Source organism: Microbacterium sp. MTN4-26 (genome assembly GCF_042846595.1).
Taxonomy (GTDB): Bacteria; Actinomycetota; Actinomycetes; order Actinomycetales; family Microbacteriaceae; genus Microbacterium; species Microbacterium luteum.
The window spans coordinates 1-55848 of the sequence record NZ_BTGO01000008.1 but is presented as its reverse complement, the minus strand read 5'-3'; the positions used below and the strand labels follow the sequence as shown (position 1 = coordinate 55848).

Here is a 55848-nt window from a genome sequence, read left to right as displayed (position 1 = left end):
GGTCGGCGACGTCCCGTGCGCCGATCGCCGTCAGTGCGCGCTCGCGCATCCGGATCTCCGCACGCAGACTCTGAAGGGCCCGCTCCGCACCGTCACCGTCGAGATCGGTGATCACCCCCGTCACGTGGGGGATCCGAGCGAGCGCGTCGAACGCGGTTCCGCCCTTGAAGTCCGCCAGCAGGAAGACGACCTGTTCCGTGGAGTGGCTCGCACACAGCGCCAGCACCCACGACACCAGCAACTCGCTCTTGCCGGATCCGGTCATGCCCGCCACGACGGCGTGCGGACCGTCGTCGACGAGGTCGATCGGCACGACGACGCCGGCCGCCGCGGCGAACCGGGCGGTGAGCGGGCCAGCATCGCCCGCGGGCTGCGAGGCGAGAAGGTCGCCGAGCGACACGACCGTCTCCTCGTCGTCGCCGCGCATCCGGGCCGCCCGCGCGGCGAGGATCGATGCCGCCGCGGCGCACTGGCGGGGATCGAACATCTCCGGCGCGACGTCGCGACGCGAGATGCCGTCGTCGACGATCGCACCCGTCGGTGAGGTCACGGTCATGCGCACGGTGCACTCCGGGGGCGGCGGCGCCGACTCGTCCACCCGCGCGAGCACGAACGTCGCCGACGGGTGGGCCACGTCACCCGGTTCGAGCAGACACATCACCGTCGGAGCGTCCCGCACATGCGGCAGCTGCTGCGCCCACACGTGTTCGGCCCCGGGACCGGAGACGACACGCAGCCGCCCCGGTTCGATACCGAGGACGAGCTGCAGGGCGAGGGCGCGAATCGCAGCGGCCGCGAGCATTCGCGGCCCCGAGACCGCGACGCCGCCCTCGAGCGGAACGACGACCGGCGCGTCCGTGAGGCGACCCGCGTCAGCGCGCAATGCCGCGTCTTCGGGATCGTCGCCGCCGCCGGTGACCCGCTGACCGCTCTCCCGCTCACCACGGCCGACCACCAGGGAGTTGTCGCGGACGACCGAGCGCCGCCAGATCTCGGCGTCGTCGTCGAGGAGCGCGCGTGCATCGGGATGTCGCTGCCGCATCGCGCGCCGCTCGGCGTCGTGACGGTCGCGGAGGCGTTCTCGTACCGCGCGGCGAGCCGCGGCCGACGTCGCCGCGGCCCGACGGTGCTCGCGACGGGCCGCACGCCGGGAATCGAGCAGTGACGCGACCGCGATCACCGGGCCGAGCGCGGCGAGCCACAGCGCCAGCACGTGACCGGTGACGACCCAGATCATCACCGCCCCGGCTATCGGCGCCAGCGCAGCGAGAATCGGGATGCCGCTGCGGCGCGCCGGGGCCGGGGGTGCGGGGAGGACAAGCTCACCCGCGTCGTACCGGAGATCCGGAGCGGGCGGGTTGTCGACGGCGGGTCGGGGATTTCGCACACGCTCATTCCATCCGCCGAGGCGGACGGGCGGGCGTCGCAGCGGCCGGCCTGTGGACGGGAGGGGGTCAGTGCTGCGCCGGGGAGGGATCTTCGGCCGCGACATCGAGCACGATGATCGTGATGTTGTCGCGTCCGCCGTTCTCGAGCGCCGCGTCGAGCATCGCGTCGACGGCGGCAGCCGGGTCGGCGTTCTCCCCCAGGAAGTGCTGGATGCCGTAGTCGGTGAGCTCCTTGGTGAGCCCGTCGGAACAGATCACGAATCGATCGCCGTCGACGAGCTCGAGCCGCACGTAGTCCGGTGTCACGCCGTCGCTCGGGCCCACGGCGCGGGTGATCACGTTCCCGTAGGGATGATTCTCCGCTTCCTCGGGGCTCAGGCGACCGGAGGAGATCAGCTCCTGCACGACGGAGTGATCCGTCGTGATCTGCGCGAGTGCACCGTCGCGCAGGAGGTACACGCGGCTGTCGCCGATGTTGAGCGTCACCCAGTGCGGTTCGTCGCCGGAGACATCCAGATAGACACCCGTCACCGTCGTCCCGGTGCCCTCGTCGGTGGCCTTGGGATGCGATGCGATGTCGCGGACCGCCTTGGCCAGCGCCTTCTCGATCGTGCGAGGAGTGACCGAGCCGCCCTCCACCGTGCCCGAGAGCCGCTCCACGGTGCGGGAGCTGGCGATCTCGCCGCCGATGTGGCCACCCATTCCGTCGGCGACGACGAAGAGCGGATACGAGGCGAGCACCGCATCCTGATTGATCTCTCGTCGGCGGCCCGTGTGGGTGGTCGCCGCCCACGCCAACGACCACGTTCCCGCCGCCGTTGCGACGGAACGCGTGTGGGTCGATACGTCGGGCACGCCCTGACTCTCCCTCGAACGGTCTTGTCGGCAGCACCGAGGTGCTGCCGCGTGCTCACAGCCTAATGGACGTGGCCCCGGCCGCCTCCCGGCTCGGCTCGGCGCGTCAGACCTTGGCGCCGGGATCCTCGGGCAGCGGGAACAGGGCGTCGATCTCCGCGACCTCGTGGACGTCGGGCGTCCAGGCGGTGGCCGCGTCGGCGTTCGCCCGCACCTGGTCACCGCTGGTGGCGCCGGCGATCACGCTGGAGAGCTCGTCGTGCGAGAGCAGCCATCCGATCGTCGCCTGCAGCATCGTGATGCCGCGATCGCCGCAGAAGGCGGAGAACTGCTCCAGCGCGTCCCACGGGGCCTGCTCCCACACGTGGGAGCGCTGGCGAGAGATCCGCGTGTCCTCCGGGGCGTGGGAGCGCGTGAACTTCCCGGTGAGGAGTCCGTTGTGCAGGGGGAAGTACGGAAGGAGTCCGAGCCCGAATCGGCGAACGGCCGGAAGGACCTCGCGCTCGGCCGCTCGCGCGAGCAGGCTGTAGTGGTTCTGAGCCGACACGAAAGGCACGCGATGGGAGGTCGCGGCGATGAAATCGGCTTCCGCGATCTGCCAGCCCGCGAGGTTCGAATGCCCGAGGTAGCGCACCTTCCCCTCGCGCACGAGGTCCGTCAGCACATCAAGGGTCTCTTCGATGGGCGTGTGGGGATCGGGGGTGTGCAGCTGATACAGGTCGATGTGATCGGTCTGCAGGCGCGAGAGGGACCCCTCGACGGCCCTGCGGATGTAGGAGCGCGAGGCCTTCGCACCCGCGGGCGGATATCCCATGTCGCGACCGAAGTGCCCGAACTTGGTGGCGATGGTCACCTCGTCGCGTCGGCCGCGGAGGGCCTCGCCCATGAGCGATTCCGACAAGCCCGGCTCGCCGCCGTACATGTCGGCCGTGTCGAGGAAGGTCACCCCGGCGTCGACCGCCGCGTCGATCACCGCCCGTGTGCCCTCGATGGTCTCCGTCTTCGTGCCCGGGCGACCGAAGTTGTTGCACCCGAGGCCGACGGCGGAGACGAGGAGGCCGGACGTGCCGACGCGACGGAGGGGAACCGATGAACTCATGGCCTCCACGCTAGCGTCGCTCGCAGGTCCCGGCGCCACGCGACGACGTGCCCCCCACTCGGTGGTGAGGGGCACGTCGCTCGCGTCAGGACTGCTTCGGCGGCTCCGGTGCTGCCGGCGGCTCGGTCGACGGCGGCTGGGTCGGCGGGGCCGGCGGCTGCGTCGGAGCCGGCGGCTGGGTCGGCGCCGGCGGCTGCGTGGAGGCCGGCGGGGCCGGCGGCTGAGCGCCGGGTGCGGGCGGCGGCTGGTACCCGGCCGGGGGCTGGTAGCCCGCGGGGTACCCCGGCTGCGTGACCGGGTTGGCCGGGTAGCCCGCCGCGGGAACCTGCGACGGAATGCCGGACCAGGTCGTCTTGTCGGCGAGGAAGTTCCCAGCCCACGGGGCCGCAGGGATCGCGGTGTTCCAGCGCGACCGGTCGAAGGCGTTGATGCCCAGCCAGACGATGGCCAGGAAGATGTAGAGGATGATCCAGACGACTTCCTTCTGGAGCTTGAGCCCCACCCGCCATGCGGCGAGCACGGTGTAGACGCCCGCGGCGAGCGGGAAGAGCCATCCGATCACCGGGATCCAGCCCAGCACGATGCTCGCGCCCCACAGGCCGAGGAGCCACCAGGGATTCAGGTCGCCGAGCTTGACGAAGATCAGCGTGTTGTAGATCGGCACCCACGCCCGCCACTTGCCCTGCACGCCCGCCTTGTCGAAGATCTTCATGAAGAAGAACGCGGTCAGGACGTAGCCGGCGATGGCGAAGATGAACCAGAACACGGCGAAGATGAAGAAGAACGCGACATCGCTGCCGCTGTAGGAGTAGTCGACGCTACTGAACGTTTCCACGGGTACCTCTCCCAGATTCGGCCCGCCGTGCGGCGGGTCGTGAGACATGGTATCGAGAGCGGACGCGTTCTGTCAGGAACCTCCCAGACTTTCTCGTGAACGTTCGTTGCCGGGGGCTTGGTCACCTGACGCTCAATCGGAGAACAGCAGCAGGTCACCGCCCTCGCCGCGGCGGAGATCGACGTCGCTGGCGGCCGCCCACGAGAGCAGGTCGTCGGACCCGGCTATGGTCGCCGCCGACGTCGCCAAGCGGCGGACGAGCTCACCCTTGGCGTGCTTGTTGAAGTGGTTCAGCGCCCGCACAGTGCCGTCCGGCCCCGATGCGACCACCCGCACGTACGACGAGGGCAGGTTTCCCGGAACGGGGCCGAGCGCCACATAGGCTTCGGAGCGCAGATCCAGGACGAAGTCCGGCGCCGCTTCGGCCAGCGCATCCGACACCGCGCCAGACCACAGCCGCTTCGGCGATCCGAGCGTCGGCAGCGTGACCGCCGCCGACATGCGGTACGCCGGAATGCCATCCATGGCGCCGACCGGACCGAACGGTGCGGAGTGGATCTGCACGTGCGCGGCCAGCCATGCGCGTGAGTCATCGTCCAGGCCACGTGCGTCGAGCGCGTCGAAGAGCACCCCGGTGTAGCGGTCGACGGCCGCCATCGTCGGAGAGACGCGCGCGACGGCGTTCAGCCCGATGTCGGCGAGCTGCGTCTTCCCGAGCCTGAGCGTGCGAGCGCTCTCCTCCTCGTCGCCGCTGAGGTCGACGAGCGCATCGACCACGCGGGACCGGAGGGTGGTGAGGGTCGGATGGGCGAGGCGATCCAGGGCGAGCGGCGGGCCTTCTCCCCCGCGTCGTTTGGTCTCGGACGGGGGCAGCAGAACGAGCACGTATCTCTCCGGGGAAGGCGAGAGGGCACGAGCTCCGGATACCCCGGATGCTCGCGCCCTCTCGGACTGCGTGTGTGTCGTCAGGCCACGACGGCGGCGTTGCCGGCCACGATCGTGAGCTCGTCGCCGGCCATCGACAGGAAACCGTCTTGCGCGTTGGCGACGACCTTCTGGCCGGAGGTCTCGGTGATGCGCACCTGGCCTTCCGCGAGGATCGCCAGCACCGGCTCGTGACCGGGCATGAAGCCGATCTCGCCCTCGACGGTCTTGGCGACGACGAGCGAGGCCTCCCCCGTCCAGACCTCGGCGTCGGCGGAGACGAGACTCACTTTCAGCGGCACGTCGACTCCCTCCAGTCGCTCAGTACGAGCATGATCAGCCGTTCTCCTTCTGGATGCGGGCCCAGTTCTCTTCGACGTCGGAGATGCCGCCGACGTTGAAGAACGCCTGCTCGGCCACGTGGTCGAAGTCGCCCTTCACGATCGCGTCGAACGACTCGATCGTCTCCTTGATCGGAACGGTCGAACCCTCCACGCCGGTGAACTTCTTCGCCATGTAGGTGTTCTGCGACAGGAACTGCTGGATGCGACGCGCACGCGACACGACGATCTTGTCCTCTTCGGAGAGCTCGTCGACACCGAGGATGGCGATGATCTCCTGCAGTTCCTTGTTCTTCTGCAGGATCTGCTTCACCGCCGTGGCCACGCGGTAGTGGTCCTCGCCGATGTAGCGCGGGTCGAGGATCCGGCTGCTCGAGGTCAGCGGGTCGACCGCGGGGTACAGACCCTTCGACGCGATCTCACGCGAGAGCTCGGTCGTCGCGTCGAGGTGCGCGAAGGTCGTCGCCGGCGCCGGGTCGGTGTAGTCGTCGGCGGGAACGTAGATCGCCTGCAGCGAGGTGATCGAGTGGCCGCGCGTGGACGTGATGCGCTCCTGGAGCACACCCATCTCGTCGGCGAGGTTCGGCTGGTAGCCCACGGCCGAGGGCATGCGACCCAGCAGCGTCGACACCTCGGAACCCGCCTGCGTGAAGCGGAAGATGTTGTCGATGAACAGCAGCACGTCCTGCTTCTGCACGTCGCGGAAGTACTCCGCCATCGTCAGGGCAGACAGCGCGACGCGAAGTCGCGTCCCCGGCGGCTCGTCCATCTGACCGAAGACAAGGGCGGTCTTGTCGAAGACGCCGGCCTCGTCCATCTCGCCGATGAGGTCGTTGCCCTCACGCGTGCGCTCGCCGACACCGGCGAACACCGACACACCACCGTGGTCCTGAGCGACGCGCTGGATCATCTCCTGGATGAGGACGGTCTTGCCGACGCCGGCACCGCCGAAGAGGCCGATCTTTCCACCCTGCACGTACGGGGTCAGCAGGTCGATGACCTTGATGCCCGTCTCGAACATCGTGGTCTTCGACTCGAGCTGGTCGAAGCTGGGCGCCTGGCGGTGGATGCCCCAGCGCTCCGTGATCTCGACCTGCTCGCCCGGCTCGGCGTTGAGGATCTCTCCCGTGACGTCGAACACGCGACCCTTGGTCACGTCGCCGACGGGCACGGTGATCTGGTCTCCGGTGTCGCGCACCTCCTGGCCGCGGACGATGCCGTCCGTCGGCTTCAGGGCGATCGCACGCACCAGGTCGTCGCCGAGGTGCTGCGCGACCTCGAGAGTGATCTCGGTCGACTCCTCGCCGATGGTGATCGTCGTCTTCAGCGCGTTGTAGATGTCGGGGATCGCGTCGTGCGGGAACTCGATGTCGACGACGGGTCCGGTCACCCGGGCGACACGCCCGACGACCTGCACGTCCGTCTTCTCAGCGGTGAGGCTCATGGCTTCTTCTCTTTCGTGATGGTCTGTTGCGCCGTGCCGGTCACTTGCCCGACGCGAGGGCGTCGGCGCCGCCGACGATCTCGGCGATCTGCTGGGTGATCTCGGCCTGGCGTGCGTTGTTGCGCAGTCGCGTGTAATCGGTGATCAGCTTGTCGGCGTTGTCGCTCGCGGACTTCATCGCCTTCTGCGTCGCAGCGTGCTTGGCCGCCGACGACTGCAGGAGGGCGTTGAACACGCGGCTCTGGATGTACACCGGCAGCAGAGCGTCGAGAACCGTCTCGGCGTCGGGCTCGAACTCGTAGAGCGGATATACCTGCGAGTCGGTGCTCTCCTCGGCCTCGACGACCTCGAGTGGCAGCAGGCGCACGGTCTCGGGCGACTGCGTCATCATGCTGACGAAACGGTTGTACACGAGGTGGATCTCGTCCACTCCGCCGTCTTCGCCGCCGCGGTCGTATGCATCCAGAAGCGTCGCCGCGATCTCCTCGGCGGTGTGGAAGTGCGGCGTGTCGGTGTCACCCGTCCACTGCGCCGCGCTGTCCATGCGGCGGAACTGGAAATACCCCACGGCCTTGCGGCCGATGAGATAGAACACCGGCTCGCGTCCTTCCGAACGCAGGAGCTCGGCCAGCCGCAGACCCTCGCGGAGGATCTGCGAGTTGAACGCGCCCGCCAGTCCCCGGTCCGAGGCGAAGATCACCACGGCGGAGCGGCGGATGACGTCGCGCTCCACGGTCAGCGGGTGATCGACGTTCGAGTGCGTGGCCACGGCGGAGACGGCCCGCGTCACGGCCCGCGCGAAGGGCGAGGAGGCGCGCACACGCCCCATCGCCTTCTGGATGCGCGATGCCGCGATGAGTTCCATCGCCTTCGTGATCTTCTTGGTGGTCTGAGCAGAGTTGATCTTCTGCTTGTAGACCCGCAGTTGTGCGCCCATGGTTCCTGTCCCGGAGCGCCTTAGCGGCGACCCTTGACGATCTTCTCCTGGTTGACGTCCTCGGCCGCGGCGGCGGAGACCTCTTCGTGGCCGGGCTGGTTGATGGCCTGGCCCTTGCCGGCCTGGAACTCCAGCACGAACGCGTCGGTCTTCGCCTCGAGCTCGCTGAGGATCTCGTCGGTGAGCACGTTCTTCTCGCGCAGGTCGTCGAGCACCGAGGTGTTGCGACGCAGGTAGTCCAGCAGCTCGCGCTCGAAGGACAGCACGTCCTCGACTTCGATGGTGTCGAGCTTGCCGTTGGTGCCGGCCCAGATCGACACGACCTGCTCCTCCACCGGGTACGGCGAGTACTGGGGCTGCTTCAGCAGCTCGGTGAGGCGGGCACCGCGAGCCAGCTGGCGGCGCGACGCGGCGTCGAGGTCGCTCGCGAACATCGCGAACGCTTCGAGCGAACGGTACTGGGCGAGCTCGAGCTTGAGCGTTCCCGAGACCTTCTTGATCGACTTCACCTGGGCATCGCCACCGACGCGCGACACCGAGATGCCGACGTCGACGGCGGGGCGCTGGTTCGCGTTGAACAGGTCGGACTGCAGGAAGATCTGACCGTCGGTGATCGAGATGACGTTCGTCGGGATGTAGGCCGAGACGTCGTTGGCCTTCGTCTCGATGATCGGCAGACCGGTCATCGAACCGGCGCCGAGCTCGTCCGACAGCTTCGCGCAGCGCTCCAGCAGACGCGAGTGCAGGTAGAACACGTCACCCGGGTAGGCCTCACGACCCGGCGGACGCCGCAGCAGCAGCGACACGGCGCGGTACGCCTCGGCCTGCTTCGACAGGTCGTCGAAGATGATGAGGACGTGCTTGCCGTCGTACATCCAGTGCTGACCGATGGCCGAGCCGGTGTACGGAGCGAGGTACTTGAAGCCGGCGGGGTCCGACGCGGGTGCGGCGACGATGGTGGTGTACTCCATCGCACCGGCGTCTTCGAGAGCGCCCTTCACCGAAGCGATGGTCGAGCCCTTCTGGCCGATGGCGACGTAGATGCAGCGCACCTGCTTGGTCGGGTCGCCCGACTCCCAGTTGGCCTTCTGGTTGATGATCGTGTCGATCGCGATGGCCGTCTTGCCGGTCTGGCGGTCGCCGATGATCAGCTGGCGCTGGCCGCGGCCGATCGGGATCATCGCGTCGATCGCCTTGATGCCGGTCTGCATCGGCTCGTGCACGCTCTTGCGCTGCATGACGCCGGGAGCCTGCAGCTCGAGCGCGCGGCGCCCGATCGAGGCGATGTCGCCGAGTCCGTCGATCGCGTTGCCGAGCGGGTCGACCACGCGGCCGAGGTAGCCGTCGCCGACGGGCACCGAGAGCACCTCGCCGGTGCGCGTGACCTGCTGGCCGGCTTCGATGCCGGCGAAGTCGCCGAGCACGACGACACCGATCTCGTGCTCGTCGAGGTTCAGGGCGAGACCCTGCGTGCCGTCCTCGAACACGACCAGTTCGTTGGCCATGACGCCGGGCAGGCCCTCGACGTGGGCGATGCCGTCCGCGGCGTCCACGACGGTGCCGACCTCCGTCGCCGCGGCCCCGGTGGGCTCGTAGGCGGCGACGAAGTCCTTCAGCGCGTCACGGATGACGTCGGGGCTGATAGAGAGTTCTGCCATTGTCTTCCCTTTGTACTCACTACTTCTGTGTGGGGCCGTGGCCCGAAGCCTCCGCCTTGCGGCGGGAAGTCTGTTAGCCGGCCAGTCGCTGCCGGAGTTCGGCCAGGCGCGTGGACACGCTGGCGTCGATGACGTCGTTCGCGATCTGCACCCGCACGCCGCCGATGACCGCGGGGTCCACGACGGTGTTGATCGCGACCTCGGTGCCGTACCGCTTCGACAGCGTCGCCGACAGGCGCTGGACCTGGGCGTCGCTGAGCGGCGCGGCCGAGGAGACCGTCGCGACCGTGCGGCCGCGCTGGTCGGCGACCACGCGCATCGCGTTGGCCACGAGCTGTCGCACGCGGCGCTCCCGCGGCTGCTGCACGAGCGAGGAGACGATCAGCCGTGCTGCCTCGCTCGAGCGTCCGGTCAGCAGCGTGTCGACGAGGGCACCCTTGGCGGATGCGTCGCCGAGTCGGCTGCCGAGCGCCAGTTCGAGCTCCGGGTTCTCCGCCACCGTCCGCGTGAAGCGGAAGAGCTCGTCTTCGACCGGCGCGGCCGGCTCTGCGACGGCTGCGGCACGGATTGCGAGCTCTTCGAGCCCGTCGACCATGTCGGAGGCCGACGACCAGCGCTCGGAGACCGCTGCGGTCAGCAGCGACACCGAGACCGGGCGGAGCGCCGCGCCGAACACGTCGGCGACGACCTTCGCCCGCGCGGCCGGTGCCGCTGCAGAGTCGGCCAGCGCGCCGCTCAGTGCGGAGGTGTCACCGACCGACCGAGCCGCGGCGAACAGCTCGCGCGCGACGTCGATGTCGACGCCGGACGCGGAGCCGAGCGCCGCGGTGGTGCCCGCGAGCGCCTGAGTGGTCGCGCTGCCCATTACTGCGCCGCCTTCTCGGCCTCGAGGTCGGCGAGGAAGCGGTCGACGACGGCCTGAGCCTTCGCGTCGTCGGACAGCGTCTCTCCGATCACGCCACCGGCGAGATCGAGCGCGAGCGTGCCGACCTCTCCGCGCAGCGACACGAGCGCCGCCTGGCGCTCCGCCTCGATCTGCGAGTGCGCCGACGCGGTGATGCGCGCCGCCTCGCTCGCTGCGGAGTCCTTCGCCTCGGCGACGATCTTCTTGCCGTCCTCACGGGCGGCGTCGCGGATCTCACCGGCTTCCTTGCGGGCGTCGGCGAGTGCAGCGGTGTACTCCTGCAGCGCGGCCTCGGCCTTGCGCTGCGCCTCGTCGGCCTTGGCGATGTTGCCCTCGATCGCGGTCGAGCGCTCGTCGAGCAGCTTGTTCATCCGCGGCAGCACGACGCGCCAGAAGATGAAGAGGATGACGACGAAGCACACCGCCGACCAGGTGATGTCGTAGATCGCGGGGATCAGCGGGCTCGGCGTCTCGCCTTCTTCCGCGGCGAGTGTGACAAGAAGCTCTTGCATCCTGTCTCCTTACGTGTGCGGGGTCTGCTTAGAAGCCGAAGATGAAGCCGGTGGCGATACCGATGAAGGCGAGCGCCTCGGTGAAGGCGATACCGATGAACATCAGGACCTGCAGGCGACCGGCGAGCTCGGGCTGACGAGCCACGCCCTCGATGGTCTTGCCGACGACGATGCCCACGCCGATGGCGGGACCGATGGCGGCCAGGCCGTAACCGACGCTCGCGATGGAGCCCGTCACCTGGGCGAGAACCGTAGTTGCGTCCACGGGGGTGTTTCCTTTCGGTTGGGTGGGACGGCGTGTGCCGGCCCGCTCAGTGCTCTTCCGCAACCGCGAGCTGGATGTAGACCGCGGTGAGGATGGTGAAGACGTACGCCTGGAGGAAAGCCACCAGGAGTTCGAACAGGGTGAAGACGAAGCCGAAGGCGAGCGTGCCCGCGCCGAGCACGGTCCACAGGCCTCCGAGGGTGAAGACGAAGTACTGCGTGGCGGAGAAGAACAGCACCAGCATCAGGTGCCCGACGATCATGTTCATCAGCAGACGCAGGGTGAGCGTGACCGGGCGGATGATGAACGTCGAGAGGAACTCGAGCGGGATGATGATGATGTACAGCGGCCACGGCACGCCGGAGGGCATGAGGGAGTTCTTGAAGAAGTTGCCCGGGCTCTTGCGGATGCCGGCGTAGATGAAGGTCACGTAGGCGATGACGGCGAGCAGGAGCGGAACGGCGATGACGCTCGTGCCGGCGATGTTGATGCCGGGGATGATGCCCGTCAGGTTCATGAACAGGATCATGAAGAACATCGTCGTGAGGATCGGCAGGAAGCGCTGGCCGTCCTTCTTGCCCAGTAGGTCCTCGGCGATGTTGACGCGGACGAAGTCCAGCGCCATCTCGATGACGCTCTGGAAGCGGCCGGGGACGAGCTTCAGCCGCCGGGTTCCGACGAGGAACAGGATCACCAGGACGGCGGTCGCGAGGAACTGCGCCAGGTTGATGCGGGTGATCTCGAAGGCGGTGCCCTCGAAGAAGATCGCCGGAGGGAAGAAGTCCGCGATCGACGGCGGGTGGAATTCGTCGTCAGTGGACGTGGCGGTGGCGGTGGCGATCAGTGTCGCAGCTTGAGTGATCAGCGCTGGCTCCAGCTTCGGGGCGACGGTGGGTACCGTAGCGACGATGGTCGGTGAGAGTCATCCGCGAGCTACTCACGAAGAGAGCGCGGGCGCGGAACAACACTATCAAACTCGGGGCGCCCCCGAGTCCGCGTCCGAATCGGGCCCGCCGCGGTCGTCCGCACCCGGCAACGACACGTCGCTCACGTGCGGGATGCGCATCTTCAGGAGAACCACGACGTCGACGGCGAGAGAGGCCATGACGCTCACGACGAGAGCGACGAAGAACACCGCGGGCGCGACCCATGCCTGATCGCGCAGCACGAGCAGCGCCACGATGAACAGGACGAGCTTGAGGAGCCATCCGCCGAGCACGATGCCGAAGAAGACCGGCACGTAGAGCGGGTCGCCGTACCACCGGTTGGCGATGAGGATGCTCGCGGCGGTGATGCCGAGGAAGACCGCGGCGATCAGCACACCGGCCAGCCCGCTCCAGAGGCCTTCGGTTCCGGCCACCAGGAAGCCGATCACGGCGGCTGCGATCGCCAGAACGGCGGTGACGGCTCCGGACCACACCAGCGCCGTGCGCAGGATCGGAGTGCTCGAGACGGGATGAGGGCTCATACGGCTTCCTTCGGGCTGATGGCGGAGCGACGGGAGGGCAGGAGGGTGACGACGAGGCACGCGACGACGCCGACGGCGCCGAACACGACGCCGAGCAGGTAGTCTCCCGGCCACTCCTGCGCGGTGCCGATGTACATCAGGAGGAAGGCGAGGCTCACGACCGCCGTCCACGCGTAGAAGATCAGGACGGCGTCGCGATCGCTGTGACCCATGTCGAGCATGCGGTGATGGAGGTGCTTGCGATCGGGAGAGAACGGGCTCTTGCCCGCCCCCATGCGGCGGATCACCGCCAGGCCGAAATCGAGCAGAGGCAGGATCACCACGACGATCGGCAGCAGGATCGGGATGAATGCACCGAGCAGCTGCGAGCGGCCGAACACGTCGTTGTCGCCGATGATCGCCGGATCCAGCTGTCCCGTGATCGCGATCGCCGAGGTCGCCATCAGCAGACCGAGCATGAGCGCGCCGGAATCGCCCATGAACATCTTCGCGGGATTCCAATTCAGGGGGAGGAAGCCGATGCAGGCGCCCACCAGGACGGCCGCGATGAACGAGGCGAGGTTGAAGTAGCTGCTGGCGCCGGTGTCGCGCACGAGCAGGTAGGAGTACGCGAAGAACACGCCGTTGGCGATGAGGCACACTCCGGCCACGAGCCCGTCGAGCCCGTCGATGAAGTTCACGGCGTTCATGACGACGACGATCGCGAACACGGTGATGGTGAAGCTCACCCACCCCGACCAGAGGGAGATCCCGCCGATGGGGAGCGCATAGATCTGCAGCTCGCCGAACCACGCGATGATTCCGGCGGCGACGAACTGCGCGCCGAGCTTGATCATCCAGTCGAGATCCCACAGGTCGTCGGCGACGCCCACGAGCACGATGAGGGCGGTCGCGGCCAGGATCGCGTAGACCGGGCGCGGATCGGCCCAGAAGATCTGGAAGAACGGATGCTGCGACGACACGAGGAACGCCGTGACGACACCGAGGAACATCGCGATGCCCCCGAGGCGCGGCGTGGGCGTCTTGTGGACGTCGCGCTCGCGGATGCCGGGGTACAGCCTGAAGCGCAGGCTGAGTCGCCACACCGCCCACGACAGGGCGAGGGTGACGGCGGCGGTGAGCAGGACCGTGAACAGGTACTGCTTCACGAGTCGCCGCCGGAAACGGGTCCGGGCGCCTCCTCGACCTGAGACTCGTCGGGCTCGAGGAGGTCGCCGAGCACGTCGCGCAGACGCTCCCGGGAGATCGCCCCCTCCCGCAGCACGCGCACCACGGGCTCGGGACCGACGACCAGCGAGGTCGCGTCGACGATCGTGGAGGCGACCCCGGTCGCGCTCGGGCCGTCGTCGAGGTACGTCGAGACGCTGTCGCCGAGCATCGCCATGGCGTCGAGCACCGCCACCGCGGCCGGCCTGCCGGTGAGGTTGGCGCTGGAGACCGCCAGCGGTCCCGTCTCCTCGAGCAGCTCGAGGGTGAGCCGATGATCGGGCATCCGGACCGCCACGGTGCCGTGGGTGTCGCCGAGGTCCCACGACAGCGACGGCTGCGCGGGAAGCACGATGGTCAGCCCGCCCGGCCAGAACTCCGCCACGAGCCGTTCGACGGCCTCCGGGACCTCCGACACGAGCGCGCGGAGCGTGTCCACTCCCCCGACCAGCACCGGCGGCGGCGACTGCCGGCCGCGGCCCTTCGCCTCCAGAAGACGCTGCACGGCGGACGCCGAGAACGCGTCGGCGGCGATGCCGTACACGGTGTCGGTGGGGACGACGATCAGATCGCCTCGGCCGATGGCCTGGCGCGCCCGGCGCATGCCGGCCAGGAGCTCGGACTCGTTCCGGCAGTCGAAGAGGGAGGACATGACGACATGATTCTAGGCGCAACTCCTGCGCACTCCCCACGGCCGGGGGCATCCACCGATCAGGGTCGGACGGCAGTGGTGGTGCGGTCGCGCATGGTCAGGTCCGGGTGGGTCGCGGCCGCACGCCAGCCATCGTTTTCCAAGACGGCGCGGATCGCCTCCCCCTGCCATTCACCGTGCTCGAGGACGATCGTGCCGCCCGGGTGCGCCAGCCGCAGGCCGACCCGGCTGATCACCCGGATGACGTCGAGTCCGTCGGGACCTCCGTACAGCGCCGCGGCGGGATCGTGATGGCGCACCTCCGGGTCTCGCGGGATCGCGTCGTCGGGCACGTACGGCGGGTTGGAGGCGACCACGGACACGGTGCCGTCGAGCTCAAGGAAGGCGTCGGCGAGATCGATGAACGCCACGCGCGCGTTGTCGCCTCCCCACCGCGCGAAGTTCTCCTTCGCCCACACGAACGCGTCGACGGAGTTCTCTGCGGCGTGCACCCGGGCGTGCGGCACCTCCGTCGCCATGGCGAGCGCGAGAGCGCCGCTGCCGGTGCCGAGATCGACCGCGACGGGCTCGGGGGCGGCGGCCGCCCGGAGGGCGTCGATGGCGAGCTGCGCGACGATCTCCGTCTCGGGCCGCGGCACGAAGACCCCGGGTCCGACACTCAGCTCGAGGGAGCGGAACGGGGCGATGCCGGTGAGATGCTGCAGGGGAACGCGGGTCGCGCGCCGTTCGACGAGGTCCGCGAAGTCGTCCGCCTGCGCGCTCGTGAGCCCGTCACCGCGGAACGCGGCCGCCTGCACTCCCCCGCGAGAGAGCGCGAGCACGTGACCGAGGAGCAGCTCCGCGTCGACGATCGCGTCGACGATACCGGCGCGCTCCAGTCGCGAGGAGGCGAGGCGGAGCGCCTCGGACACCGGGGCGGATGCGTCGGAGGAGGGCATGACCTGTACAGCTTAGGCGGGCGCGCGATGCCGGCGCGGCGTCGGCGGGCGCGGTTGCGACATAATCGCGCCGTCGGGTTTCGCCTCGCCTAGGCTCGGACTGTTCCCCTCGAACCCGTCGACAGCGAAAGGCACGCAATGCCCGGCATCCACTCCGACATCACCTCCGCCTTCGGTGACACCCCTCTCGTCCGGCTGAACCGGGTGGCCGAGGGCACCGAGGCCAACATCCTGGCCAAGCTCGAGTTCTACAACCCCGCCTCCAGCGTCAAGGACCGCCTCGGTGTCGCCATCGTCGACGCCGCCGAGGCCTCGGGCGACCTGACCGCCGGCGGCACGATCGTCGAGGCCACCAGCGGCAACACCGGGATCGCCCTGGCGATGGTCGGCGCGGCGCGCGGCTACAAGGTGGTGCTCACGATGCCCGCCTCGATGTCGAAGGAGCGCCGCATGCTGCTGAAGGCCTTCGGCGCCGAGCTCGTGCTCACCGACCCGGCCAAGGGCATGAAGGGCGCTGTCGAGGAGGCCGAGGCGGTCGCGGCGAAGACCCCCGGCGCCATCCTCGCCAAGCAGTTCGCCAACGAGGCGAACCCGGCGATCCACCGCAAGACCACGGCGGAGGAGATCCTGCGCGACACCGACGGCGCGGTGGACTACTTCGTCGCAGGCATCGGCACCGGCGGCACCATCACCGGCGTCGGCCAGGTGCTCAAGGAGAAGGTTCCCGGCGCGAAGGTCATCGCCGTCGAGCCCAAGGACTCGCCGCTGCTGACCGAGGGTCACCCGGGACCGCACAAGATCCAGGGCATCGGCCCGAACTTCGTTCCGGCCATCCTCGACCGCGACGTCATCGACGAGGTCATCGACGTCGAGCTCGACGACGCGCTGCGACTGGCGCGCGAGACCGCGGCGAAGGACGGCATCCTCGTGGGCATGTCCAGCGGCGCCGCGATCTGGGCAGCCCTGCAGGTCGCCGCACGCCCTGAGGCGGCGGGCAAGAACATCGTCGTGATCATCCCCTCGTTCGGCGAGCGGTACCTGTCGACCCCGCTGTACGCCGATCTCGTGGAGGACTGAGCGGATGGGCCTGTGGTCCGACGTTCGCGACGACCTCGCCGCCGCGAAGCTGCGCGACCCGGCCGCGCGCTCGGCGGTCGAGATCGCGCTGCTGTACCCCGGACTCCACGCCGTGTGGGGCCACCGGGTCTGGCATGCCCTGTGGGAGCGACGTTTCCGCTTCGTCGCGCGCGCGGGATCGCAGCTGACCCGGTGGCTCACCGGCATCGAGATCCACCCCGGCGCGAACATCGGACGCCGGTTCTTCATCGACCACGGCATGGGGGTCGTGGTGGGCGAGACGGCCGAGGTCGGCGATGACGTCATACTCTACCACGGCGTCACGCTGGGTGGACGTCAGCGCAACGGCGGCAAGCGCCATCCGACCCTGGAAGACGGCGTCGCCGTCGGTGCCGGCGCGAAGATCCTCGGCCCCATCACGATCGGCGCGGGAAGCGTCGTCGGGGCCAACGCGGTGGTCACCAAGAGCGCACCGGCCGACAGCATCCTCGTGGGCGTGCCCGCCAAGCCCCGCCCGAGGACGGCCGACGTCGACACCCGCGCTCTCCTCACCGCTCCCGAATACGTGATCTGAGCCTCCGTCGCTTCCGGTGCCGTCTCCCCGGCGTTCACAACTCCTCACTTCCGGGCCGACACGCCGGGCGCGCGACGCCGCACGGCGCCGTCACGCCCGGATTCGAGGAGTTGTGAACCGCACCCGGGCGGCAGGTCCGGACCCTGAGGAGTTGTGAACCGCACCCGGGCGGCAGGTCCGGGCCCTGAGGAGTTGTGAACCGGCTCCCGGGCGGCAGATCCGGCCTCGAGGCGGAGTCAGGAGTCGCCGGCGAGTGAGGCCAGACGCGCCTCCTCGTCGGCCGTGATCGCGGATTCGATCACCGGCTCGAGGGCACCGTCCATCACGTGGTCGAGGTTGTAAGCCTTGTACCCCGTGCGGTGGTCGGCGATGCGGTTCTCGGGGAAGTTGTAGGTGCGGATGCGCTCGGAACGGTCCATCCCGCGGATCTGCGACTTGCGCGCGTCGGCCGCCTGAGCATCGCGCTCCTCCTGCTGACGGGCGAGCAGCCGTGCACGCAGCACGCGCATCCCCGCCTCGCGGTTCTGCAGCTGCGACTTCTCGTTCTGCATCGACACGACGATCCCGGTCGGCACGTGCGTGATCCGCACAGCCGAGTCGGTTGTGTTCACCGACTGTCCGCCCGGGCCCGACGATCGGTAGACGTCGATCTTGAGATCGTTCGGGTTGATCTCGACCTCGTCGGGTTCGTCGACTTCGGGGAACACCAGCACGCCGGTCGTCGAGGTGTGGATGCGCCCCTGCGACTCCGTCGCCGGGACACGCTGCACGCGGTGCACTCCGCCCTCGTACTTCAGGTGCGCCCACACGCCCTGCGCCGGGTCGGAAGACGCCCCCTTGATCGCGACCTGCACGTTCTTGTAGCCACCGAGGTCGGACTCGTCCCGCTCCAGCAGCTCGGTCTTCCAGCCCTTCGACGCGGCGTACTGCAGGTACATGCGCAGCAGGTCCGCGGCGAACAGGGCACTCTCGGCGCCGCCCTCCCCCGCCTTGATCTCCATGATCACGTCACGGGCATCGTCGGGGTCGCGAGGGATCAGCAGGCGCCGCAGCTTCTCCTGCAGCCGGGCGCGCTCCTCCTCGAGGGCCGGCACCTCCGCGGCGAAGGCATCATCCTCCCTCGCGAGTTCGCGCGCGGCTTCCAGGTCGTCGCCCGAGGCCGTCCACGCCTCGTAGGCGCGCACGATGCGCGACAACTCGGCATACCGACGGTTCACGCGCTTCGCGCGCCCCGCATCCGCGTGCACCGCCGGATCCGACAGCTCGCGCTCGACGTCGCGGTACTCCTCGATCAGCCCCTGGACGGACTCGAACACGCCGACCTCCGCGGGTCAGCGGATGCTGTTGTCGGATCCGTGCGCGCCGTTGCCCCCGTGGGCGGGTGCGGGGATCGACTTCTGCATCTGCACGAGGAACTCGACGTTCGACTGGGTCTCCTTGAGCTTGCCCAGGACGACCTCGAGCGCCTGCTGCGGCTCCAGACCCGCGAGGGCCCGCCGCAGCTTCCAGGTGATCTTGACCTCGTCGTTCGACAGGAGCATCTCCTCGCGGCGCGTGCTCGACGCGTTGACGTCGACGGCGGGGAAGATCCGCTTGTCGGCGAGCTGACGGTTCAGGCGCAGCTCGCTGTTTCCGGTTCCCTTGAACTCCTCGAAGATGACGTCGTCCATCTTGGAGCCGGTCTCGACGAGAGCCGTCGCGAGGATCGTGAGCGATCCGCCGTTCTCGATGTTGCGCGCCGCGCCGAAGAAGCGCTTGGGCGGGTAGAGCGCCGAGGCGTCCACTCCGCCGGTGAGCACCCGGCCCGACGTCGGCGCCGAGATGTTGTACGCGCGGCCGAGACGCGTGATCGAGTCCAGCAGCACGACGACGTCGCGCCCCAGCTCGACAAGGCGCTTCGCGCGCTCGATGGCGAGCTCGGCCACGGTGGTGTGGTCCTCGGCGGGACGGTCGAAGGTCGAGGCGATGACCTCGCCCTTGACCGTGCGCTGCATGTCGGTGACCTCTTCGGGACGCTCGTCGACCAGCACGACCATGAGGTGGACCTCGGGGTTGTTGTGCGCGATCGCGTTCGCGATCTGCTGCAGCACGATCGTCTTGCCGGCCTTGGGCGGCGCGACGATGAGGCCGCGCTGCCCCTTGCCGATGGGCGCGACGAGGTCGATGATGCGCTGGGTCAGCTTCTCCGGGGCCGTCTCCAGGCGCAGACGCTCCTGCGGGTAGAGCGGCGTGAGCTTGCCGAACTCGACCCGGTCGGCGGCGTCGTCGACCGACAGACCGTTGACCGCGTCGACCTTCACCAGCGCGTTGTACTTCTGCCGGCTCGACTGCTCGCCCTCGCGCGGCTGCTTGATGGCGCCCACGACGGCGTCGCCCTTGCGCAGGTTGTACTTCTTGACCTGGCCGAGCGAGACGTAGACGTCGCTCGAGCCGGGGAGGTAGCCGGTGGTGCGGACGAACGCGTAGTTGTCGAGCACATCGAGGATGCCCGCGACCGGGATGAGGACGTCGTCCTCGCTGATCTCGGTCTCGAACTCGTCGCCGCCGTTCTGGCCTCGGCGCTTGTTGCGCTGCCGGCCACGACCGGAGCCCTGGCCGTCGTCGTCGCCGTCGTTCTGCGCGTTCTGGCCGTTGTTCTGCGAGCCGGAGTTCTGATTCTGTCCCTGGTTCGCGTTCCGGTTCCGGTTGCGGTTGCGGCTCCGGCTGCGACCGCGGCCCGAGGACTCGCCGTCCGAGCCGTCCTGCCCGTTCCCGCCCTCGTTGTCGCTCTTGCCCTGACCGGCGCCGGCGTCGTCGTTCGTCGTCGCGTCGCTCTTGCCGCCCGTGTCGCCATCGCTCTCGGCGGCGGCGGACTTCTGGGCTGCCTCGGTGGGCGCTGAGCCGCCCTTCCCCGCGTCATCGGCCTGCGCGTCGTCGCCCTTCGGCTGCGAGCCTGTTGACTCGGAGCCCTCGGACGACCCGGACGCTTCGGCGTCGGCCGAGGCCGCCGCCTTGCCGCGTCCCTTGCGGGCGCGTGCCGGCTTCTTGGCCGGCTTCTCCGTGGTGTCGGACGAGGCATCCGCGTCTCCGGTGGCAGGCGAGCCCTCCGTCGAGGCCGGAGCCGCATCGTCGGACGGCGTCGGTGCTGCGTCCGGGGCGGCCTCGGCAGCCGCGGAGTCGTCGGAGGCCGGAGCGTCGGTGCTCTTCGCGCGACGCGGAGTGCGCTTGCGCGGTGCCCGGGCGGGCTTCTCGGCCGGCGCGTCGCCGGCCTGCTCCCCCGCGGTCTCTGACGCCGCAGCCTTCTCGGCCGCAGCCGGAGCAGTATCGGCCGGAGCCGACGCGGTGGATGCCGACGAGGTGTCGGCTGACGCCGCTGCGGCGTCGGTGTGGATCTCGGAGATGGACTCCACGAGTTCTCCCTTGTGAACGATTGGAATGCGCGACCGCACGCGCGCAGAGAAGGTCCCCGGCTTCCCCCGAAGGATCGGGTGCCGCGTGCCGATTCAGAGAGCCGGCAACGTACCGGGGGCTGTGCGGTGATTTCGCAGAAATGCGACGGAGGCCAGATTCACGATGACGTGGAACCCTCCGCGTTGTTCCTCACTGTACCACCCTTGAAATCCACGGCGAGCATCCGCGCATCCCACGGGGTGTCGACCGCGTCGGCCGCCAGGGCCGCCGCCTCGAGTCGCCGGCCCGGACCGTCGGCGAGCACGAGCACGCTGGGCCCGGCCCCCGACACGACGGCGGCGAAGCCGTCCGCGCGGAGCGCGCGCACCAGTCGATCGGTCTCGGGCATCGCCTGAGCACGATAGTTCTGGTGCAGCTTGTCCTCGGTGGCCGCCAGCAGCAGTTCGGGACTCTGCGTGAGCGCGGCGATGAGGAGGGCGGAGCGCGAGACGTTGAAGACGGCATCCTCGCGCGGCACCTGCAGGGGCTGCAGACTCCTGGCCACGCTCGTGGACATCGTGAACTCCGGCACGAGCACGAGAGGTGCGACCCCGCGGTGCACGAGGAGCTTCTTGTGCTCGGGGACCCCCTCGTCCATCCACGCGATGGTGAGGCCGCCGAAGAGCGCGGGGGCGACGTTGTCGGGGTGCCCCTCGAGTTCGGTCGCGAGGCGCAGCAGCGTGTTCTCGCCGATCTCGACGTCTCCGGTGAGGAGGCCCTTCGCCGCCAGCAGCCCCGCGACGACGGCGGCGCCGGAGGATCCCATCCCCCGGCCGTGCGGGATGACGTTCCGGGCCCGCAGGCGCACGCCGGGCATCCGTCGCCCCATGGCCTCGTATGCGTAGCGCATCGAGCGGATGACGAGGTGGGACTCGTCGCGGGGAACATCGGCCCCGCCTTCGCCCTCGACCTCGATCTCGATCGCGTCGGTGTCGAGCTGGTCCACCACGAGTTCGTCGTACACGCTCAGCGCGAGGCCGAGCGTGTCGAAGCCGGGACCCAGGTTGGCACTGGTCGCCGGCACGCGCACCACGACGGAGCGCGACCCGTCGGGTGTGGTCACGCCGAGGCCTCCGGCACGAGATCCAGCACCGAGGCGACCTCGGACGTGGTCGCGTCGACGACGGTGGGCTCCACCTGCGTGCCGTCCGCGTTGCGGAGGGCCCACTGCGGGTCCTTCAGGCCGTGGCCGGTGACCGTGAGCACGACGCGCGACCCCGCGGGTACGACACCCTGGTCGACACGGTCCAGCAGGCCGGCCACGCTGATCGCCGAGGCCGGCTCGACGAAGATGCCCACCTCACCCGCCAGCAGCTTCTGTGCGGCGAGGATGCGGTCGTCGTCGATCGCGCCGAACCAGCCGTCGGTCGCCTCCCGCGCCTCGAGGGCGAGATCCCACGACGCGGGGTTGCCGATGCGGATGGCGCTGGCGATCGTATCGGGGTTCTTCACGACCTCGCCGCGGACGAGGGGCGCGCTGCCGGCCGCCTGGAAGCCGAACATGCGCGGTACGCGTGTGGCGACGCCGCTCTCGGCCTCTTCGCGGTAGCCGCGGGAGTAGGCGGTGTAGTTGCCGGCGTTGCCGACGGGGATGAAGTGGAAGTCGGGCGCGTCGCCGAGCGTCTCGACGATCTCGTAGGCCGCGGTCTTCTGACCCTCGATGCGATCGGGGTTGACGCTGTTGACCAGGTGCACCGGGTAGTGGTCGGCGAGCTCCCGCGCGATCTCGAGGCAGTCGTCGAAGTTGCCGCGGATCTGGATGAGGCGGCCGTTGTGCGCAACGGCCTGGCTGAGCTTGCCCATGGCGATCTTGCCCTCGGGCACCAGCACCGCCGCGGTGATGCCGGCGTGCGCGGCGTACGCGGCCGCGGACGCCGACGTGTTGCCCGTGGACGCGCAGATGACGGCCTTCGCGCCGTGCTCGACGGCGCGCGAGAGCGCGACGGTCATCCCGCGGTCCTTGAAGGAGCCGGTCGGGTTCATGCCCTCGTACTTCACCCAGACGTCGGTGCCGGTGCGGCGCGACAGCGCCGGGGCGGGCAGCAGCGGCGTTCCGCCCTCGCCGAGGGTGACCACGGTCGAGGCGTCGGTGACGCCGAGCCGGTCGGCGTACTCGCGGAGGACCCCGCGCCAGACGTGTGCCATCTCAGTCTCCTTCCACGCGCAGCACCGAGACCACGCGTTCGACGACCCCACTGGAGGCGAGACGCTCGACGGTCTCGCTGAGGTCTTGTTCTCGTGCCGTGTGCGTGCCGATGACCAGCCGCGCCGTGCCGGTCTCGCGGTACGCCGCCTCGCCGGTGGGGACCACGCCGGTGTCGCCGTCGCCGGCCGGCGTCTGCTCGACCGTCGCGATCGACACGCGCCCGTCGCTGAGCAGGCCCGCGACCGTGGCGAGCACGCCGGGCTGGTCGTTCACCTCGAGGGTGATCTGATAGCGGGTGGTCATCTGACCGATGGGCACCACCGGCAGGTTCGCGCGCGTCGACTCGCCGACGCCGACGCCCCCGGCGATGTGACGCCGCGCCGCGGAGACGACGTCGCCGAGCACCGCGGACGCGGTCTGCACGCCGCCGGCTCCGGCGCCGTAGAACATGAGGTTCCCGGCGGCTTCGGCCTGCACGAAGACGGCGTTGTTGGCTCCGTGCACGCTCGCCAGCGGGTGCTCCCGGTCGACGAGGGCCGGATACACGCGCACCGAGATGGCGTCACCGCCGTCCTCGGCGCCGCCGACGAGCCGCTCGCACACCGCCAGCAGCTTGATCACGAAGCCGGCGCTGCGCGCGGCATCCATCATCTGCTTGTCGATGTGGGTGATGCCCTCGCGGTGCACGGCGTCCAGCGGGACGGCGGTGTGGAAGGCCAGGCTCGCGAGGATCGCGGCCTTCTGTGCGGCGTCGTAGCCCTCGACGTCGGCGGTCGGATCCGCCTCGGCGTAGCCCAGCCGCTGAGCGTCGGCGAGCACGTCGGCGAAGTCGGCACTCTCGCGGTCCATCCGGTCGAGGATGTAGTTCGTCGTGCCGTTGACGATGCCCATGATGCGCTGCACGCGGTCACCGGCGAGGGAGTCCCGCAGCGGCCGGATGATGGGGATCGCCCCCGCCGCGGCGGCTTCGTAGTAGACCGAGGCTCCCACCTGATCGGCCGCGTCGAACAGCTCGGGACCGTGGGTGGCCAGCAGCGCCTTGTTCGCCGTGACGACGTCTGCGCCGGCGTTGATCGCGGCCAGCAGCTGCGTGCGCGCCGGCTCGATGCCGCCCATCAGCTCGATGACGATGTCGGATCCGACCAGCAGGGGCTCCGGATCGGTCGTCAGCAGCTCGCGGGGCAGCTCGGTGTCGCGCGGGGCATCGGGGTCGCGCACGGCGATCCCGACCAGCTCGATGCGTGCACCGGCGCGGTCGGCGAGCTCGTCACTGTGCTGACGCAGCAGCGCTGCGACCTGCGATCCGACGGCTCCGGCGCCCAGCAGCGCCACCCTCAATCGGCGGTAATCGGTCATTCGTTCCCTTCCGTGGTGGCCACCGGCATGCCGGTGTCTCGGGCGAGGAGGTCGTCGATGGTCTCGCCGCGCACGATCACTCGCGCTGCACCGTCGCCGACGGCGATCACGGGAGGGCGCGGAACGTAGTTGTAGGTGCTCGACAGCGAGAAGCAGTAGGCGCCGGTGGCGGGCACGGCCAGCAGGTCTCCGGCGGTCACATCCCCGGGCAGCCACTCGGCGTCGACGACGATGTCCCCCGCTTCGCAATGCTTGCCGACGACACGGGCGAGCGCCGGGGCGGCGTCGCTGCGACGCGAGGCGAGGCGTGCGGAGTAGGCGGCGCCGTACAGGGCGGGACGGGCGTTGTCGCTCATGCCGCCGTCGACGCTCACGTAGACCCGCTCGAGGTCTTCACCGACGGCCACAGGCTTGACGGTGCCCACCTCGTACAGGGTGACGCCGGCGCGGCCGACGATCGCGCGGCCCGGTTCGAAGGCGAGGGGCGGGACGGGGATGCCCCGGTCGGCGCACTGCTCGGCGACGGCGGCGATGATCTCATCCGCGAGCTCCGCGATGGGCGTGGGCTCGTCGGCGTCGGTGTAGGCGATGCCGAATCCGCCGCCGAGGTTCACGGTGAGCTCCTCGCCGTCGCGCAGCAGTCGTGCGTGCAGGCCGATGACGCGGGAGGCGGATTCCGCGAAACCGGCGGCCCCGAAGATCTGCGAGCCGATATGGCAGTGAAGCCCCGTGAACCGAAGAGACGGCAGCTCACGGATGCGCCCGACGGCGGCCTCGGCGGCGGACAGGGTGAAGCCGAACTTCTGGTCCTCGTGCGCGGTGGCGAGGAACTCATGCGTCTCGGCGTGAACGCCGCTGTTGACGCGCACGGCCACGTTCTGCACGACGTCGTGCCCCGCCGCGATCGACGCGAGGCGCTCGATCTCGATCCCGCTGTCGACGACGACGGTTCCGACGCCCGCGGTCACGGCGCCGGTGAGTTCGATCTCGGACTTGTTGTTGCCGTGCAGTCCCAGCCGTGCCGGGTCGGCGCCGGCCGCCAGCGCGACGGCGAGCTCTCCGCCGGTGGCGACGTCGACGTTCAGCCCCTCGGCCGTCACCCAGCGCACCGCCTCGGTGCACAGGAAGGCCTTGCCCGCGTAGTACACCGTGGCGCGCGTGCCGTGGCGCGCGGCGGCTGCATCGAACGCCTCCCGCACCTCGCGAGCGCGGTTGCGCACGGCGATCTCGTCGATCACGTACAGCGGCGTGCCGAAGCGGTGCCGAAGATCGGCGACCGGAACGCCACCGAGGGTGAGGGAGCCGTCTTCGGCTCGCCGGGCGTCCGGCGGCCACACCTTCTCGGACAGCGCGTTCACGTCGGCCGGGACGACGGGTGCGGTGGTCGGGTCAGGCGTGGCGGACACGGGTGGAGAGCCAATCGGTGGTTCGGGGAATGCGCCGGCGCCGGATCGGGCGGCCAGGGCGACGTCGATGCTTGCAGTTTAGGGCACGCCCCGGCTCGGCTCCGTCGTGTGACGATCCGCCGCGCGCCCACCCGCTCGCGTGTCCGATGCAGCGAGAAACACGTGACGGCGCGAGAAAGCACGCATTGCGGTGTTTGTCGGGGCGAAAGGTGTTTCTCGGATGCTCAGCACGGTGGACGCGATCGCGTCGCGACGGGGCAATGGCCGCCGTGGGCCGGGATCCGGTGGTGGGCGATGTGCGGCTACGCCCCGACGCGGCCGGCGCCGCCGACATCGGTGACGGGTGGGTGTGGATGCCCGCCGACGTCCGATGGCCGGACGACGCGCCCTCCCCGGGTGCGCTCGTCGACGCTCACGCAAGGGGACCGTGACGCCATCGGACTCGACACCCTGCCGAAGACGTTGGCCGGAGCGCTGGATCTGCTCGACGCGAGTGCGACGATGCGCGCTGCGCACGGTGACGACATGGTCGATCTGTACCTGGCCGTCAGACGCGCCGCGTGAGGGCGCTCAGCTGCAGGTACCCGGCTCCTGCAGCGTCGCGTCGGAGATGATGGCGCCGTCGACAGCGGCGTCGGCGACGATCCGGTCTCCGACGACGGCGATCTCCTCGAGTGCGACGCCCGCCGGCAGGTACTCGGCGACGCAGATCGTCCAGTCCTGCAGCACCGCCGAGGCGATGAGGCCGAACTGGTTCCGCACCTGGTCGGCGGTGAGCTCGGCCCCGGCGACCTCGATCCCCGCCGGCGCGAGCACGATCGCACCCTGCTCCGCGGAGGGCGTCAGGCTGACCGCGACGGGGATCTCGAGACCGAACACGTCGAACACGGTGTCCAGGCGCACGTTCGGCTCGTCGAGGGTCACCTCCGCATCCGGGAAGCCTTCGAGACCGCTCAGCAGACCGGCGACCTGCGCCCCGTCGAGCACCAGCTCCGCGTCGATCGCTCCGGCCGGATCGTCGCCGCGCACGGGCACGTCTTCAGCGACCACCACGACATCCCCCGACAGCGGCCCCAAGGGGAGGTCGTCGCCGGAGATCGTGAGCTCATCGAGCGTGCCGGAGATCAGCTGCGGCAGCACGAGGCCCGCGACCCCGACCTCGATCGCCTGATCGGCGGGCACATCCAGCGCCTCGGCGACCTGAGCGCGAACGGTGCGGGTCACCGCCTCGCGAGCGATCCACTCCCCCGCGATGGCGGCGGCGACCGCGAGCACGAGGACCACGGCGAGCGCGACGATCCACGGCCAGACCCGGCGACGGCGGCGGACGGGCGGCTCGCCCGTGATCATCCCCTCCGGCAGCGGCTCGGTGGGCTGGGTGTCGCCGGAGGCCATGTCGTCACATCCGTTCCGGCGCGCTCACGCCGAGGAGGTCGAGGCCGTTTCGCAGCACCTGGCCGGTCGCGTCGTTCAGCCACAGTCGGGTGCGGTGCAGGTCGCCGACGGGATCGTCGCCGAGCGGGATCACGCGGCACGTGTCGTACCACCGGTGGTACAGGCCGGCGAGCTCTTCGAGGTATCGGGCGATGCGGTGCGGCTCGCGCACCTCGGCGGCGAACGCGACCAGGCGCGGGAACTCCTGCAGGGCCCCCAGGAGCGCGCTCTCGGTCTCGTGGCCGAGAAGCTCCGGCGCGAACGCGGACCGGTCCACGCCCGACGCGTGCGCATTCCGGGAGACGTTGTGGGTGCGGGCGTGCGCATACTGCACGTAGAAGACCGGGTTGTCGTTGGTGCGCCGCTGCAGGATCTCGGGATCGAGCGTCAGCGGCGAGTCGGCGGGGTATCTGGCCAGCGAGTACCGCAGGGCGTCGGTGCCGAGCCAGTCGCGCAGGTCGTCGAGCTCGATGATGTTGCCCGCGCGCTTGCTGAGCTTGGCACCGTTGACCGACACCAGCTGTCCGATCAGCACCTCGATGTCCGTCTCCGGATCGTCGCCCGCCGCGCCCGCGAGCGCCTTGAGGCGATGGACGTAGCCGTGGTGATCTGCTCCGAGCAGATAGATCTTGTGCGCGAAGCCGCGGTCGCCCTTGTTCAGGTAGTAGGCCGCGTCGGCCGCGAAGTAGGTGTACTCGCCGTTGGATCGCCGGATGACGCGGTCCTTGTCGTCACCGAAGTCCGTGGTGCGCACCCAGACGGCGTCATCCTCGTCGAACACGTGGCCCTGTTCGCGCAGCCGGTCGACGGCTTCGTCGACGAGGCTCGGCGCCCCGTCGACGCCGCGGGCGTGCAGGACGCGCTCGGAGAACCACACGTCGAAGTGCACGTTGAACTTCTCCAGCGACGACTGCAGCTCGCCCAGCTGGAAGCGGTACGCGGTGTCGCGGGCGATGCGCTCGGCGTCGTCGGCTTCGAGCAGGTCGGGATGCTCAACGAGCACGCGACGTGCCAGTTCCGCGATGTACGCCCCGGCGTATCCGTCTTCGGGTGTCGGTTCGCCCTTCGCCGCGGCCAGCACCGACCGCCCGAAGCGGTCCATCTGGGCGCCGGCGTCGTTGATGTAGAACTCGCGGGCGAGGGTGGCGCCGCTGGCCAGCAGCAGGCGGGCGATCGCGTCACCGAGTGCCGCCCATCGCGTGTGCCCGATGTGCATCGGGCCCGTGGGGTTCGCACTGACGAACTCGAGGTTGATGGTGTTGCCGCGCTGGGTGTCGTTCGACCCGAACGCGGCACCCGCATCGACGATCGTCTTGGCGAGGGCGCCCGCGGCCGCGGCGTCCAGCCGGATGTTGATGAAGCCGGGGCCGGCCACGTCGACGCTCGCGATCCCGTCGACCTCGCGCAGCCGCTCCGCGATCGCCGCGGCGAGGTCGCGCGGCGGCATCCCGAATCTCTTCGCGAGCTTCAGCGCGGCGTTGGACGCCCAGTCGCCGTGGTCGCGGTTGCGCGGGCGCTCGAGCGGAAAGTCGGCGAGGTCCAGGCCCTCGACATCGCCGCCCCGTCGCTCCTGCGCGAGGGGAACGACGACGGACAGCAGTGCGGCGGAGAGGGCTTCGGGATCCATAGGGTCTCCATCCTACGATTCCGCCGTCGCGAGACCGGTGTCAGCCCAGATGCACCGGCGTCAGGAAGTCGTCCGGCGCACCCAGCGCGGGGACCGGGTCGAGGTTCCAGGCGTCGACGTGAAGGCGCGAGAGCCCGACGTTGCCGCCGTGGAAGCTGAGGAATGCGCAGTCGGCGGCATCCCGCCCGGTGGCGATGCGCACCAGGGAGCGCCGGTCCGCGAGGCGAGTCGCGTCGACGACGTACCAGAGACCGTCGTGGTACGCCTCGGCGACGGCGTGGAAATCCATCGGCTCCAGCCCCGGCGCGAAGCAGGCCGCATAGCGGGCGGGCATGTCCATCGCGCGCAGGAGGGCGATGACGACGTGCGCGTAGTCGCGGCAGACGCCCTGGCCGGTCATGAGGGTCGTGACGGCGGAGTCGGTGCCCTGGCTGAGTCCCGGCGTGTAGGTGGTGCTGGCGGCGACGAAATCGGCGACGGCGCCGATGAGCTCGAGCCCCGCCAGCCCGCGGAACTGCCGTCGTGCCTGGGAGAAGACCTCGTCAGACTGGCAGTAGCGGCTCGGACGCAGGTAGCTGATGGTCTCGATGTCGCTCGTCGAGCGCGACGAGACACCCGCATCGATCGTCGCGTCGTAGCGCACCTCGAGGCGTCCCGCCTCGCCGGTGAGCCGATGCAGTCGGCTGCCGACGTGGTCGACGATCTCGGTCGGCGTGTACACCCGATCGCCCTGCGTGAAGGTCAGATCCTCGCTGATCACGGGCACGCCCTGAGCGGCGGTGATCTGCAGGATCAGGTCGACGGAGGACCCGAGTTCGAGGTCGAGTTCGGCGGTCACCTGGCGTTGCACCGGAGTATCCTCGCACGTCGCGAAGACACCCCGGTGCGATCCGGGCGACTCAGTCCTCCGACGCCTCCTCGCGCGCACGGCGGTGCGCACGGCGATCCTCATTCACCGTCAGCGCGTTGTCCCCCGACGCGGCGTGATCCGGCCGGTCGGGGCCCTTGTGCTGGATGTGGCCGGGATCGAGTGTGCGCCGGACGTCCTCAGCGGTCACGGTGCCGATCGGACCGGTCGCCGCCTCGACGTACCACTCCGTCAGGGCGGGATCCTCCGAGTCGAGCCACGCACCCGCGCCGTCTCCGGCGGGCACTTCGCTGGTGCCGAACACGAAGTCGTCGCCGTGGTCGGCGATGCCCTTCCGCACACCCTCCTGGATCGCCGCCCGCGCGTACTTCCCACGCAGGACATACGGATCGGTGCGCAGGTCCTTCGCCCACGCGATCATGATGCCGATCACGACGAACGAGAACGGCAGCGCCGAGACGACCATGATCGACTGCAGGCCCGACAGAGCATCCTGACCGCCCGCGAGCAGCAGCGACGCTGCCACGAGCGCGAGGAGGGAACCCCACAGGATGGTGACCCACGACGACGGCTCGGGACGGCCGTGCTGCGACATCGACCCCATGACGATCGAGGCGGAGTCGGCGGAGGTCACGAAGAAGATCACGATCGAGACCATCGCGAGAACGCTGGTGATCAGGCCGAACGGCAGTTCGTTCAGCACGCCGAAGAGCACCTCTTCGCCGCCGGCGGCGTCGCCGAGCGGCACGCCGGACGCTTGCTGGAACATCGACGTCCCGCCGAAGATGACGAACCACGTGAGGCAGACCGCCGACGGCACGATGATGACGACGGTCACGAACTCACGAAGGGTGCGGCCGCGCGAGATCTTCGCGATGAACATCCCGACGAAGGGCGTCCACGAGACCCACCACGCCCAGTAGTAGGTGGTCCAGCTCGACATGAAGGCGGCGGCGTCCTCGCCGTCGTTGGCGCTGCGCGAGAGCATCACGCCGAGTTCGTCGAAGAACTCGACGGCGGCCGCGGGCAGGAAGTTCAACAGGAACACCGTGGGCCCGACGATGAAGACGAACACCGCGAGCAGGCCGGCAAGCACCATGTTGATGTTCGACAGCAGCCGGATGCCGCGCTTGATGCCTGAGACGGCAGAGATGATGAACAGTGCCGCGAGGATTGCGATGGCGCTGATGAGGAATGTGTTTCCCACCGGGCCGATGCCGGTGACGACCTCGAATCCGCGGCCGATCTGGAGCACCCCGATGCCGAGGGAGATGGCCGTGCCGAAGAGCGTCACGATGATGGCGAAGACGTCGATGGTCGCCCCGAGGGGGCCCGCCGTGCGCTTGCCGAAGATGGGCTCGAAGATCGCGGAGATGAGGGGCGCGCGGCCACGCCGGTAGGCGCTGTAGGCGATCGCGCCGCCGACGAGGGCGTAGAACGCCCAAGCGATCGGACCCCAGTGGAGCATCGCCTGCGCCATCGCCGTCTTCATCGCCGCAGCCGACTCGGGGGCCACGTCGAACCCGCTGGGCGGGTCGAGGAAGAACAGGAGCGGCTCGTACGGCCCGTAGAACAGCAGCCCGATCCCGATGCCGGCGGAGAAGAGCATCGCGATCCACGAGGTCGTGGAGAACTCCGGCTGCTCGTCGTCGGATCCGAGTCGCACGCCGCCGCTGCGGCCGTAGCCCACGACGAGCATGTGGAGGATGACGACGATCGCCAGGGCGGAGAAGAGCCATCCGAAGTTGGTGCTCACCCAGCCGAGCGCGGCGCCGCCGACCGTGCTGATGCTCTCGGGCGCGGCGAAGGCCCAGGTGATCACGCCGACGGCGACGACGGCGGCGAAGATGAAGACGCCCCAGTTCATGGGGAACACGCGCCCCGTCTTCTCGACGCCGATGCCTGGAATGAGGGCGGGGTGCACGAGGCCGGGGGTCGTCACCTCCTCGATGACGCGCTTCACCCCGTCGACCCTGCCCCCTTTCGACGTGCCGCGTGCGGGCGGATCGTCGTGGCTGCCGTTGTTCGTCGGACTGGTCATGTCGATCGGTCTCCCGGGTCATGCGCACGCGACCCGGCGGCCGCATCGACGCTGTGTGCCAGCCACGTTAGCGAGATCTGAGGGCGTTTTCGGCCGAAGCAGCGGATTGGACGCGGACCCGTTTACCCTCTATGTATGCGCGCGAGCGACCCGACGCCCCAGCGCCGTCTTCCCCTGACGGTGCTCGCCGTCGCGCTGGCGGTGATGCTCGTCTCGCTCGTCGCCGCGTGGCGCCCGTGGGGCACCGTTTCCTCGGTCGAGGCCTCGGAGGAAGGGGCCGCCGGCGCCGCCACCGCGCTCGCGCCTCTGACGATCCCGGACTCCCCCACCGTGCTGATCTTCGGCGATTCGTGGGTCTACGGCTCCGCCGCCGAGGTGCCGACGCTCGGCTTCGCCTACGTCGTCGCCGACGCCCTCGGCTGGCAGGCGACCGTCGACGGCGTGCGCGGCAGCGGGTACCTCAAGGCAGGGATCGACGGGCCCGACTACGGTACGCGCATCGCGGACCTGGATCCTGCCCTCGACCCCGACTTGATCATCGTCGAGGGATCGATCAACGATCGTCGCCTCTACCCTGACGGATACCGCGATGCGGTCACGACGGCCTGGGAGACGCTGGCGAGCACCTACCCCGAGGCTTCCGTGGTCGTGCTCGGGCCGGCCCCGCAGGTGCTTCCCGTCGAGGAGGCCACAGCCGCGATCGACGCCGACCTGGCCGACCTCGCAGCCATGCGCGGCTGGTGGTACGTCTCCCCGATCGCGGAGGGCTGGATCCAGCCCGCGAATTACTTCGACGTCATCGACACCGGTGTGGGAAACGACCATCCCTCCACCGCCGGTCACGCCTACCTCGCCGAACGGCTCGCCGCCTCCCTCGCAACCCTGTCGACCCTGCCGGAGGTGTCGGCGGAGGCGCCCCTCGGAGGGTGGTAGTCTCGATCGGCACGCCTCCGTAGCTCAGGGGATAGAGCGTTGGTTTCCGGTACCAAAGGTCGCAGGTTCGATTCCTGTCGGGGGCACCACTTCCACTCACGGCGATGATCCGCGCCGAGATCACGCCGCGATGTCGGGGATCACGATCCAGACGCTCGCGCCGCCGGTCTCGGCCTCGTCGATCCCGATCCGGCCCCCGTGCGCCTCGACGATCCGACGACACGTCGACAGCCCGATCCCGAGCCCCGGCACGTCGTCGACGCCGCCGCGATCCATCAGCTCGAAGACCGCCTCGCGACGCTCGGCGGGAACCCCGGGACCGTTGTCGTCGACGGTGAGCCGCCACCCGCCCGTGAGCCGATGGGAGCGGATGACCACCCGCGGCGTGATCCCGGTCGCGGCGGTGAACTTCACCGCGTTGGCGATGAGGTTCTGCAGGAGCGCCCGGAGCAGCGTCGGGTCGCCGTGCAGTGATGCGTCGACGTGCGCCTCGATGCGTGCGCCCGTCTCGGCGAGGGCCGTGTCGAGGTCGTCCCCGACCGAGGCGATGAGGTGGCCCAGATCCACCGTCTCGCGGCGCGGTCGGGAACCGCCCAGCCGCGCGTAGGCGTACAGGTCGCCGATCATCGCTCCCATGCGCTCGGCAGCGGACTCCGCGCGCGAGAGGGCGCGCGCGGCCTGCGGGGCTCCGGCGAGTTCGGGACTGTCGGCGGCGAGCTCGATGAAGCCGGCGAGCGCCATCAGCGGGTTGCGCAGATCGTGGCTGATCTGACCGGCGAATCGCTCGAGCTGTTCGTTGGACTGACCGAGTTCGTGCGTGAGTCGACGAAGCTCGAGCACATCCACCACCTGGTGGGCGAGAAGGGCCAGCGCCCGACTGTCCTCCGGCGCGAGCTCTCCCACCTCCTCGTCGAACACGCACAGGGTGCCGATCGGAATCCCCTGGGGGGTGATGAGCGGGCTCGAGGCGTAGAAGCGCACGTCGGCGATCTCGCCGGTGACGAAGGGATTGTCGCGGAAGCGATCGTCTTCGCGAGCGTCGGGGACCACGACGTGACCGGGATGCTGGAACACCACCGCGCACATGGAGTCCTCTCGCGCGCACACGGCGGGGGTGAACCCGACGGCCGCGATCTGATGCTGGAAGCGGTCGTCGATGATGTTGATGACGGCCGTCGAGACACCGCACACGGTCGCGGCGAGCTGCACGAGTCCCTCGAGATCGGGCTCGGGCGGTGCACCGATCACGCCGTAGGACGCGATCATCTCGCGTCGCGTCACGTCCTGCACCGTCGACATCGCGCTCCCCCGTCTCGCGTCCGTTCTGTTGAGAAGATAGCCGACCGACTCAGACCAGGAAGACGCCGTCGAGCAGACCCGGATTGTGCGCGTGCACGAGCACGCCGAACACCACCGCGTCGAAGAGCAGGTGCACGGTGACCACGTAGGCGAGCGACCGGGTCTTGACGAAGATGAATCCCTGCAGCAGCGCGAACGGGATCGTCAGCACGGGGCCCCATGCCTGATAGCCGAGCTCCCACAGGAACGACACGAACACGATCGTCTGAAGCACGTTCGCCTGCCAGAACGGGAAGTGGCGCAGCAGCAGCGCGAAGCACGTGCAGATGAAGAACAGCTCGTCCCAGATGCCGACCGCGCCGACGCCGACGAACAGACGGGCGATGAGGTCGGGGGTGTCGACGACCGGCCAGTTGAGATAGACACCGGAGGTGATGAAGTAGAAGGGCAGGATGAGCCAGCCCAGCGCGAGCACCAGCACGAGCCAGGACCACTGGAACCGCGTCCACCGGCCGCCGCCGCGCCAGGGGAAGCGGATCGCGCGGTCGCGGTAGACGAATCGCGACACGAGGTACGGCACGAGCACCGCGCCGCCGAGCGCGACGGTGAAACGCAGCATGCCGGCGTTGTCGAGTTCGGCCTTCAGCGGGATGGCGCTGACGATCAGCAGTCCGAGGGCGATGAGCGAGAGGTCGCGCACCAGCGACGGGATGCGGCGATCCGGCTCCGTGAGGCGGGCGGTCTTCCGGGTGAGCATCCAGCCGGACGCGAGCCCGGCGGCCAGGAGCGCCCAGCCGAGCCACGGCAGCAGGAGAACGAAGAACGCCGGGGCCGCCAGGCACACCAGCAGTGCGGGGACCAGATGCCCCGTGGAGGTCGGGTGGTCACGCACGGTCGCGGACCTGGCGACGTTCGGCATGGCCGTCTCAGCCGCCGATGCCGTCGCGACGGTAGGCGAGATCGCGGATCTCACGACCCACGCGCGTGCCCTTGCGCTCGAAGGCGGTGAGCACGCGACCGCCGAAGCGCTCCGCCCACTCCCCCGGGAAGTCGCGGACGAAACCGGGCGCCGCATCCATCACCTCGCGCATCTGCCGCGCGTAGTCCTCCCAGTCGGTCGCCAGCCGCACCACCCCGCCCGGACGCAGCGCCGCTGCCAGCACCGGCGGGAACTCCGGTGCGAGCAGGCGCCGCTTGGTGTGCCGCTTCTTGTGCCACGGGTCGGGGAAGAAGATCCAGATCTCATCGACCGAGCCGGCGGGAAGCAGGTGCTGCAGGACCTCGGGGGCGTTTGCCTCGACGAGACGCAGGTTGCCGATGCCGGCACGGTCGGCGTCGAGCATGGTGCGGGCCAGGCCCGCGCGGAACACCTCCACGGCGAGGAAGTCGGTGGCGGGGTCGGATGCGGCGGCGTGGACGATCGCGTGACCCTGACCCGAACCGATCTCGACCACGAGCCGTGCCGGACGGCCGAACGTGGCGCCGGGGTCGATCGCCGAACCGGGCAGGATGCTCGTCGCCGCGACGTCGCGCGCGACGGGGACCACGAAACGCGGGGAGAGCTCGCGCCACGCGCGCTCCTGCGCCTCGGACATGCGGCCGCTGCGCCGCACGAACGACACCGGACGTTCGCGGAAGCCGCGGGAGGGTTCCGTCATCCCCTCAGCCTACGAGGCGCGATCGGCGGTGACGAAGTCGATGAGCTCCTCGACGCGACCGAGCAGCGACGGCTCGAGGTCGCGATAGGTGTGCACGCGGCCGAGGATCCGCTGCCACGCCCGGGCGAGATCGGCCTGATCACGAGCCGGCCAGCCGAACGCGCGGCAGATCCCCACCTTGTAGTCGACGCCGCGCGGGATCCGGGGCCACTGCTGGATGCCCATCGCCTTCGGCGTGACGCACTCCCAGACATCGACGTAGGGATGTCCGACGATCAGCACGTTCGCACCGTGCGGGCCGCGCGAGACGGCCTCGGCGATACGGGACTCCTTCGACCCGGGAACGAGATGGTCCACCAGCACGCCGTAGCGGCGACCGTCCGACGGCGGCTCCTCGTCGAGGACGTCGGCCAGCACATCCACCCCCTGCAGGTACTCGACCACGACGCCCTCGGCTCGAAGATCGTCGCCCCACACCTTCTCGACAAGTTCGGCGTCGTGTCGCCCCTCGACGAGGATCCGGCTCGCGCGCGCCACCCGGGCGCGCTGCTCGGCCGCCGCGAAGGATCCGGACGCGGTGCGGGCGCGAGACCGCTCGGGCGACGGCGCCGGAACGGTGAGCACCACGTCGACGCCGTCGAGGAGGAATCCCGCCCCGAGCGGGAACAGCCGACGTCGGCCGTGCCGGTCCTCGAGTTCGACGAGACCCCGCGCGACGTCGGTCACCGCGCCGCAGAAGCCGTCGCCGGCGACTTCGACGACGACGCCGAGCTCCGCCGCGACCTGCGCGATCTTCGGGGCTGTACGCGCCCGCCAGCCGTCAGCGAGCACATCCGACCCGTACCGATCGTCGATGGCGTCCCTGTTCATCGGTCCTCCTCACCAGCGCGTCAGAATACCGTCGCGACCCGCACCCGCCGGTCAGCGGCACGCTCGGCGCGGCCGATGGCTCCCACGATCTACCGCCGCATGTCGCCGCCTGCATAGACTCGGTCCGGGACTGGCCGAGAGGGGAACCGGATGCGTGCTCGATCAGCGTGGGCGCTCGCGCTCGCCGCCGCCCTCGCTCTGGGCGGCACCGCGTCGGTCGCGTCGGCCACCGACCCCGTCGAGCTCGGTTCGGGATACATCGTCGACGCCGTCGACGTGCTCTCCGGTGACGAGGAAGCCGCCCTGTTCGACCGCCTGAGCGAGCTGTACGACACGACCGGCGTGGACCTGTACGCCGTCTTCGTCGACGAGTTCACCAATCCCGCCGACGCGCAGTCCTGGGCGGACGAGGTCGCGTCCGGCAACGGCCTCGGACCACAGCAATACCTGCTGGCCGTCGCGGTCGACGGACGGCAGTACTACATCTCCGCCGACACCACCGGCCCCCTCACCGACGAACAGGTCGCGGCCATCGAGGAGTCCATCGTTCCCGACCTCCGCGACGGCGACTACGCCGGCGCGGTGGTCACCGCCGCCGACGGCATGCAGGAGGAGCTGGAATCCGGCATATCACCCTGGGTCATCGTGCTCCTCGTCGCCACGGCGGTGTCGATCGTGGTGCTCATCTGGCTCGTGGTGCGGAACCGTCGTGCGAACAGCGCCGCCGGGCGCCCGAAGGCTCCCCCGGTGGTGCCCCTCGCCGACCTCGAACGCGAGGCGTCGTCGGCGCTTGTGCAGACCGACGACGCCCTGAAGACGAGCGAACAGGAGCTCGGGTTCGCGCGTGCCCAGTTCGGCGACAAGGCGACGACGGAATTCGTCGAGGCGCTCTCGACCGCCCGGCGCCTGCTTGAGAAGGCCTTCACCCTCCGGCAGCGCCTCGATGACGAGACGCCGGATTCCGACGAGCAGAAGCGCGCCTGGAACCAGCAGATCATCCAGCTGTGCGCGCAGGCCGACGCCGGCCTCGACGACAAGGCCGAGGCCTTCGACGAACTGCGACGCCTGGAGCAGGATGCCCCGGAGGCGCTCGCCCGAGTGCGCGATGCGCATCGGCGCGCCGCAGACGCCCTCGAGGAGGCCGACGCACGGCTGACATCGCTCTCGGCCTCCTACGCCCCCGACGCCCTCGCGACGATCGCAGACAACCCCGCACAGGCCCGCGAGCGGCTGAGCTTCGCCGACGAGCAGCTCACCGCCGCCGACGCCGCCATCGCCGACGGCGAGCGCGGTGACGCCGCGGTGTCGATCCGCGCGGCCGAAGACGCCGTCGGGCAGGCCGAGCTGCTCGAACAGGCGGCGCACAAGCTCGCCGCCGATTTCGCCGAGGCCGAGCGCGGCGCATCGCACCTGATCGCCGACCTCGAGAATGACGTCGCCACCGCGAGCGCGCTGCCGGATCCCGACGGCCGGATCGCCGCGGTCATCGCCGCCACGCGCGCCGAGATCGACCGAGGCAGAGGCATGCTCACCGGCACCGACAGACGCCCGCTGATGACGCTGCAGGCGCTGGAGGCCGCGAACACGCAGATCGACGACACCGTGCGGGCCGTTCGCGACGAGCAGGAGCGGGCGCGACGTGCCGCACAGCTGCTCGATCAGCAGATCCTGCAGGCGCAGGCGCAGATGTCCGCCGCCGAGGATTTCATCACGGCGCGGCGCGGAGCGGTCGGTGCGCAGGCGCGCACCCGGGTCGCCGAGGCCGGCGCATCCCTCGTTCGCGCGCAGCAGCTTCGGGCGAGTGATCCGGCGCAGGCGCTCACCCACGCGCAGCGGGCGGATCAGCTGGCCGCCCAGGCGATTCGCTCTGCGCAGGCCGACGTCGGATCGTTCTCCGGCTCGATGCAGAGCACACGTTCGGGTGGCGGTGACATGATGGGCGCCGTGCTCGGCGGTATCGTCATCAACTCGCTCCTCGGCGGTGGCTCAGGTGGTCGCCGCAGCGGCGGCGGGTTCGGCTTCCCGCGCGGCAGCGGCTCACGCGGGCGCTCCTCACGCGGCGGCTTCCGTCCCGCCAGCTTCGGTGGCGGAGGCACGCGCGGCCGACGGGGCGGAGGCCGCTTCTGATCCGACCCCGACGTCGCCCCTCGACTCCCGTCCCCTCCGCATCCCGACCAGAACCATCGACAGGAAGGAACCTCGTGATGGCAAAGCAGTCCATCTTCGGCCGCATCTCCACCCTCATCAAGGCGAACGTCAACGCCCTGATCGACTCGGCCGAAGACCCGCAGAAGATGCTCGACCAGCTCGTGCGCGACTACACGAACAGCATCGCCGACGCCGAGTCGGCCATCGCCGAGACCATCGGCAACCTGCGCCTGCTGGAGCGCGACCACCAGGAGGACGTGCAGGCGGCCGCGGAGTGGGGCAACAAGGCCCTCGCGGCGAGCAAGAAGGCCGACGAGCTGCGCCAGTCCGGCCACACGGCGGATGCCGACAAGTTCGACAACCTCGCCAAGATCGCGCTGCAGCGCCAGATCAGCGAGGAGAACGAGGCGAAGGCGATCGCGCCGACCATCGCCACGCAGACCGAGGTCGTCGACAAGCTCAAAGACGGTCTGAACGGCATGAAGCAGAAGCTCGAGCAGCTGAAGGCCAAGCGCAGCGAGCTGCTCGCCCGCGCGAAGACGGCCGAGGCGCAGGTGAAGGTCCACGACGCGGTCCGGTCCATCGATGTGCTGGATCCGACGAGCGAGCTGGGACGCTTCGAGGACAAGGTGCGCCGCCAGGAGGCCCTCGCCGCCGGCAAGCAGGAACTGGCCGCCTCGAGCATCGACGCGCAGTTCGAAGCGCTCGAAGACGTCGGGCAGCTCACCGAGGTCGAGGCGCGCCTGGCCGCGCTGAAGACCGGCGGCTCGTCACAAGGCGCGATCGGCTCCTGAGCATTCGAAGGCGCTCGGCTGCGGCCGGGCGCCTTCGGTATGCCGGCGGGACCGCCGCCCCGCCGGCAGGTTCCTGCACCGCGGCACACCGGCAGGTGCCGCCGCCGAGCTGGACACCAACTCAGGCTGGCCGCCCATCCACCCTGCCGGGGACGCCGGAATCCCGCCACCCGCGCACGCTCAGCCTGAGTTCGGGCACACCGGGTACTCAATCGCGCCCACCGCCCCGACGCCGCGCCGCCGCCCCGACGCCGCGCCGGCAGGTGCCGCCGCCGCGCTGGACACCAACTCAGGCTGGCTGTCCATCCACCCCGCCGGAGACGCCGGAATCCCGCCACCCGCGCCCGCTCAGCCTGAGTTCGGGCACAGCCTGAGTGCGGCACGGCGACAGAGTTCGGGCACGGCCGTGGCGTTCGATCGGGAGGCGGTGCACGCGGGGACCCGGCTGCGGCGGTGGATGCGGCGACGATCTCACGTGCGAGAGGATGTGGCGATGAGCCGTTTCGTGGTGGTGCCGCAGTGGCAGGGGTCTGGTTCGTCGCGCGCGATGCAGCTGGTCGATGGGGCCGCGGCGATCGCCGGTGACCTTCCGCGGGCCTCCTGCACACCGCTGGAGGTGCCGCTGGAGGCCGGCGAATCGCTCGGAAGCGGCGTGCGCCGACTCAGCTCCCTGGTCCGCGTGCGCGAAGCGCTCGAACGCGAACTCGCCGACGTCTCCGAGCCGACGATCGTGGTCGGCGGCGACTGCGGCGTCGCCCTCGGCGCCGTGTCGGCCATCGCTTCCTCCGACCTCGCGCTGGTCTGGTTCGACGCCCACGCCGATCTGAACACGCCCGAATCGTCGCCGAGCGGCGCCTTCGGCGGCATGGTGCTGCGCGCCCTCCTGGGCGACGCTCCCTCGCGGCTGGCCCTCCCGACAGGCACGATCACGACCGATCGCGTCGTCCTCGCCGGCTCGCGCGATCTCGACCCCGCAGAGGTCGACTTCCTGGCGGGCTCGGCCATCCGCACACTGGCTCCGGACGCGTTCGCCGAGCCCGCCCGCTTCGGCGAGGCCGTCGCGGCGACGGGTGCGACGCGCGTGCACATCCACGTCGACCTCGACGTGCTGGACCCCGCGGCGATGAGCGGCGTCTCACAGCCCGTGCCCTTCGGACCGTCGGTTGCGGAGGTCGTGGCCGCCATCCGTGCGGTGCGGGAGGTGCTCCCCTGTGCGGGGGCGACGCTCACCGGATTCTCGCCGGTGTCGCCGGATGCCGCCGTGGACGACCTCGGGGCGATCCTGCGTATCATCGGAGCCCTCGCGTGAGCGAGCAGATCTCGCGCCGCATCGAGCGGCGTCTGCCGTCGTTCCTGCTCGATTCGCCCGTGAGCGCGGTCGGGTACGCGTACGGCACCGCGGTCGGGATGCTGTGGGGCTTCCTCTGGAGCACCGGTCCGATCGAGCGCCGGGGCGAGCTGTGGGTCTTCCGGGGGATGCCCGCGTGGACGTTCCCGCGCGGCGGAGTGTGCATGGGCGCCTGCTATCTGACCGGCTCATTGCCGGTGGATGCCGGCATCGTGCGGCACGAGAGCGTGCACGCGAGGCAGTGGCGTCGATTCGGCTTCCTGATGCCCGTGCTCTACACCCTCGAAGGTCGAGACCCGCTCCGCAATCGATTCGAGATCGATGCCGGCCTCGCCGACGGACGATACGTGCGGCGCCGCCGTCGGTGACGACTCAGCGAGCGGTGGCGAGGCCGAAGCGTTCGGGGGTGCGGATGGACGTGGCCGGGATGCCGCGCACCTCGGTGAGGTGGTCCACGATGTCGGCGGTGCCGAGGTAGCCGCCCAGAAGGATGATGCGGGTGTCGTCGGCGTCGGCGCAGAGCATCTCGTCGGCCCACGCGACCACGGCGCGGTGCACTGCGGCGCCGGGAGCGCAGAAGCGCCCGGTGCCGGGCTCCCCAGACCTGCGCGCCCGCGCCAGCCACGTCACCGTCATACGGGCGGGGGCGCTCACCGCGGCGATCCATGATTCGTCGGGAACCTCGATGAACACGCGGCCCGTCGAACAGATCGGAAGCCCGGCCAGGACGACCTCGAGTTCGGTCAGCGACGCCTCATCGGCGGCGATGAGGTGCTGCACGCGGGAGTGCCGGGGCGTACGGCACGCGGCGGCGCCGTGCTCGGTGGAGGCGATGCGGGCAGTCATGATGACGCCAGTATACCCCGAGGCAAGGCTTGCCTAACCGGTTCGGCGGAGATCGTCCTCATCGCGCGGTGACCAGGACGCGCTTCACCTCGCGCACCTCGTCATCGGTCATGCCGTGAGCACGCAGGTAGTCCCCCGCCGATCCGTAGCGGCGGTCGATGTCGGCGAGGAGGTCCGCCATGACCGACGCCGGCGACTTCGAGGCGAGATCCTCGAGGTGGCGCGCGTGAGGATGCAGCCGCCGGAGGTGCGCGACCACCGACGTGCTGCGCCACTCCGGCAGCAGCGCCTCGGTGCGCGCGTAGTCCGCGACGACGTCGTCGCGCTCGACATCCGCGGCGGCGAGCGCGAGCGCGACCGTGACGCCGGTGCGGTCCTTGCCCACCGTGCAGTGCACGAGCACGGGCTGCTGCGTCACGATGCCGCGCACGACCTCGACGACCCGGTCCGCCGAGTCCTCGACCAGCAGTCGATACAGCTCGGCGAGCGAGACGTCGCGGGCGAAGAAGGACTCGACCGAGCCGAGGAACAGCGGCACGCGCAGGGTCTGAACGTCCGGCGATCCGACCGGACTCGGCGCCTGGGCGACTTCGTCGTCATCGCGCAGGTCGATGATCCGTCGAATGCCGAGGGCTCCGAACGCCGTCACCCCGGCACCGTCGATTCGCGCCAGGTTGCCCGAGCGGAAGAGCACGCCCGATCGCGTCACCCCGTCGCCGGCGCGCAGGCCGCCGACGTCGCGCAGGTTGACGGCGCCGGGAACGTCCGGCAGTGCGGGGACCCCGGATGCACCGGGGCCGGCGGATGCGCCGCTCACCCCTCGTCACCTCGCGGCGGCACCGGGTAGCGCCCGGCGATGGCGACGCGGTTGAAAGCGTTGATCGACACCAGCAGCCAGCTGAGCGCGACGTACTCCTCTTCGGAGAGCACCCCGCCCACACGGTCGTACACCGCGTCGGAGACGCCGCCGTCGTGGATGTACACGTGCGACTCGGCGAGCTCGAGCGCCGCCCGCTCCCGCTCCGAGAACACCCCCGACTCCCGCCACGTGGCGATCTGAGCGATCGTGTCCGCATCGATCCCGACCCCCAGCGCCCTGTCCACGTGGACACGCACGCAGTAGGCGCATCCGTTGCGCTGCGACACATGGATCTGCACGATCTCGGCCAGCCGCGCGTCGACCCCCGACTCGCGCGTGAGCTCGCCCACCGACTTCGAGAACGCCGCGAGCGCCTGATACGCCTGTGGCGCCGACCGGGACAGGTGCACGCGACGCTCTTCGCTCATGCGCCCAGGGTATCCCGGGGTGCATGATGGAGCGCGTGAGCGACCCCTCCGACGAGTTCTCGTTCCTGCACGCCCAGTCCGCCGAAGCCGGGATCCCCGGCCCGCTTCCCCACGGTGAACGCGTGCGGCTGGAGCTCGCCGACGGCCGGACCCTGTCGGCGCTGGCCTTCGGATGGGAGGACGCCGAGCCGGGGCCGGCCGTGACGTTCCTGCACGGCGCGGGCCTGAACGCCCACACGTGGGACACGGTGGTGCTGGCCGCCGGCATCCCGGCGCTGGCGATCGACCTGCCCGGGCACGGCGACTCGTCCTGGCGAGATGATGCCGCGTATGTCGCCCGCGTGCTCGCCCCCGACGTGGCGACGGCTCTCGAGCGCTGGACCGACCGGCCGCAGCTGGTGGTGGGCCATTCGCTCGGCGGTCTGACCGCCGCGGCGCTGGCGGCCTCGCACCCCGACCTGGTGCGCGACCTGCTCATCGTCGACATCACGCCGGGTGTGGATCCGGACGGCGGCCCATCGGAGCTGCGCGCGTTCTTCGCCGGCCCGACGGACTGGGCCTCCCGGGACGAACTCGTCGACCGCGCGCTGTCGTTCGGCCTCGGGGGCGGATCCCGTGAGAAGGTCGCGCGGGGCGTGTTCTTCAATTCCCGGGTGCGTGAAGACGGGCGTGTGGAGTGGAAGCACCACTTCGCGCACCTCGCGTCCGCCGCCGCAGCCGATCCCGAGGCTGGGCGAGAGATCGCTGCCCGTCAGGATGCCCTGAGAGCGGTGCTCGGCGCGTCGGGATGGGAGGATCTCGCCGCGGTGACCGCCCCGATCACGCTCGTCCAGGCGAGCCGAGGATTCGTCACGGACGCCGACGCCGATCTCTTCCGCACCCGGCTGCCCGCGGCGGAGGTCATCCGGCTGAACGCCGGCCATAATGTGCAGGAGGACGCGCCGCTGGATCTGGCCGCACTCGTGCGCGGGCGCCTCGGAGAATGACCGAGGTATCGAACAGCGCATCGCCCCCACAGCGCTTCGGCTAACAACACTGCGTCTAACAACTCTGTTGCGGTGCGAGGCGACGAGTGTGCACCGGGCGCGACGGTTGCCTAGGCTGTTGTGTCGCACGAGGATCCTCGTGTCCACCGCGGTCGCTCGCAACCGGCGACCTCGCCGCGGATGCCCCCGAAAGGACCACCATGCCCCGTCGTCCCCTGCGCGCTGCCGGTGCGCTGCTCGTCGCCGGCGCCCTCGTGCTCACCGCCTGCACCGGCGGCTCCGATGAGCCGGCTCCGACGAGCTCGGCCGCTGCCGACCCCGACGCCTCCGTCGTCATCCGCCTCGTGCTGGAGCCGGGAAACCTCGACATCCGTCAGACCGCGGGGGCCGCTCTCGACCAGATCCTGATCGACAACGTCTACCAGGGCCTGGTCGCCCGAACCGCCGACCAGGAGATCGTGCCCTCTCTCGCCAGCGACTACGAGGTCTCCGAGGACGGTCTGACGTACACGTTCGAGCTGCGGGAGGGCGTCACCTTCCACGATGGACAGGAGCTGACGCCCGACGACGTCGTCTGGTCTCTCGAGACCCGTCGCGACACGCCGGAGTGGCGCGACTCGTCGCGCCTGGCGAACGTCGAGTCCATCACTGCCGACGGCCAGACGATCACCCTCACACTGTCCGAGCCGGACTCGACGCTGCTGTGGAATCTCACCGGACGCGCCGGGATCGTGCTGAAGGAGGGCGACGAGGTCGACTACCAGACCGACGCCAACGGCACCGGCCCGTTCGTCCTCGACGACTGGCTGCAGGGCGACAGCATCACCTTCGTGCGCAACGAGACCTACTGGGGAGAACCCGCGGGCGTCGCCGAGGTCGTGTTCGACTACATCCCCGACAATCAGGCCGCGCTCAACGCCGCCCTCGCCGGCGAGGTCGACGTGCTCACCGGGTTCGACGCCACCCTCGGCGACCAGGTCGAAGAGGGAGGCGACTTCGAGCTGGTGCTCGGCGAGTCGACCGACAAGGGCACGCTCGCGTTCAACCAGACCGAGGACAGCCCGCTGGCCGATCAGCGCGTGCGCCAGGCGATTCGCCAGGCGATCGACCACGAGGCGTTCATCGAAGCGGCCCAGTCCGGCCAGACGCTGTACGGTCCCATCCCGCCGCTCGACCCGGGACACGAAGACCTGTCCGACGTGGCGCCGTACGACCCCGAGGCGGCTCGGGAGCTGCTCGCCGACGCCGACGCGGAGGATCTCGAGCTGACCCTCACGATCCCGAACTTCTACCCGACGACGATCCCGCAGATCCTCGTGTCGAACCTCAACGAGGTCGGCATCACGCTCGAGGTCGAGTCGGTCGATTTCCCGACGTGGCTCAACGACGTGTACACGAACAAGGACTACGAGCTCAGCTTCGTGCTGCACACCGAGGCGCACGACTTCGAGAACTGGGCGAACCCCGACTACTACTTCACCTACGACAACCCCGAGGTGCAGGACCTGTACGCGCAGTCGGTCGCAGCAACGGACCCCGCCGAAGCCGAGGCGCTGCTCGCCGAGGCGGCGCGCAGCGTGTCGGAGGATGCGGCGGCGGACTGGCTGTACAACGGCGCCTCGGTGCTCGCGGTGGGGACTAACATCTCGAACATGCCCTCGACGAACGTCAACGAGCGCCTGGGACTCGCAGAGATCACCAAGAGCGACGGGTGATCCGCTACGCGCTGACACGGCTGGCCCTGCTGCTGCTCGGGCTGTTCGTGGCCAGCGTGGTGATCTTCCTCACGCTGCGCGTGCTGCCCGGTGACATCGCACAGGTGATCGCCGGGCAGAACGCGACCCCCGAACAGGTCACCGCCATCCGAGCGAGCCTCGGCCTGGATGCCCCGCTTCCCGCCCAGTACCTGGACTGGATCGGCGGCGTGTTCCGCGGCGACCTCGGCTCGTCGCTGCTGACCGGCACGCCGGTCGTCACGGAACTGGCGGAGAAGGCGCGTGTCACGGTCCCGCTCGGGATCCTGGCCATGACCTTCGCCCTGCTCATCAGCGCTCCCCTGGGCGTGCTGTCGGCGTTGCAGCGCGGTCGCGCCCTCGGCACGGGCCTGACCGTGGGCGCCCAGACCATCGCTGCGGTCCCCGTCGTGTGGGCGGGCATGATGCTGGTCGTCGTCTTCGCCGTCTGGCTCGGATGGCTGCCGGCCCAGGGCTTCCCTCGCGCGGGGTGGGCCGACCCGGCCGCAGCGCTGCGCGCGCTCCTGCTGCCGGCACTGACGATCGGCGCGGTCGAGGGCGCCATGCTGATGCGCTTCGTGCGCTCGGCGACGCTGCAGGCGATCGGACAGGACTACGTCCGCACCGCCGCGGCGAAGGGGCTCACCCGCACAGACGCTCTGCTCCGGCACGGTCTGCCCAACGTGGGCCTGTCGGTGGTCTCGGTCCTCGGCCTCCAGGTCGCCGGCATCATCGTCGGCGCGGTCGTCATCGAGGAGCTGTTCTCACTGCCCGGCATCGGCCGGATGCTCGTCGACGACGTGCAGAATCGCAATCTGCCGATGGTGCAGGGTGAGCTGCTCGCCCTCACCGGGTTCGTGCTCATCGTCGGGTTCCTCGTCGACCTGCTGCATCGGTCGATCGACCCGCGACAGCGGGAGGCGGCATGACCTCCCCGACCCGACGCGGCGCGCTCGCCCGCCTGTGGGCACTGTCGACCGGACGCTTCGGACTGGCCGTGGCGGCCGCGGTCGTCGTGACGGCGGCGGTGTCGCTGTTCTGGACCCCGTTCGATCCGCAGCAGGTCGACATCCCCGGGCGGTGGGCAGCTCCCGGATGGCCCCACGTGCTCGGCACCGACGCTTCCGGCCGCGACATCCTCAGCCTCATCATGGCCGGAGCACGCACCACCGTCGTCGTCGCGGTCGGGGCGGGCGTGATCGCGACCGTGATCGGCATCGCCCTCGCGGCGCTCGGGGCCCTCACCGCCCGGTGGATCCGCGAATCCACCGCCGTTCTCGTCGACGTCATGATCGCCTTCCCTGTGCTGCTGATCGCGATGATGATCTCCTCGGTCTGGGGCGGGTCGCTCGCGGTGGTCGTGTGGTCCGTCGGGATCGGATTCGGCGTCAACGTCGCGCGGGTCACCCGTCCGGAACTGCGTCGCGTGCTGCACAGCGACTTCGTGCTCGCCGGCCGTGCCGCAGGCCTCACTCCGCTGCAGAACCTCGGCATCCATCTGCTCCCCAACGTCGCCCCCGTGTTCATCGTGCAGCTGTCGTGGGCGATGGCGGTGGCCGTGCTCGCCGAAGCGGGCCTGTCGTACCTCGGGTTCGGTGCGCCGGTCACCGAACCCAGCTGGGGCCTGCTCCTGGCCGAGCTGCAGAGCTACATCACGGTGTATCCGCTCTCGGTCGTGTGGCCGGGGCTGGCGATCACGATCACGGTGCTCGGGCTCAATCTGCTCGGCGACGCCCTGCGCGAGGCCACCGACCCGACGCTCGCCCGACGCGGCGGCGCTGCGCGCGAAGCGCACTCCCATGTGCCGGAGGTGGTCGCATGAGCCTCGAGGTCACCGGCCTGCAGATCGAGATCGACGGGCGCCGCGTCGTCGACGACGTGAGCTTCGCCGTGCCCACCGGGGCGCGGCTGGGGCTGATCGGCGAATCCGGGTCCGGCAAGTCCCTCACGGCACTGGCGATCCTCGGGTTGCTGCCGGAGGGGGCCGTCGCGAGCGGCAGCGTGCGGTGGAAGGGAGAAGAGATCCTCGGGATGCCCGATCGCGAGCTCGCGCGCCTGCGGGGCGACGAGATCGGCATCGTGTTCCAGGAGCCGCGCACGGCGCTGAATCCGATCCGCACGATCGGGCGACAGATCGGCGAGCCCGCGCGCATCCATGAAGGCCTCTCTCGACGCGCGGCGGCCGCGCGCGCGGTGGACGAAGCACGACGCGTGTCGTTGGCGGATCCCGAGGGCATCGTCTCCCGGTACCCGCACCAGCTGTCCGGCGGCCAGCGGCAGCGCGCCGCGATCGCCATGGCACTCGCGGGCCGTCCCGCACTGCTCATCGCCGATGAACCCACGACGGCGCTGGATGTCACGATCCAAGCCGAGATCCTCGACCTGCTGCTCTCTCTCGTGGAGCACGACGGCATGTCGCTCGTGTTCATCACCCACGACCTGGCCGTCCTCGCGCAGATCGCGAGCTACGGCGTCGTGCTCGAAGACGGGCGCGTCGTCGAATCGGCGCCGGTGGCCGACCTGCTCTCCCGCCCGGTCTCGGCGGTCACGCAAGGCCTGCTGCGCGATGCCACGGCCACCCTGTGGCGCCCGGGAGCAGGCGCATGACCGCGCCGGCCTTCCGTGCCCGCGGGCTCGTGCGCCGCTTTCGCGGACCGCGCCCGGCACCCTTCGCCGCGCCGACCTGGACGACCGCCCTCGACGATGTCGACATCGACATCGACGCCGGAGCGCGCGTGGGCATCATCGGCGAGTCGGGCTCGGGGAAATCCACCCTCGTGCGCGTGCTTCTCGGCCTCGACGCCCCCACCGCGGGAACCGTCGAGTTCGACGGCCGCCGGGTCGACGCCCGGGGGCGCGCGCGGGAGCTGCACTGGCTGCGCCGTCAGACCGGCATCGTGTTCCAGGATCCCTATGGCTCCCTCGACCCGCGGATGAGCGTCGGACGGATCGTCGGCGAACCGCTGTTCGCACTCGGGATCGACGGCGACCGGCGTGCGCGGGTGCGCCAGACGCTGGAACGGGTGGGGCTCGACCCGGCCATGGCCGCGCGGTATCCCCACGAGTTCTCCGGCGGACAGCGCCAGCGGATCGCCCTGGCGCGCGCGATCGTGCATCGACCTCGCGTGCTCGTGGGCGACGAGCCGATGAGCGCCCTCGACGTCACGGTACGCGCGCAGATCCTGCGCCTGATCGACGACCTGCGCCGCGACGAGGGCTTCACCCTCGTGATGGTCTCCCACGACATCGGTGTCGTGCAGAACCTCTGCACCGACGTGATCGTGATGAAGGACGGCCGCGTGGTCGAGGAGGGACCCACCGAGAAGGTGCTTCTTCAACCGCAGGTGGCGTACACACGGCGACTGCTGGCCTCCATCCCCACGATCGAGCCCCCGCGCTCCTGATCGCTTTCGCGTGTCGGAGCATCGCCCTAACCTCGGGACATGTCCGCAGATCGCCGTGTCCCGTCCGCGCCGGGGATCGTCCCGCCGTATCTCCTCGCCCGCATCGCCGCCGTGCCCGAGACACGATGGGAGCGGGCAGCCCACGCCGCACGCGCGACCCTCGAGGTGCACCGGGAGTACCGACCGGCCCCTGCGGCTGCCCCGCGCATCCGCTCAGCTGTCTCGTCGACTCCGGCCGCCCCACGCGAGATCGCCGACGCGCAGCACCGCGAGGAGCTCCCCGGCGTCGTGGTGCGACGGGAGGGCGAACCTCCGACGGCCGACGCCGTGGTCGACGAGGCCTACGACGGGCTGGGCGCCACGGCGTCGTTCTTCCGCGATGTCTACGGCCGCGCCGGCATCGATGCCGAGGGCGGCAGGCTCCTGGCGAGCGTGCACTACGGCCGTGCCTACGACAACGCGTTCTGGAACGGCGAGCGCATGGTCTTCGGTGACGGAGACGGCGAGGTGTTCCGAGGCTTCACGGGTTCCCTGTCCGTCATCGCCCACGAACTCGCGCACGGCGTCACCGAAGACGAGGGCGGGCTCGACTACGTCGGTCAATCTGGTGCTCTCAACGAGTCCCTCTCCGACGTGTTCGGGGTGCTCACCGAGCAGCACGCCCGTTGGCAGACCGCGCGGGAGGCGAGCTGGCTCGTCGGCGCCGAGATCTTCACCGAGCAGGTGCAGGGGATGGCGCTGCGCTCGCTCGCGCAGCCCGGCACCGCCTACGACGACGATGTGCTCGGTCGCGATCCCCAGCCCGCGCACATGCGCGACGTCGTCGTCACCGCCGACGACAACGGCGGCGTGCACATCAACTCCGGCATCCCCAACAAGGCGTTCCACCTCGTCGCGACCGCACTCGGCGGATGGGCGTGGGAGCGCGCGGGCCGCATCTGGTACGACACCCTCGTCTCCCGCGTCCTCCCCCGAACGTGCGATTTCGTCACCTTCGCACGCGCCACGATCGCCACCGCCGCCGCGGTGTACGGTGAGGTCTCGGAGGAAACCGATGCCGTGCGTTCGGCCTGGTCCGGCGTCGGTGTGATCGATGACAGCACCGGATGAGCCCGACACGGCAAGCGATGCGACCGCGCCGCATCTCGTCGCCGTCGTGGTGCGACGAACCGGCGGGATCGCGGGCGTTCCGCGGCAGTGGGCCGCGCATCCCGCACCCGACGACGGACGCCTGACCGATCTCGTCGCCCGGTGTCCGTGGCACGAGGTTCCCCCCGAGGAGCCGTCGGGTGCCGATCGCTTCGCCTGGCAGGTCACCGTTCGGTGGGATACCGACGACGAGCGGCATGCCGCGCTGCCCGACCGAGCGGTCCTCGGACCGTGGCGCGACCTCATCGAGGCCGTGAGGAACGCCGGCGGCAGCGCGTGAGCGCGGTCAGCGTGAGAACAGGCCGCGCTTGGCCTTCTTCCGGGGCTTGAGCGATTTCTGCAGGTAGACCGTGCCGAGCCAGCGGCCGAACTTGAAACCGACGCGGCCCATGCGCCCCACCTCTTCGAAGCCGAGCTTCTCGTGCAGCGCGATCGAGGCCTCCGCCCCCTTGTCGCTGATGACGGCGACGATCTCTCGGATGCCCTGCTCCTCGCACGCGGCGATCAGGGCTTCCAGCAGCGCGCGTCCGAGGCCCTTCCCGGCTGCGGCCTGGCCGAGGTAGATGGAGTTCTCGACGGTGTAGCGGAAGGAGGACTTGCCCGACCAGGGCGCGACGAGCGCGTATCCGAGCACCTGCCCCGACGGCGACTCGGCAACGAGGAACGGAAGACCGAGCTTGGTCAGGTGGTCGTACTTCTCCCGCCACTGCCCGAGCGTCCACCGCTTCTCGTCGAAGGTGACCACGGAGTTCGTGACGTAGTAGTTGTAGATCTCGCGGATATCGGGGATGTCGGCCTCCCGCGCGGGCCGGATCTCGAAGCTGAAGGGACGCTCGCGGTCGGCGCGGCGCCGCAGGTGGCGGGGCAGCGAACGACGGCTCTTGTCGTATTCCTCCTCCAGCATGCGGCCAGCCTACGCGCGTTCGGCCAGACGCCAGTCGATCGGATCGGCACCGGCCTCCCGCAGGAGCTCGTTCGTGCGGGAGAACGGGCGCGATCCGAAGAACCCTCGGCTGGCCGACAGCGGAGAGGGATGCGCGGAGGCCACAACGGGGGTGTCGCCCAGCAGCGGCCGCACGGTGGCCGCATCGCGCCCCCAGAGGATCGCCACCAGCGGCGCATGCCGGTCGACGAGGGAGCGGATGGCGTGCTCGGTGACCTTCTCCCATCCCCAGCCGCGGTGCGAACCCGGCGCACCCGGAGCGACCGTGAGCACGCGGTTCAGCAGCATCACGCCCTGGTCGCTCCATGCCGTGAGGTCACCGTGCTCGCTGGGCGGGATGCCGAGGTCGTCGTGCCGCTCGCGGTAGATGTTGGCGAGGCTTCGCGGCAGCGGGCGCACGTGCGCGTCCACGGCGAACGACAGTCCGATGGGGTGACCCGGCGTCGGGTAGGGATCCTGCCCGACGATCAGCACCTTCACGTCCTGGAGCGGGCGGGAGAACGCGCGGAGCACGTGATCCCCGGCCGGCAGGTACGAGCGCCCCGCCGCGGTCTCGGCGCGTAACCGGTCGCCGAGTCGAGCGATGTCGGCGGCGACGGGAGCCAGGGCCTGCGCCCATCCCTCGTCGATCAGCCCGTCGGCGGCGAGTTCGTCGAGCGTCCGTGGCACGTCAGGCCGCGTCTTCCTCGATCACCGAGCCCTGGGCCGACCACGGGAAGTCGATCCACAGCGCGGTGTCCTTCCACGCATAGTCGGGCTGGATGACGGTGGACGGCTTGGTGTAGATCGTCACCGACCGCACGTCGGCACCCTGCGTCGCGAGCAGGTCGACCGCGAGCGCGAGCGTGCGGCCACTGTCGGCGACGTCGTCGACCAGCAGCACGCGGCGTTCCGCGAGATAGGCCATGTCCAGTTCCGGAGGCAGCACCTCGGGTGCATCCAGAACGGTGCCGATGCCGGTGTAGAACTCGACGTTGATCGCCCCGCAGTTCTTCACCCCGAGCCCGTAGGCGATCGCCCCGGCGGGCAGCAGCCCGCCGCGTGCGATGGCGACGACGACCTCCGGCACGAAGCCGTCCGCGACGATGCGACGACTGAGGTCCCGGCACGCCTCTCCGAATCCGTCCCACGACAACGTCTCGCGCTCGATCTCCAACGGGTCTCCCTTCCTGGAGTCTCCAGCCTATGGCCCGCCGTCGCGCGCCTGGAGCGAGGTGTAGTCTCGCCCCGTGACCGACCCGACTCCCGTGCTCCGCCGATCAGCGCTCGGCATCACGGCCGGCCTCATCGGCTGGTTGATCGTCGTCGAGATCACCAGCGGCATCCTGCAGGGGTACTACGTGCCCCTCTTCAGCGACATCGTCGTGCATCTGGGCATCACCGACGCCGACGTCAACTGGTTCGAGGCGGCCCAGCTGCTGCTGTCGTCGATCGTCGTGCCCGTGCTCGCCAAGCTCGGCGACATGTACGGGCACAAGAAGGTGCTCCTGATCGCGACCGTGCTCACCGCGGGCGCGACGTGGTGGGTCGCCTTCGCCGACAACTTCTGGGTCTTCCTGATCGCCTGGGCCCTCCAGGGCTTCTATGTCGTCTGGCTGCCCCTGGAAGTGGCCCTGATCTTCGAACGCGGCCGCCGCGCGCGACACGGCGTCTCCGCGACCCGCCGCGCCGCCGGCCTGCTCGTCGTGGGCCTGCAGGCCGGTGCGATCCTCGGCGCCCTGGCCGCCGGACGCATCTTCGCCGCCACCGCCGAGAACCTCACCGTCACCCTCGTGATCCCGGCCGTGGCGGTCACCGCATGCTTCTTCGTGATCCTGTTCGGCGTACCCGAGTCCGAGCCGCTTCCCGGACGCCGACTCGACACGCTCGGCTTCGTCATCCTCACCATCGGACTGCTGCTCGTCACCGGTTCGCTCACGTTCCTCCGCCTCAGCGGCCCGTCGTTCGTCTGGACCTGGGTGTTGCTGGCCGCAGGCGTCGCCGCACTCGTGCTCTTCGTGCGCTTCGAACTGCGCCAGAGCGATCCCGCCATCGACATCCGCGTCTTCCGCCGCCCGGAGATGTGGCCCGTGCAGGTCACGGCCTTCCTCATCGGCATCAGTCTGCTCGGCGCCCAGGGCCCGCTCTCGACCTACGCCGGCACCGACAGCGCGCTCGGGTACGGACTCGGACTCGACGCCACCGCGCGCTCGAACCTCATCGGGGTGTATCTCGTCTCCCTGATCGTCGGCGCGGTGCTCTTCGCTGCCACCTCCCGGCGTGCGAGCCCCCGGATCGTCCTCATCGGCGCATCCGCCCTCGTGGGCGTCGGGTACCTGCTGTTCATCCCACTCCACGTCGAGCTGTGGCAGGTGCTGATGAACATGGTGATCGCGGGCATCGGATCGGGCGCTCTCGTCGCCGCGATGCCCGCCGCAGCGGCCGCGGCCGCTCCCCGAGGTCAGACCGGCGTCGCATCCGCCCTGACCAACACCACCAAGACCATCGGCGGCACCTTCGCCTCGGCCGTCTTCGGCGTCGTGCTCGCCGCGGGCGTCGGGGCGGCTGCGAGCTCCACCGCGGCCTCGCTCGGCGGTTACATCACGGTGTGGGCGATCTGCGCCGGTGGCGGCCTCCTGGCCGCGGTGCTGCTGTTCTTCGTACCCAAGGTCGCCTTCGCCGACGAGGTGCCCGAGTCCGCCGACGCGGTCGCCGGCGAGTCGCAGATCATCTGATCAGACGTCGGCGGGCGGGCGCACCCGGAGCGGGCCGCGCGCCAGCAGGTGCTGCGCGGACTGCGCCACCGGTCGCATGGTGATCAGGTCCAGGTTCACGTGCCCGGGCGTGCAGAGCGCGTAGGCGATGACGTCGGCGACGTCATCGGCCACCAGCGGGGATTCGACACCCTCGTAGACGCGGTCGGTCGCCAGCTGGTCGCCGCCGAGCCGGTTCAGCGTGAACTCCTCGGTGTAGACCATGCCGGGTGCGACCTCCACGACGCGGATCGGCTCTCCGTTCAGCTCCAGCCGGAGGGCGTGCACGAGCATCGACTCTCCTGCCTTCGCGGCGTTGTACCCGCCGCCGCCCGCATACGCGGTCTGCGCGGCGGTCGACGTGACGAACAGGGTGTCCGCGTGACCGGAGGTGTCGGCGGCCTCCCGCAGGAGGGGAAGCAGCCGCGCGATCAGACGCTGTGCCGACATGACGTTCGCCTCGAACATCCATCGCCAGTCGTCGGGTGAGCCGTCTTCGACGCGGTCGGTGCCGCGCGCGCCACCCGCCACGTGCACGAGGGCGTGCACGGGCCCGGAGGTGGCCAGGAACGAGGCGAGCGCCGCGACATCGCTCTCGCGGGTGAGGTCGGCCGCGAACGCCGTGGCGCCGATCTCCGCCTCGAGCGCCTCCAGCCGCTCGGCGCGGCGGGCCACGGCGACGACGTCCCAGCCCGCCGAGCGCAGCGCCCGGGCTGTCGCCTCCCCGATCCCCGAGCTGGCACCGGTCACCACTGCACGCCTGGTCATGTCCCCACCGTATCGCCGCCGAGAGGGCGCCCGCGGCCAGCCGGAAGGTTACGTCACATTTCCCGACCGTTGTCACGGGGCACGGCTGTCCGTAGTCTCGCAATCGGCCCGCGACGCCCGCCGCGAGCCCCTCACGACCACAGGAGCGAGTGATGTCCGCACCCGAGAATTGGCGCTTCGAGACCAAGCAGGTCCACTCCGGAGCACAGCCCGACCCCACGACGAAGGCGCGCGCGACCCCGATCTACCAGACCACGTCGTACGTGTTCGACAACACCGATCACGCGGCGAACCTCTTCTCGCTGGCCGAGTTCGGCAACATCTACACGCGCATCATGAACCCGACACAGGACGTCGTCGAGCAGCGCATCGCCGCTCTCGAGGGCGGCACCGGCGGGCTCCTGCTCGCCTCGGGTCAGGCCGCGTCGACCTTCGCCGTGCTCAACATCGCCCAGGCCGGGGATCACTTCGTCGCCTCCAGCTCGATCTACGGCGGCACCTACAACCTCTTCAAGTACAGCCTCGCCAAGCTCGGCATCGAGGTGACCTTCGTCGAGAACCAGGACGACATCGAGGAGTGGCGCCGCGCGGTGCGCCCGAACACGAAGCTCTTCTTCGCCGAAACCATCGGCAATCCCCAGATCAACGTTCTGGACATCCGCGGCGTCGCCGACGCCGCCCACGAGGCCGGGGTGCCGCTGATCGTCGACAACACGATCGCGACGCCCTATCTCATCCGTCCGCTCGAGCACGGCGCCGACATCGTCGTGCACTCGGCCACGAAGTTCCTCGGCGGCCACGGCACCGTCATCGGCGGCACGATCGTCGACGGCGGCAGCTTCTCCTGGACCGACCACGCCGAGAAGTTCCCGGGCCTGACCACGCCCGACCCGTCCTACCACGGCGCGGTCTTCACGCAGGCGGTCGGCGACGGCCTCGCCTACATCATCAAGGCGCGTGTGCAGCTGCTGCGCGACCTCGGAGCGTCGATCTCGCCGCAGAGCGCATGGCAGCTCATCCAGGGGATCGAGACCCTGTCGCTGCGCATCGAGCGGCACGTGCAGAACGCCCAGGAGATCGCGGAATGGCTGGACGCCCACGACGACGTCGCCTCGGTGAACTACTCGGGTCTGCCGAGCTCGCCGTGGTACGCCGCCGCGAACCGCTACGCCCCGAAGGGCGTCGGCGCGGTGCTGTCCTTCGAGCTCAAGGGCGGCGTCGATGCGGGACGCGAGTTCGTCAACTCGCTGGAGCTGTTCAGCCACCTCGCCAACATCGGCGACGTGCGCTCGCTCGTCATCCACCCGGCCTCGACCACGCACTCCCAGCTCTCCCCGGAGCAGCAGCTCACCGCGGGTGTCACCCCGGGTCTGGTGCGGCTCTCGGTCGGGATCGAGAACGTCGCGGACCTCAAGGCCGACCTCGACCAGGCTCTCGCGGCCGCCCGTCGCGTCTCCGAGGCCGCCCGCGCCTGATCTCTCGTTCCGTGCGCCCGTCTTCACAGGACGGGCGCACGGTCGTTTGCACCCTTCGAGAGGAATTCCTCGTCCAGGAGGACGGCACTAT

Annotated in this window: 57 protein-coding genes and 1 tRNA gene (1 of these 58 only partly in view); 20 read left to right on the top strand and 38 right to left on the bottom strand. The window is 70.0% G+C overall.

Annotation, left to right across the window (positions count from 1 at the left end; translation table 11 throughout):
• The 13 genes from ACGG9C_RS08555 to atpB all read right to left on the bottom strand — a co-directional run.
• A protein-coding gene (locus ACGG9C_RS08555; protein ID WP_390178543.1) for an FtsK/SpoIIIE domain-containing protein crosses the window boundary here: on the bottom strand, positions 1-1387 show its start. The gene continues 1451 nt to the left of window position 1, outside the view; the window shows 1387 of its 2838 coding nt (coding positions 1-1387); it begins with the start codon at positions 1385-1387; its stop codon lies beyond the left edge, outside the window.
• Positions 1388-1454: 67 nt separating this feature from the next.
• Positions 1455-2243, bottom strand: a complete 789-nt coding sequence (locus tag ACGG9C_RS08550; protein ID WP_071045300.1) for a PP2C family serine/threonine-protein phosphatase — start codon at positions 2241-2243, stop codon at positions 1455-1457.
• A gap of 106 nt (positions 2244-2349) precedes the next feature.
• On the bottom strand, positions 2350-3342 hold the full coding sequence (locus tag ACGG9C_RS08545; protein WP_390178542.1) for an aldo/keto reductase: 993 nt from the start codon (positions 3340-3342) through the stop codon (positions 2350-2352).
• 85 nt (positions 3343-3427) lie between these two features.
• Complete coding sequence (locus ACGG9C_RS08540; RefSeq protein ID WP_071045302.1) at positions 3428-4177, bottom strand: DUF5684 domain-containing protein; 750 nt, start codon at positions 4175-4177, stop codon at positions 3428-3430.
• A 132-nt stretch (positions 4178-4309) separates the two neighbouring features.
• Positions 4310-5062: a YaaA family protein gene (locus ACGG9C_RS08535; protein ID WP_390178541.1), complete on the bottom strand. Its 753-nt coding sequence runs from the start codon at positions 5060-5062 to the stop codon at positions 4310-4312.
• A gap of 80 nt (positions 5063-5142) precedes the next feature.
• Positions 5143-5403: a F0F1 ATP synthase subunit epsilon gene (locus ACGG9C_RS08530; RefSeq protein WP_071045304.1), complete on the bottom strand. Its 261-nt coding sequence runs from the start codon at positions 5401-5403 to the stop codon at positions 5143-5145.
• 34 nt (positions 5404-5437) lie between these two features.
• Entirely contained in the window at positions 5438-6886 is a 1449-nt protein-coding gene (gene atpD, locus ACGG9C_RS08525; protein ID WP_071045305.1) for a F0F1 ATP synthase subunit beta, read from the bottom strand.
• A gap of 40 nt (positions 6887-6926) precedes the next feature.
• Positions 6927-7823, bottom strand: a complete 897-nt coding sequence (locus tag ACGG9C_RS08520; protein ID WP_071045306.1) for a F0F1 ATP synthase subunit gamma — start codon at positions 7821-7823, stop codon at positions 6927-6929.
• A 20-nt stretch (positions 7824-7843) separates the two neighbouring features.
• The gene (atpA, locus tag ACGG9C_RS08515) at positions 7844-9481 is read right to left on the bottom strand and encodes a F0F1 ATP synthase subunit alpha (RefSeq protein WP_071045307.1); all 1638 of its coding nucleotides are present in this window, start codon (positions 9479-9481) and stop codon (positions 7844-7846) included.
• A gap of 73 nt (positions 9482-9554) precedes the next feature.
• Complete coding sequence (locus ACGG9C_RS08510; protein ID WP_390178540.1) at positions 9555-10346, bottom strand: F0F1 ATP synthase subunit delta; 792 nt, start codon at positions 10344-10346, stop codon at positions 9555-9557.
• Complete coding sequence (locus tag ACGG9C_RS08505; RefSeq protein ID WP_194383432.1) at positions 10346-10897, bottom strand: F0F1 ATP synthase subunit B; 552 nt, start codon at positions 10895-10897, stop codon at positions 10346-10348. Before ACGG9C_RS08505 ends, ACGG9C_RS08510 begins: the two co-directional genes overlap by 1 nt.
• Positions 10898-10925: 28 nt before the next feature.
• Entirely contained in the window at positions 10926-11162 is a 237-nt protein-coding gene (gene atpE, locus ACGG9C_RS08500; RefSeq protein WP_071045310.1) for a F0F1 ATP synthase subunit C, read from the bottom strand.
• 46 nt (positions 11163-11208) lie between these two features.
• Positions 11209-11952, bottom strand: coding sequence for a F0F1 ATP synthase subunit A (gene atpB, locus ACGG9C_RS08495; protein ID WP_286932245.1), 744 nt, complete (start codon positions 11950-11952; stop codon positions 11209-11211).
• Between atpB and ACGG9C_RS08490 the strand changes: the two genes are divergently transcribed.
• Positions 11897-12019, top strand: a complete 123-nt coding sequence (locus ACGG9C_RS08490; RefSeq protein ID WP_390178539.1) for a hypothetical protein — start codon at positions 11897-11899, stop codon at positions 12017-12019. The genes atpB and ACGG9C_RS08490 overlap by 56 nt on opposite strands.
• A gap of 113 nt (positions 12020-12132) precedes the next feature.
• Here ACGG9C_RS08490 and ACGG9C_RS08485 read toward each other — a convergent pair whose 3' ends face one another.
• From ACGG9C_RS08485 to prmC, 4 genes are read right to left on the bottom strand one after another with little or no spacing between them, the layout of a single operon-like run.
• The gene (locus tag ACGG9C_RS08485; RefSeq protein ID WP_194383433.1) at positions 12133-12630 is read right to left on the bottom strand and encodes a hypothetical protein; all 498 of its coding nucleotides are present in this window, start codon (positions 12628-12630) and stop codon (positions 12133-12135) included.
• Positions 12627-13778 (bottom strand): MraY family glycosyltransferase, encoded by a 1152-nt coding sequence (locus ACGG9C_RS08480; RefSeq protein ID WP_390178538.1) that lies wholly within the window; start codon positions 13776-13778, stop codon positions 12627-12629. The genes ACGG9C_RS08485 and ACGG9C_RS08480 overlap by 4 nt, the downstream gene beginning before the upstream one ends.
• Positions 13775-14488 carry an L-threonylcarbamoyladenylate synthase gene (locus tag ACGG9C_RS08475; RefSeq protein ID WP_194383435.1) on the bottom strand — a complete coding sequence of 238 codons (714 nt, stop codon included), beginning with the start codon at positions 14486-14488 and terminating at the stop codon, positions 13775-13777. The genes ACGG9C_RS08480 and ACGG9C_RS08475 overlap by 4 nt, the downstream gene beginning before the upstream one ends.
• A 59-nt stretch (positions 14489-14547) precedes the next feature.
• Positions 14548-15426: a peptide chain release factor N(5)-glutamine methyltransferase gene (prmC, locus tag ACGG9C_RS08470; protein WP_390178537.1), complete on the bottom strand. Its 879-nt coding sequence runs from the start codon at positions 15424-15426 to the stop codon at positions 14548-14550.
• 138 nt (positions 15427-15564) lie between these two features.
• Here prmC and cysK point away from each other — a divergent pair, with 138 nt between their 5' ends.
• Positions 15565-16503 carry a cysteine synthase A gene (cysK, locus tag ACGG9C_RS08465; RefSeq protein WP_194383437.1) on the top strand — a complete coding sequence of 313 codons (939 nt, stop codon included), beginning with the start codon at positions 15565-15567 and terminating at the stop codon, positions 16501-16503.
• 4 nt (positions 16504-16507) lie between these two features.
• Positions 16508-17077 carry a serine O-acetyltransferase EpsC gene (gene epsC / locus ACGG9C_RS08460; RefSeq protein ID WP_390178536.1) on the top strand — a complete coding sequence of 190 codons (570 nt, stop codon included), beginning with the start codon at positions 16508-16510 and terminating at the stop codon, positions 17075-17077.
• A 236-nt stretch (positions 17078-17313) separates the two neighbouring features.
• Here epsC and prfA read toward each other — a convergent pair whose 3' ends face one another.
• The 6 genes from prfA to lysA form a co-directional block, all read right to left on the bottom strand.
• Positions 17314-18393, bottom strand: a complete 1080-nt coding sequence (prfA, locus tag ACGG9C_RS08455) for a peptide chain release factor 1 (RefSeq protein ID WP_390178535.1) — start codon at positions 18391-18393, stop codon at positions 17314-17316.
• A 15-nt stretch (positions 18394-18408) separates the two neighbouring features.
• Positions 18409-20466, bottom strand: a complete 2058-nt coding sequence (gene rho, locus ACGG9C_RS08450) for a transcription termination factor Rho (protein WP_390178534.1) — start codon at positions 20464-20466, stop codon at positions 18409-18411.
• A gap of 158 nt (positions 20467-20624) precedes the next feature.
• On the bottom strand, positions 20625-21569 hold the full coding sequence (gene thrB, locus ACGG9C_RS08445) for a homoserine kinase (RefSeq protein WP_286794392.1): 945 nt from the start codon (positions 21567-21569) through the stop codon (positions 20625-20627).
• On the bottom strand, positions 21566-22651 hold the full coding sequence (thrC, locus tag ACGG9C_RS08440; RefSeq protein WP_390178533.1) for a threonine synthase: 1086 nt from the start codon (positions 22649-22651) through the stop codon (positions 21566-21568). Before thrC ends, thrB begins: the two co-directional genes overlap by 4 nt.
• A gap of 1 nt (position 22652) precedes the next feature.
• Positions 22653-24008: a homoserine dehydrogenase gene (locus ACGG9C_RS08435; protein WP_390178532.1), complete on the bottom strand. Its 1356-nt coding sequence runs from the start codon at positions 24006-24008 to the stop codon at positions 22653-22655.
• A complete protein-coding gene (gene lysA / locus ACGG9C_RS08430) occupies positions 24005-25414 on the bottom strand; it encodes a diaminopimelate decarboxylase (RefSeq protein WP_390178531.1) in 1410 nt (469 codons plus the stop codon). Before lysA ends, ACGG9C_RS08435 begins: the two co-directional genes overlap by 4 nt.
• A 396-nt stretch (positions 25415-25810) precedes the next feature.
• Between lysA and ACGG9C_RS08425 the strand changes: the two genes are divergently transcribed.
• Complete coding sequence (locus ACGG9C_RS08425) at positions 25811-25978, top strand: hypothetical protein (protein WP_194383443.1); 168 nt, start codon at positions 25811-25813, stop codon at positions 25976-25978.
• A 6-nt stretch (positions 25979-25984) separates the two neighbouring features.
• Here ACGG9C_RS08425 and ACGG9C_RS08420 read toward each other — a convergent pair whose 3' ends face one another.
• Genes ACGG9C_RS08420 through ACGG9C_RS08405 form a run of 4 tightly spaced genes read right to left on the bottom strand, consistent with a single transcriptional unit; the run spans position 25985 to position 31384 of the window.
• A complete protein-coding gene (locus ACGG9C_RS08420; RefSeq protein ID WP_083336589.1) occupies positions 25985-26809 on the bottom strand; it encodes an LmeA family phospholipid-binding protein in 825 nt (274 codons plus the stop codon).
• Between the two features lie 4 nt (positions 26810-26813).
• The gene (locus ACGG9C_RS08415) at positions 26814-28475 is read right to left on the bottom strand and encodes an arginine--tRNA ligase (protein WP_194383444.1); all 1662 of its coding nucleotides are present in this window, start codon (positions 28473-28475) and stop codon (positions 26814-26816) included.
• Positions 28476-28515: 40 nt separating this feature from the next.
• Positions 28516-29325: a transglutaminase family protein gene (locus tag ACGG9C_RS08410; protein ID WP_194383445.1), complete on the bottom strand. Its 810-nt coding sequence runs from the start codon at positions 29323-29325 to the stop codon at positions 28516-28518.
• Positions 29326-29374: 49 nt separating this feature from the next.
• On the bottom strand, positions 29375-31384 hold the full coding sequence (locus tag ACGG9C_RS08405; protein ID WP_390178530.1) for a BCCT family transporter: 2010 nt from the start codon (positions 31382-31384) through the stop codon (positions 29375-29377).
• Positions 31385-31519: 135 nt separating this feature from the next.
• On the opposite strand from ACGG9C_RS08405, the gene ACGG9C_RS08400 reads away from it, so the two are divergent.
• Together ACGG9C_RS08400 and ACGG9C_RS08395 are read left to right on the top strand one after the other, a co-directional pair.
• On the top strand, positions 31520-32317 hold the full coding sequence (locus ACGG9C_RS08400; protein ID WP_071045326.1) for an SGNH/GDSL hydrolase family protein: 798 nt from the start codon (positions 31520-31522) through the stop codon (positions 32315-32317).
• 13 nt (positions 32318-32330) lie between these two features.
• Positions 32331-32406: transfer RNA gene (locus ACGG9C_RS08395), tRNA-Arg, on the top strand.
• 31 nt (positions 32407-32437) lie between these two features.
• Here ACGG9C_RS08395 and ACGG9C_RS08390 read toward each other — a convergent pair.
• From ACGG9C_RS08390 to ACGG9C_RS08375, 4 genes are read right to left on the bottom strand one after another with little or no spacing between them, the layout of a single operon-like run.
• Positions 32438-33616, bottom strand: coding sequence for an ATP-binding protein (locus ACGG9C_RS08390; protein ID WP_390178529.1), 1179 nt, complete (start codon positions 33614-33616; stop codon positions 32438-32440).
• A gap of 49 nt (positions 33617-33665) precedes the next feature.
• Positions 33666-34535, bottom strand: coding sequence for a CPBP family intramembrane glutamic endopeptidase (locus tag ACGG9C_RS08385; protein ID WP_286721044.1), 870 nt, complete (start codon positions 34533-34535; stop codon positions 33666-33668).
• 7 nt (positions 34536-34542) lie between these two features.
• Entirely contained in the window at positions 34543-35274 is a 732-nt protein-coding gene (gene trmB / locus ACGG9C_RS08380) for a tRNA (guanosine(46)-N7)-methyltransferase TrmB (RefSeq protein ID WP_390178528.1), read from the bottom strand.
• 9 nt (positions 35275-35283) lie between these two features.
• A complete protein-coding gene (locus tag ACGG9C_RS08375; protein ID WP_071045330.1) occupies positions 35284-36144 on the bottom strand; it encodes a DUF3097 domain-containing protein in 861 nt (286 codons plus the stop codon).
• Between the two features lie 150 nt (positions 36145-36294).
• On the opposite strand from ACGG9C_RS08375, the gene ACGG9C_RS08370 reads away from it, so the two are divergent.
• From ACGG9C_RS08370 to ACGG9C_RS08355, 4 genes are all read left to right on the top strand, one after another.
• Positions 36295-38271, top strand: coding sequence for a TPM domain-containing protein (locus ACGG9C_RS08370; RefSeq protein ID WP_071045331.1), 1977 nt, complete (start codon positions 36295-36297; stop codon positions 38269-38271).
• Positions 38272-38348: 77 nt separating this feature from the next.
• Positions 38349-39086, top strand: coding sequence for a PspA/IM30 family protein (locus ACGG9C_RS08365; RefSeq protein ID WP_071045332.1), 738 nt, complete (start codon positions 38349-38351; stop codon positions 39084-39086).
• Positions 39087-39579: 493 nt separating this feature from the next.
• Positions 39580-40395, top strand: a complete 816-nt coding sequence (locus ACGG9C_RS08360) for an arginase family protein (protein ID WP_071045333.1) — start codon at positions 39580-39582, stop codon at positions 40393-40395.
• Positions 40392-40802: a Fe-S oxidoreductase gene (locus tag ACGG9C_RS08355; protein ID WP_286721035.1), complete on the top strand. Its 411-nt coding sequence runs from the start codon at positions 40392-40394 to the stop codon at positions 40800-40802. The genes ACGG9C_RS08360 and ACGG9C_RS08355 overlap by 4 nt, the downstream gene beginning before the upstream one ends.
• Positions 40803-40806: 4 nt before the next feature.
• On the opposite strand, the gene ACGG9C_RS08350 is transcribed toward ACGG9C_RS08355, so the two are convergent.
• Genes ACGG9C_RS08350 through ACGG9C_RS08340 form a run of 3 tightly spaced genes read right to left on the bottom strand, consistent with a single transcriptional unit; the run spans position 40807 to position 42567 of the window.
• On the bottom strand, positions 40807-41280 hold the full coding sequence (locus ACGG9C_RS08350; protein ID WP_071045335.1) for an SIP domain-containing protein: 474 nt from the start codon (positions 41278-41280) through the stop codon (positions 40807-40809).
• Between the two features lie 58 nt (positions 41281-41338).
• Positions 41339-42097: a tyrosine-protein phosphatase gene (locus tag ACGG9C_RS08345; protein WP_390178527.1), complete on the bottom strand. Its 759-nt coding sequence runs from the start codon at positions 42095-42097 to the stop codon at positions 41339-41341.
• On the bottom strand, positions 42094-42567 hold the full coding sequence (locus ACGG9C_RS08340; protein ID WP_071045336.1) for a carboxymuconolactone decarboxylase family protein: 474 nt from the start codon (positions 42565-42567) through the stop codon (positions 42094-42096). Before ACGG9C_RS08340 ends, ACGG9C_RS08345 begins: the two co-directional genes overlap by 4 nt.
• Positions 42568-42593: 26 nt before the next feature.
• On the opposite strand from ACGG9C_RS08340, the gene ACGG9C_RS08335 reads away from it, so the two are divergent.
• From ACGG9C_RS08335 to ACGG9C_RS08300, 8 genes are all read left to right on the top strand, one after another.
• Positions 42594-43553, top strand: coding sequence for an alpha/beta fold hydrolase (locus ACGG9C_RS08335; RefSeq protein ID WP_390178585.1), 960 nt, complete (start codon positions 42594-42596; stop codon positions 43551-43553).
• 200 nt (positions 43554-43753) lie between these two features.
• Positions 43754-45268 (top strand): ABC transporter substrate-binding protein, encoded by a 1515-nt coding sequence (locus tag ACGG9C_RS08330; protein ID WP_390178526.1) that lies wholly within the window; start codon positions 43754-43756, stop codon positions 45266-45268.
• Complete coding sequence (locus tag ACGG9C_RS08325) at positions 45265-46215, top strand: ABC transporter permease (RefSeq protein WP_390178525.1); 951 nt, start codon at positions 45265-45267, stop codon at positions 46213-46215. The genes ACGG9C_RS08330 and ACGG9C_RS08325 overlap by 4 nt, the downstream gene beginning before the upstream one ends.
• A complete protein-coding gene (locus ACGG9C_RS08320) occupies positions 46212-47108 on the top strand; it encodes an ABC transporter permease (protein WP_286721025.1) in 897 nt (298 codons plus the stop codon). The genes ACGG9C_RS08325 and ACGG9C_RS08320 overlap by 4 nt, the downstream gene beginning before the upstream one ends.
• A complete protein-coding gene (locus tag ACGG9C_RS08315) occupies positions 47105-47893 on the top strand; it encodes an ABC transporter ATP-binding protein (RefSeq protein WP_390178524.1) in 789 nt (262 codons plus the stop codon). The genes ACGG9C_RS08320 and ACGG9C_RS08315 overlap by 4 nt, the downstream gene beginning before the upstream one ends.
• Complete coding sequence (locus ACGG9C_RS08310; protein WP_390178523.1) at positions 47890-48690, top strand: ABC transporter ATP-binding protein; 801 nt, start codon at positions 47890-47892, stop codon at positions 48688-48690. The genes ACGG9C_RS08315 and ACGG9C_RS08310 overlap by 4 nt, the downstream gene beginning before the upstream one ends.
• Before the next feature lie 39 nt (positions 48691-48729).
• On the top strand, positions 48730-49800 hold the full coding sequence (locus ACGG9C_RS08305) for a M4 family metallopeptidase (protein ID WP_390178522.1): 1071 nt from the start codon (positions 48730-48732) through the stop codon (positions 49798-49800).
• Positions 49784-50119, top strand: coding sequence for a protealysin inhibitor emfourin (locus tag ACGG9C_RS08300; RefSeq protein WP_071045343.1), 336 nt, complete (start codon positions 49784-49786; stop codon positions 50117-50119). The genes ACGG9C_RS08305 and ACGG9C_RS08300 overlap by 17 nt, the downstream gene beginning before the upstream one ends.
• A 6-nt stretch (positions 50120-50125) precedes the next feature.
• Here the strand turns inward: ACGG9C_RS08300 and ACGG9C_RS08295 are convergent, their stop codons facing one another.
• Genes ACGG9C_RS08295 through ACGG9C_RS08285 form a run of 3 tightly spaced genes read right to left on the bottom strand, consistent with a single transcriptional unit; the run spans position 50126 to position 51938 of the window.
• On the bottom strand, positions 50126-50743 hold the full coding sequence (locus ACGG9C_RS08295; RefSeq protein WP_071045344.1) for a GNAT family N-acetyltransferase: 618 nt from the start codon (positions 50741-50743) through the stop codon (positions 50126-50128).
• 9 nt (positions 50744-50752) lie between these two features.
• Positions 50753-51451, bottom strand: coding sequence for a uracil-DNA glycosylase (locus ACGG9C_RS08290; RefSeq protein WP_390178521.1), 699 nt, complete (start codon positions 51449-51451; stop codon positions 50753-50755).
• Between the two features lies 1 nt (position 51452).
• Positions 51453-51938: a phosphoribosyltransferase gene (locus ACGG9C_RS08285; RefSeq protein WP_071045346.1), complete on the bottom strand. Its 486-nt coding sequence runs from the start codon at positions 51936-51938 to the stop codon at positions 51453-51455.
• Positions 51939-52011: 73 nt separating this feature from the next.
• Here ACGG9C_RS08285 and ACGG9C_RS08280 point away from each other — a divergent pair, with 73 nt between their 5' ends.
• Positions 52012-53496: an MFS transporter gene (locus ACGG9C_RS08280; protein ID WP_390178520.1), complete on the top strand. Its 1485-nt coding sequence runs from the start codon at positions 52012-52014 to the stop codon at positions 53494-53496.
• On the opposite strand, the gene ACGG9C_RS08275 is transcribed toward ACGG9C_RS08280, so the two are convergent.
• Complete coding sequence (locus tag ACGG9C_RS08275) at positions 53497-54282, bottom strand: SDR family oxidoreductase (protein WP_390178519.1); 786 nt, start codon at positions 54280-54282, stop codon at positions 53497-53499.
• A gap of 152 nt (positions 54283-54434) precedes the next feature.
• On the opposite strand from ACGG9C_RS08275, the gene ACGG9C_RS08270 reads away from it, so the two are divergent.
• Positions 54435-55757, top strand: coding sequence for a bifunctional o-acetylhomoserine/o-acetylserine sulfhydrylase (locus ACGG9C_RS08270; protein WP_071045349.1), 1323 nt, complete (start codon positions 54435-54437; stop codon positions 55755-55757).
• Positions 55758-55848 lie beyond the last annotated feature (91 nt).

What these genes read in the sequence shown, in the direction of transcription:
- ACGG9C_RS08545 (WP_390178542.1), bottom strand. Translation starts at nt 3,342, where the DNA reads ATGAGTTCATCGGTTCCCCTCCGTCGCGTCGGCACGTCCGGCCTCCTC.
- atpD (WP_071045305.1), bottom strand. Translation starts at nt 6,886, where the DNA reads ATGAGCCTCACCGCTGAGAAGACGGACGTGCAGGTCGTCGGGCGTGTC.
- ACGG9C_RS08520 (WP_071045306.1), bottom strand. Translation starts at nt 7,823, where the DNA reads ATGGGCGCACAACTGCGGGTCTACAAGCAGAAGATCAACTCTGCTCAG.
- atpA (WP_071045307.1), bottom strand. Translation starts at nt 9,481, where the DNA reads ATGGCAGAACTCTCTATCAGCCCCGACGTCATCCGTGACGCGCTGAAG.
- ACGG9C_RS08510 (WP_390178540.1), bottom strand. Translation starts at nt 10,346, where the DNA reads ATGGGCAGCGCGACCACTCAGGCGCTCGCGGGCACCACCGCGGCGCTC.
- ACGG9C_RS08505 (WP_194383432.1), bottom strand. Translation starts at nt 10,897, where the DNA reads ATGCAAGAGCTTCTTGTCACACTCGCCGCGGAAGAAGGCGAGACGCCG.
- ACGG9C_RS08485 (WP_194383433.1), bottom strand. Translation starts at nt 12,630, where the DNA reads ATGAGCCCTCATCCCGTCTCGAGCACTCCGATCCTGCGCACGGCGCTG.
- ACGG9C_RS08475 (WP_194383435.1), bottom strand. Translation starts at nt 14,488, where the DNA reads ATGTCCTCCCTCTTCGACTGCCGGAACGAGTCCGAGCTCCTGGCCGGC.
- prmC (WP_390178537.1), bottom strand. Translation starts at nt 15,426, where the DNA reads ATGCCCTCCTCCGACGCATCCGCCCCGGTGTCCGAGGCGCTCCGCCTC.
- cysK (WP_194383437.1), top strand. Translation starts at nt 15,565, where the DNA reads ATGCCCGGCATCCACTCCGACATCACCTCCGCCTTCGGTGACACCCCT.
- epsC (WP_390178536.1), top strand. Translation starts at nt 16,508, where the DNA reads ATGGGCCTGTGGTCCGACGTTCGCGACGACCTCGCCGCCGCGAAGCTG.
- thrC (WP_390178533.1), bottom strand. Translation starts at nt 22,651, where the DNA reads ATGGCACACGTCTGGCGCGGGGTCCTCCGCGAGTACGCCGACCGGCTC.
- ACGG9C_RS08435 (WP_390178532.1), bottom strand. Translation starts at nt 24,008, where the DNA reads ATGACCGATTACCGCCGATTGAGGGTGGCGCTGCTGGGCGCCGGAGCC.
- ACGG9C_RS08420 (WP_083336589.1), bottom strand. Translation starts at nt 26,809, where the DNA reads ATGGCCTCCGGCGACACCCAGCCCACCGAGCCGCTGCCGGAGGGGATG.
- ACGG9C_RS08415 (WP_194383444.1), bottom strand. Translation starts at nt 28,475, where the DNA reads ATGGATCCCGAAGCCCTCTCCGCCGCACTGCTGTCCGTCGTCGTTCCC.
- ACGG9C_RS08405 (WP_390178530.1), bottom strand. Translation starts at nt 31,384, where the DNA reads ATGACCAGTCCGACGAACAACGGCAGCCACGACGATCCGCCCGCACGC.
- ACGG9C_RS08400 (WP_071045326.1), top strand. Translation starts at nt 31,520, where the DNA reads ATGCGCGCGAGCGACCCGACGCCCCAGCGCCGTCTTCCCCTGACGGTG.
- ACGG9C_RS08390 (WP_390178529.1), bottom strand. Translation starts at nt 33,616, where the DNA reads ATGTCGACGGTGCAGGACGTGACGCGACGCGAGATGATCGCGTCCTAC.
- ACGG9C_RS08385 (WP_286721044.1), bottom strand. Translation starts at nt 34,535, where the DNA reads ATGCCGAACGTCGCCAGGTCCGCGACCGTGCGTGACCACCCGACCTCC.
- trmB (WP_390178528.1), bottom strand. Translation starts at nt 35,274, where the DNA reads ATGACGGAACCCTCCCGCGGCTTCCGCGAACGTCCGGTGTCGTTCGTG.
- ACGG9C_RS08375 (WP_071045330.1), bottom strand. Translation starts at nt 36,144, where the DNA reads ATGAACAGGGACGCCATCGACGATCGGTACGGGTCGGATGTGCTCGCT.
- ACGG9C_RS08370 (WP_071045331.1), top strand. Translation starts at nt 36,295, where the DNA reads ATGCGTGCTCGATCAGCGTGGGCGCTCGCGCTCGCCGCCGCCCTCGCT.
- ACGG9C_RS08365 (WP_071045332.1), top strand. Translation starts at nt 38,349, where the DNA reads ATGGCAAAGCAGTCCATCTTCGGCCGCATCTCCACCCTCATCAAGGCG.
- ACGG9C_RS08360 (WP_071045333.1), top strand. Translation starts at nt 39,580, where the DNA reads ATGAGCCGTTTCGTGGTGGTGCCGCAGTGGCAGGGGTCTGGTTCGTCG.
- ACGG9C_RS08350 (WP_071045335.1), bottom strand. Translation starts at nt 41,280, where the DNA reads ATGACTGCCCGCATCGCCTCCACCGAGCACGGCGCCGCCGCGTGCCGT.
- ACGG9C_RS08340 (WP_071045336.1), bottom strand. Translation starts at nt 42,567, where the DNA reads ATGAGCGAAGAGCGTCGCGTGCACCTGTCCCGGTCGGCGCCACAGGCG.
- ACGG9C_RS08335 (WP_390178585.1), top strand. Translation starts at nt 42,594, where the DNA reads ATGGAGCGCGTGAGCGACCCCTCCGACGAGTTCTCGTTCCTGCACGCC.
- ACGG9C_RS08330 (WP_390178526.1), top strand. Translation starts at nt 43,754, where the DNA reads ATGCCCCGTCGTCCCCTGCGCGCTGCCGGTGCGCTGCTCGTCGCCGGC.
- ACGG9C_RS08320 (WP_286721025.1), top strand. Translation starts at nt 46,212, where the DNA reads ATGACCTCCCCGACCCGACGCGGCGCGCTCGCCCGCCTGTGGGCACTG.
- ACGG9C_RS08315 (WP_390178524.1), top strand. Translation starts at nt 47,105, where the DNA reads ATGAGCCTCGAGGTCACCGGCCTGCAGATCGAGATCGACGGGCGCCGC.
- ACGG9C_RS08310 (WP_390178523.1), top strand. Translation starts at nt 47,890, where the DNA reads ATGACCGCGCCGGCCTTCCGTGCCCGCGGGCTCGTGCGCCGCTTTCGC.
- ACGG9C_RS08305 (WP_390178522.1), top strand. Translation starts at nt 48,730, where the DNA reads ATGTCCGCAGATCGCCGTGTCCCGTCCGCGCCGGGGATCGTCCCGCCG.
- ACGG9C_RS08300 (WP_071045343.1), top strand. Translation starts at nt 49,784, where the DNA reads ATGACAGCACCGGATGAGCCCGACACGGCAAGCGATGCGACCGCGCCG.
- ACGG9C_RS08295 (WP_071045344.1), bottom strand. Translation starts at nt 50,743, where the DNA reads ATGCTGGAGGAGGAATACGACAAGAGCCGTCGTTCGCTGCCCCGCCAC.
- ACGG9C_RS08275 (WP_390178519.1), bottom strand. Translation starts at nt 54,282, where the DNA reads ATGACCAGGCGTGCAGTGGTGACCGGTGCCAGCTCGGGGATCGGGGAG.
- ACGG9C_RS08270 (WP_071045349.1), top strand. Translation starts at nt 54,435, where the DNA reads ATGTCCGCACCCGAGAATTGGCGCTTCGAGACCAAGCAGGTCCACTCC.